Origin of the sequence: Micromonospora sp. NPDC049051, assembly GCF_043197575.1 — a bacterium.
Classification (GTDB): domain Bacteria; phylum Actinomycetota; class Actinomycetes; order Mycobacteriales; family Micromonosporaceae; genus Micromonospora.
Genome location: NZ_JBICTL010000005.1, coordinates 368,254 through 424,603, shown reverse-complemented (window position 1 = coordinate 424,603; position 56,350 = coordinate 368,254). Strand labels below are relative to the sequence as shown.

At 74.5% G+C, this 56,350-nt stretch carries 51 protein-coding genes and 1 pseudogene (1 of these 52 cut by a window edge); 28 read left to right on the top strand and 24 right to left on the bottom strand.

Features of this window, described 5'->3' with window-relative positions:
• The 3 genes in view from ACGFIR_RS23125 to ACGFIR_RS23115 are tightly spaced (each overlapping or abutting the next) and all read left to right on the top strand, a layout consistent with a single transcriptional unit that may run on beyond the window.
• Positions 1–561, top strand: partial view of a MurT ligase domain-containing protein gene (locus tag ACGFIR_RS23125; protein ID WP_393002909.1) — the 3' end only. 687 nt of this gene lie to the left of the window's left edge; only the last 561 of its 1,248 coding nucleotides appear in the window; its start codon lies off the left edge, out of view; it ends in the stop codon at positions 559–561.
• Entirely contained in the window at positions 551–1,270 is a 720-nt protein-coding gene (locus ACGFIR_RS23120) for a type 1 glutamine amidotransferase (RefSeq protein ID WP_393002207.1), read from the top strand. Before ACGFIR_RS23125 ends, ACGFIR_RS23120 begins: the two co-directional genes overlap by 11 nt.
• Entirely contained in the window at positions 1,267–1,950 is a 684-nt protein-coding gene (locus ACGFIR_RS23115) for a TVP38/TMEM64 family protein (protein ID WP_393147052.1), read from the top strand. Before ACGFIR_RS23120 ends, ACGFIR_RS23115 begins: the two co-directional genes overlap by 4 nt.
• 46 nt (positions 1,951–1,996) lie before the next feature.
• Here the strand turns inward: ACGFIR_RS23115 and ACGFIR_RS23110 are convergent, their stop codons facing one another.
• A complete protein-coding gene (locus tag ACGFIR_RS23110) occupies positions 1,997–2,653 on the bottom strand; it encodes a response regulator (RefSeq protein ID WP_393002203.1) in 657 nt (218 codons plus the stop codon).
• Positions 2,650–3,915: a sensor histidine kinase gene (locus ACGFIR_RS23105; protein ID WP_393147050.1), complete on the bottom strand. Its 1,266-nt coding sequence runs from the start codon at positions 3,913–3,915 to the stop codon at positions 2,650–2,652. Before ACGFIR_RS23105 ends, ACGFIR_RS23110 begins: the two co-directional genes overlap by 4 nt.
• Positions 3,916–4,048: 133 nt before the next feature.
• On the opposite strand from ACGFIR_RS23105, the gene ACGFIR_RS23100 reads away from it, so the two are divergent.
• On the top strand, positions 4,049–4,996 hold the full coding sequence (locus tag ACGFIR_RS23100; RefSeq protein ID WP_393147048.1) for an ABC transporter ATP-binding protein: 948 nt from the start codon (positions 4,049–4,051) through the stop codon (positions 4,994–4,996).
• Complete coding sequence (locus ACGFIR_RS23095; RefSeq protein ID WP_393147044.1) at positions 4,993–5,853, top strand: hypothetical protein; 861 nt, start codon at positions 4,993–4,995, stop codon at positions 5,851–5,853. The genes ACGFIR_RS23100 and ACGFIR_RS23095 overlap by 4 nt, the downstream gene beginning before the upstream one ends.
• A gap of 129 nt (positions 5,854–5,982) precedes the next feature.
• Here ACGFIR_RS23095 and leuS read toward each other — a convergent pair whose 3' ends face one another.
• Entirely contained in the window at positions 5,983–8,817 is a 2,835-nt protein-coding gene (gene leuS, locus ACGFIR_RS23090) for a leucine--tRNA ligase (RefSeq protein WP_393002195.1), read from the bottom strand.
• 581 nt (positions 8,818–9,398) lie between these two features.
• Here leuS and ACGFIR_RS23085 point away from each other — a divergent pair.
• Genes ACGFIR_RS23085 through ACGFIR_RS23075 form a run of 3 tightly spaced genes read left to right on the top strand, consistent with a single transcriptional unit; the run spans position 9,399 to position 14,233 of the window.
• Entirely contained in the window at positions 9,399–10,454 is a 1,056-nt protein-coding gene (locus ACGFIR_RS23085; protein ID WP_393002193.1) for an AAA family ATPase, read from the top strand.
• A gap of 1 nt (position 10,455) precedes the next feature.
• Positions 10,456–11,754 carry a DUF58 domain-containing protein gene (locus ACGFIR_RS23080; RefSeq protein WP_393147042.1) on the top strand — a complete coding sequence of 433 codons (1,299 nt, stop codon included), beginning with the start codon at positions 10,456–10,458 and terminating at the stop codon, positions 11,752–11,754.
• Positions 11,755–11,770: 16 nt separating this feature from the next.
• A complete protein-coding gene (locus ACGFIR_RS23075; RefSeq protein WP_393147040.1) occupies positions 11,771–14,233 on the top strand; it encodes a DUF3488 and DUF4129 domain-containing transglutaminase family protein in 2,463 nt (820 codons plus the stop codon).
• A 319-nt stretch (positions 14,234–14,552) separates the two neighbouring features.
• Here ACGFIR_RS23075 and ACGFIR_RS23070 read toward each other — a convergent pair whose 3' ends face one another.
• The 9 genes from ACGFIR_RS23070 to ACGFIR_RS23030 all read right to left on the bottom strand — a co-directional run bounded on the left by ACGFIR_RS23070 (position 14,553) and on the right by ACGFIR_RS23030 (position 25,288).
• A complete protein-coding gene (locus ACGFIR_RS23070; protein WP_393002187.1) occupies positions 14,553–14,948 on the bottom strand; it encodes a DUF3040 domain-containing protein in 396 nt (131 codons plus the stop codon).
• Positions 14,949–15,063: 115 nt separating this feature from the next.
• Positions 15,064–16,323, bottom strand: coding sequence for a DNA polymerase IV (locus ACGFIR_RS23065; RefSeq protein ID WP_393147038.1), 1,260 nt, complete (start codon positions 16,321–16,323; stop codon positions 15,064–15,066).
• Positions 16,324–16,375: 52 nt separating this feature from the next.
• Positions 16,376–17,572: an alkaline phosphatase family protein gene (locus tag ACGFIR_RS23060; RefSeq protein WP_393002907.1), complete on the bottom strand. Its 1,197-nt coding sequence runs from the start codon at positions 17,570–17,572 to the stop codon at positions 16,376–16,378.
• On the bottom strand, positions 17,524–18,288 hold the full coding sequence (locus tag ACGFIR_RS23055; RefSeq protein ID WP_393147036.1) for a methyltransferase domain-containing protein: 765 nt from the start codon (positions 18,286–18,288) through the stop codon (positions 17,524–17,526). Before ACGFIR_RS23055 ends, ACGFIR_RS23060 begins: the two co-directional genes overlap by 49 nt.
• A gap of 61 nt (positions 18,289–18,349) precedes the next feature.
• Positions 18,350–18,523 (bottom strand): hypothetical protein, encoded by a 174-nt coding sequence (locus ACGFIR_RS23050; protein ID WP_393147034.1) that lies wholly within the window; start codon positions 18,521–18,523, stop codon positions 18,350–18,352.
• 99 nt (positions 18,524–18,622) lie between these two features.
• Positions 18,623–22,099 carry an error-prone DNA polymerase gene (locus ACGFIR_RS23045; RefSeq protein ID WP_393147032.1) on the bottom strand — a complete coding sequence of 1,159 codons (3,477 nt, stop codon included), beginning with the start codon at positions 22,097–22,099 and terminating at the stop codon, positions 18,623–18,625.
• Between the two features lie 192 nt (positions 22,100–22,291).
• A complete protein-coding gene (locus ACGFIR_RS23040; RefSeq protein ID WP_393147030.1) occupies positions 22,292–23,854 on the bottom strand; it encodes a DNA polymerase Y family protein in 1,563 nt (520 codons plus the stop codon).
• 79 nt (positions 23,855–23,933) lie between these two features.
• Positions 23,934–24,734, bottom strand: a complete 801-nt coding sequence (locus tag ACGFIR_RS23035) for a hypothetical protein (protein ID WP_393147028.1) — start codon at positions 24,732–24,734, stop codon at positions 23,934–23,936.
• 104 nt (positions 24,735–24,838) lie between these two features.
• Complete coding sequence (locus tag ACGFIR_RS23030; protein ID WP_393002177.1) at positions 24,839–25,288, bottom strand: SAV_6107 family HEPN domain-containing protein; 450 nt, start codon at positions 25,286–25,288, stop codon at positions 24,839–24,841.
• Between the two features lie 490 nt (positions 25,289–25,778).
• Between ACGFIR_RS23030 and ACGFIR_RS23025 the strand changes: the two genes are divergently transcribed.
• Genes ACGFIR_RS23025 through ACGFIR_RS22995 form a run of 7 tightly spaced genes read left to right on the top strand, consistent with a single transcriptional unit; the run spans position 25,779 to position 32,379 of the window.
• The gene (locus tag ACGFIR_RS23025; protein ID WP_393147026.1) at positions 25,779–26,921 is read left to right on the top strand and encodes a DMT family transporter; all 1,143 of its coding nucleotides are present in this window, start codon (positions 25,779–25,781) and stop codon (positions 26,919–26,921) included.
• Between the two features lie 33 nt (positions 26,922–26,954).
• Positions 26,955–27,443, top strand: coding sequence for a YbaK/EbsC family protein (locus ACGFIR_RS23020; protein WP_393147024.1), 489 nt, complete (start codon positions 26,955–26,957; stop codon positions 27,441–27,443).
• A complete protein-coding gene (locus ACGFIR_RS23015) occupies positions 27,440–28,198 on the top strand; it encodes a monooxygenase (protein ID WP_393147022.1) in 759 nt (252 codons plus the stop codon). Before ACGFIR_RS23020 ends, ACGFIR_RS23015 begins: the two co-directional genes overlap by 4 nt.
• Positions 28,195–28,770, top strand: a complete 576-nt coding sequence (locus tag ACGFIR_RS23010; RefSeq protein WP_393147020.1) for a GNAT family N-acetyltransferase — start codon at positions 28,195–28,197, stop codon at positions 28,768–28,770. The genes ACGFIR_RS23015 and ACGFIR_RS23010 overlap by 4 nt, the downstream gene beginning before the upstream one ends.
• Positions 28,767–29,756, top strand: a complete 990-nt coding sequence (locus ACGFIR_RS23005) for a carotenoid biosynthesis protein (protein ID WP_393147018.1) — start codon at positions 28,767–28,769, stop codon at positions 29,754–29,756. Before ACGFIR_RS23010 ends, ACGFIR_RS23005 begins: the two co-directional genes overlap by 4 nt.
• A complete protein-coding gene (locus ACGFIR_RS23000) occupies positions 29,753–30,880 on the top strand; it encodes a glycosyltransferase (protein ID WP_393002165.1) in 1,128 nt (375 codons plus the stop codon). The genes ACGFIR_RS23005 and ACGFIR_RS23000 overlap by 4 nt, the downstream gene beginning before the upstream one ends.
• An 11-nt stretch (positions 30,881–30,891) precedes the next feature.
• Positions 30,892–32,379 (top strand): phytoene desaturase family protein, encoded by a 1,488-nt coding sequence (locus ACGFIR_RS22995; RefSeq protein ID WP_393002163.1) that lies wholly within the window; start codon positions 30,892–30,894, stop codon positions 32,377–32,379.
• Between the two features lie 149 nt (positions 32,380–32,528).
• Here ACGFIR_RS22995 and ACGFIR_RS22990 read toward each other — a convergent pair whose 3' ends face one another.
• Positions 32,529–32,990, bottom strand: a complete 462-nt coding sequence (locus tag ACGFIR_RS22990; protein ID WP_393147016.1) for a MarR family winged helix-turn-helix transcriptional regulator — start codon at positions 32,988–32,990, stop codon at positions 32,529–32,531.
• Between the two features lie 181 nt (positions 32,991–33,171).
• Between ACGFIR_RS22990 and ACGFIR_RS22985 the strand changes: the two genes are divergently transcribed.
• A complete protein-coding gene (locus ACGFIR_RS22985; protein ID WP_393002159.1) occupies positions 33,172–34,542 on the top strand; it encodes an MFS transporter in 1,371 nt (456 codons plus the stop codon).
• Positions 34,543–34,745: 203 nt separating this feature from the next.
• On the opposite strand, the gene ACGFIR_RS22980 is transcribed toward ACGFIR_RS22985, so the two are convergent.
• Together ACGFIR_RS22980 and metF are read right to left on the bottom strand one after the other, a co-directional pair.
• The gene (locus ACGFIR_RS22980; protein WP_393002157.1) at positions 34,746–35,435 is read right to left on the bottom strand and encodes a CDP-alcohol phosphatidyltransferase family protein; all 690 of its coding nucleotides are present in this window, start codon (positions 35,433–35,435) and stop codon (positions 34,746–34,748) included.
• A 43-nt stretch (positions 35,436–35,478) separates the two neighbouring features.
• Positions 35,479–36,396 (bottom strand): methylenetetrahydrofolate reductase [NAD(P)H], encoded by a 918-nt coding sequence (gene metF, locus ACGFIR_RS22975; protein WP_393002155.1) that lies wholly within the window; start codon positions 36,394–36,396, stop codon positions 35,479–35,481.
• 372 nt (positions 36,397–36,768) lie between these two features.
• Between metF and ACGFIR_RS22970 the strand changes: the two genes are divergently transcribed.
• Together ACGFIR_RS22970 and ACGFIR_RS22965 are read left to right on the top strand one after the other, a co-directional pair.
• A complete protein-coding gene (locus tag ACGFIR_RS22970; protein ID WP_393147014.1) occupies positions 36,769–38,262 on the top strand; it encodes a transcriptional regulator in 1,494 nt (497 codons plus the stop codon).
• A 9-nt stretch (positions 38,263–38,271) separates the two neighbouring features.
• Entirely contained in the window at positions 38,272–39,354 is a 1,083-nt protein-coding gene (locus ACGFIR_RS22965) for a polyprenyl synthetase family protein (protein WP_393002151.1), read from the top strand.
• 241 nt (positions 39,355–39,595) lie between these two features.
• Here ACGFIR_RS22965 and ACGFIR_RS22960 read toward each other — a convergent pair whose 3' ends face one another.
• A complete protein-coding gene (locus ACGFIR_RS22960) occupies positions 39,596–39,988 on the bottom strand; it encodes an Rv2175c family DNA-binding protein (RefSeq protein WP_393002149.1) in 393 nt (130 codons plus the stop codon).
• Between the two features lie 164 nt (positions 39,989–40,152).
• Between ACGFIR_RS22960 and pknB the strand changes: the two genes are divergently transcribed.
• Together pknB and ACGFIR_RS22950 are read left to right on the top strand one after the other, a co-directional pair.
• A complete protein-coding gene (gene pknB / locus ACGFIR_RS22955; RefSeq protein WP_393147012.1) occupies positions 40,153–42,141 on the top strand; it encodes a Stk1 family PASTA domain-containing Ser/Thr kinase in 1,989 nt (662 codons plus the stop codon).
• Positions 42,142–42,143: 2 nt separating this feature from the next.
• Complete coding sequence (locus ACGFIR_RS22950) at positions 42,144–43,007, top strand: deoxyribonuclease IV (protein ID WP_393147010.1); 864 nt, start codon at positions 42,144–42,146, stop codon at positions 43,005–43,007.
• Between the two features lie 25 nt (positions 43,008–43,032).
• On the opposite strand, the gene ACGFIR_RS22945 is transcribed toward ACGFIR_RS22950, so the two are convergent.
• The 4 genes from ACGFIR_RS22945 to ACGFIR_RS22930 all read right to left on the bottom strand — a co-directional run bounded on the left by ACGFIR_RS22945 (position 43,033) and on the right by ACGFIR_RS22930 (position 47,958).
• Positions 43,033–44,064 (bottom strand): threonine aldolase family protein, encoded by a 1,032-nt coding sequence (locus ACGFIR_RS22945; protein ID WP_393147008.1) that lies wholly within the window; start codon positions 44,062–44,064, stop codon positions 43,033–43,035.
• A gap of 108 nt (positions 44,065–44,172) precedes the next feature.
• Positions 44,173–45,579 (bottom strand): class II 3-deoxy-7-phosphoheptulonate synthase, encoded by a 1,407-nt coding sequence (locus tag ACGFIR_RS22940; RefSeq protein ID WP_393002141.1) that lies wholly within the window; start codon positions 45,577–45,579, stop codon positions 44,173–44,175.
• Positions 45,580–45,666: 87 nt separating this feature from the next.
• Complete coding sequence (locus ACGFIR_RS22935) at positions 45,667–46,149, bottom strand: hypothetical protein (RefSeq protein WP_393002139.1); 483 nt, start codon at positions 46,147–46,149, stop codon at positions 45,667–45,669.
• 180 nt (positions 46,150–46,329) lie between these two features.
• Positions 46,330–47,958 carry a glycosyl hydrolase family 18 protein gene (locus ACGFIR_RS22930; RefSeq protein WP_393147006.1) on the bottom strand — a complete coding sequence of 543 codons (1,629 nt, stop codon included), beginning with the start codon at positions 47,956–47,958 and terminating at the stop codon, positions 46,330–46,332.
• Between the two features lie 209 nt (positions 47,959–48,167).
• On the opposite strand from ACGFIR_RS22930, the gene ACGFIR_RS22925 reads away from it, so the two are divergent.
• The 5 genes from ACGFIR_RS22925 to ACGFIR_RS22905 all read left to right on the top strand — a co-directional run bounded on the left by ACGFIR_RS22925 (position 48,168) and on the right by ACGFIR_RS22905 (position 52,500).
• Positions 48,168–48,662: a glutathione peroxidase gene (locus ACGFIR_RS22925; protein ID WP_393147004.1), complete on the top strand. Its 495-nt coding sequence runs from the start codon at positions 48,168–48,170 to the stop codon at positions 48,660–48,662.
• Positions 48,663–48,764: 102 nt separating this feature from the next.
• Positions 48,765–49,196, top strand: a complete 432-nt coding sequence (locus tag ACGFIR_RS22920) for a hypothetical protein (RefSeq protein WP_393147002.1) — start codon at positions 48,765–48,767, stop codon at positions 49,194–49,196.
• On the top strand, positions 49,166–49,972 hold the full coding sequence (locus ACGFIR_RS22915; RefSeq protein WP_393146999.1) for an NADPH-dependent F420 reductase: 807 nt from the start codon (positions 49,166–49,168) through the stop codon (positions 49,970–49,972). The genes ACGFIR_RS22920 and ACGFIR_RS22915 overlap by 31 nt, the downstream gene beginning before the upstream one ends.
• Before the next feature lie 108 nt (positions 49,973–50,080).
• Positions 50,081–51,028 (top strand): threonine/serine dehydratase, encoded by a 948-nt coding sequence (locus ACGFIR_RS22910; protein ID WP_393146997.1) that lies wholly within the window; start codon positions 50,081–50,083, stop codon positions 51,026–51,028.
• Between the two features lie 179 nt (positions 51,029–51,207).
• Positions 51,208–52,500 carry an exo-beta-N-acetylmuramidase NamZ domain-containing protein gene (locus tag ACGFIR_RS22905; protein WP_393002127.1) on the top strand — a complete coding sequence of 431 codons (1,293 nt, stop codon included), beginning with the start codon at positions 51,208–51,210 and terminating at the stop codon, positions 52,498–52,500.
• A gap of 67 nt (positions 52,501–52,567) precedes the next feature.
• On the opposite strand, the gene ACGFIR_RS22900 is transcribed toward ACGFIR_RS22905, so the two are convergent.
• Positions 52,568–53,248, bottom strand: a complete 681-nt coding sequence (locus ACGFIR_RS22900) for a TetR/AcrR family transcriptional regulator (protein ID WP_393146995.1) — start codon at positions 53,246–53,248, stop codon at positions 52,568–52,570.
• 144 nt (positions 53,249–53,392) lie between these two features.
• Between ACGFIR_RS22900 and ACGFIR_RS22895 the strand changes: the two genes are divergently transcribed.
• The 3 genes from ACGFIR_RS22895 (at position 53,393) to ACGFIR_RS22885 (ending at position 54,422) form a co-directional block, all read left to right on the top strand.
• Positions 53,393–54,073: a DUF998 domain-containing protein gene (locus ACGFIR_RS22895; protein ID WP_393146993.1), complete on the top strand. Its 681-nt coding sequence runs from the start codon at positions 53,393–53,395 to the stop codon at positions 54,071–54,073.
• A gap of 80 nt (positions 54,074–54,153) precedes the next feature.
• The gene (locus tag ACGFIR_RS22890) at positions 54,154–54,243 is read left to right on the top strand and encodes a DUF4287 domain-containing protein (RefSeq protein WP_393146991.1); all 90 of its coding nucleotides are present in this window, start codon (positions 54,154–54,156) and stop codon (positions 54,241–54,243) included.
• Positions 54,240–54,422, top strand: coding sequence for a DUF4287 domain-containing protein (locus ACGFIR_RS22885; protein WP_393147289.1), 183 nt, complete (start codon positions 54,240–54,242; stop codon positions 54,420–54,422). The genes ACGFIR_RS22890 and ACGFIR_RS22885 overlap by 4 nt, the downstream gene beginning before the upstream one ends.
• 66 nt (positions 54,423–54,488) lie before the next feature.
• On the opposite strand, the gene ACGFIR_RS22880 is transcribed toward ACGFIR_RS22885, so the two are convergent.
• The 3 genes and pseudogenes from ACGFIR_RS22880 to proC all read right to left on the bottom strand — a co-directional run bounded on the left by ACGFIR_RS22880 (position 54,489) and on the right by proC (position 56,205).
• Entirely contained in the window at positions 54,489–54,911 is a 423-nt protein-coding gene (locus ACGFIR_RS22880) for a nitroreductase family deazaflavin-dependent oxidoreductase (RefSeq protein ID WP_393146989.1), read from the bottom strand.
• 120 nt (positions 54,912–55,031) lie between these two features.
• Positions 55,032–55,316 (bottom strand): annotated as a pseudogene (locus tag ACGFIR_RS22875) (hypothetical protein); the annotation flags it as partial.
• 70 nt (positions 55,317–55,386) lie between these two features.
• On the bottom strand, positions 55,387–56,205 hold the full coding sequence (gene proC / locus ACGFIR_RS22870; RefSeq protein ID WP_393002117.1) for a pyrroline-5-carboxylate reductase: 819 nt from the start codon (positions 56,203–56,205) through the stop codon (positions 55,387–55,389).
• Positions 56,206–56,350 lie beyond the last annotated feature (145 nt).

Here is a 56,350-nt window from a genome sequence, read left to right as displayed (position 1 = left end):
CCGCAGTGGACGGTGGAGGACGACGGCGTGGTCGACCCGACCGGCGCCTGGCACAAGGTCAAGCTCCAGCTCCCTGGCAAGGTAAACATCGGTAACGCCGCGACCGCGCTGGCCGTCGCCGCCGAGTTCGGCGTACGCCCCGTGGACGCGGTGCTCCAGCTCGGCACCGTCGCCTCCGTGGCGGGCCGCTACGCGCAGGTCGACCGGGACGGGCGCAACATCCGGCTGCTGCTGGCCAAGAACCCGGCCAGTTGGCTGGAGGCGTTCGACATGGCCGACCTCGCCCCGACACTGCTCTCCATCAACGCCCGGGACCCCGACGGGCTGGACACCTCGTGGCTCTTCGACGTCGACTTCGCCCCGCTACGGGGCCGGCAGGTGCTGATCACCGGCGACCGCGCGTACGACCTCGCGGTCCGGCTGGAGATCAACGACGTGCCCTTCCAGCATGTGCGCACGTTCGGCGACGCCGTCCGGTCGGTGCCCCCGGGGCGCCTGGAGGTCATCGCGAACTACACCGCCTTCCAGGACATCCGAGCGGAGTTGGACCGTGTCAACTGAGAGCCTGCGCATCGTCTGGATCTACCCCGACCTGCTCTCCACCTACGGCGACCGCGGCAACGCGCTGATCCTCGCCCGCCGGGCGCGCCAGCGCGGTTTCCCGGTCGAGGTGCTGGAGGTCCGCTCCGACCAGCGCCTGCCCGCCACCGCCGACATCTACCTCATCGGTGGCGGCGAGGACGGTCCGCAGGCGCTCGGCGCGCAGCGGCTGCTCGCCGACGGCGGCCTGCACCGGGCGGTCGCCCAGGGTTCGGTCGTGTTCGGTGTCTGCGCCGGCTACCAGCTCCTCGGCACCTCCTTCTTCGCCAAGGGCACCCTCTGCACCGGGCTTGAGCTGCTCGACATCTCCTCCGACCGGGGGCCGACCCGCGCCGTCGGCGAGTTGGCCGGCGACGTCGACCCGCGGCTGGGCGTACCGCCGCTGACCGGGTTCGAGAACCACGGCGGGCGCACCCACCTCGGCCCCGGGGTGTCCCCGCTGGCCCGGGTCACCGCCGGGGTCGGCAACGACGGCGCCACCGAGGGCGCGTGGCGGGGCAAGCTGCTCGGCACGTATTCACACGGCCCGGCCCTGGCCCGCAACCCCGCCCTGGCCGACCTGCTGCTGCGCTGGGCCACGGGCGTGCACCAGCTCCCGCCGCTGGACGACACCTGGTCGGACCGGCTGCGCGCGGAGCGTCGCGCCGCCGTGGCTGCTGCCCGGGCATGATCCCGGCCGTCCGCCGGTTGCTGCGGCAGCCGTCGGCCGTCCGGTTCGCGCTGCTGCTGCTCCTGCTCGCCTCCCTCGGGGTGGCGCTGCTCGTCGTACCGCTGCCCGAGGTGCGGGAACTGCCCCGGCTGGCCGACCGGCTGGGTGGTCTCGCCCCCGTGGCGGCGGTCCTCGGCGGGGCGCTGCTGCTCGTCGCGCTGGTCCCCCGGACCTTCATCACCCTCGCCTCGGGGGCGATCTTCGGTGCGCTGGAGGGCGCCGCGTACGCGCTGGGTGCCGCGCTGCTCGCGGCGGCGCTGGGCTTCACGGTCGGCCGCCTGCTCGGGCGGGAGTTCGTCGCCGCCCGGGTGCGCGGCCGGCTGGCCCGCCTCGACGGCTGGTTCGCCCGGCAGAGCGTGCTCGGCGTGGTCACCGTACGGCTGCTGCCGATCGCCGGCTTCGGCCTGGTCAGCTACGGCTACGGCACCACCGGCGCCCGGGTGCTGCCGTTCCTCGCCGGCAGCGTGATCGCCTCCGCGCCCACCGCGTTCGGCTACGCGGCGGTGGGTGCGGCGGTCACCTCGCCGGGGGACGTCAACTGGTTCGCCGCCGCCCCCGCCGCCCTCGGCCTCATCGCCAGCGTCGTGCTGATCCGCCGCTGGTGGCGCGCCGAACGGAAACGCCGCCTCGACCCGGGCTGAGTCCCGACGTGCACCCGCCCCGCGACGGAGTGCCGGGTGAGTTGCCTCAGGCGGCCGGGGAGACCAGCCCCGCGTCGTACGCGGCGATGACGAGGTGCACACGATCGCGGGCGCCGAGCTTCGTGAACAGCCGGGCCACGTGAGCCTTGGCGGTGGCCACGCTGATCACCAGCTCGGCGGCGATCTCGCCGTTGGACAGGCCCCGCCCGACGAGGGTGAGCACCTCGCGCTCCCGCTCGGTGACGCCGTCGAGGGCCCGCGTCGGGGCGGCGGGGGCGGGCCGGCGGGCGAACTCGGCGATGAGCCGGCGGGTGACCCCGGGGGCGATCAGCGCGTCCCCGGCGGCGACCACCCGGACCGCGCCGAGGATGTCGTCCAGCGCCATGTCCTTGACCAGGAAACCGCTCGCGCCGGCGCGCAGTGCGGCGTGCACGTGTTCGTCGTCGTCGAAGGTGGTGAGCACGAGTACGCGGGTGGCTCCGCCGTGGGCGGCGATCGCGCGGGTGGCCTGGATGCCGTCCATGCCGGGCATCCGCAGGTCCATCAGCACCACGTCCGGGGCGACCTCGCGGGCCAGCCGTACCGCCTCGGCCCCCGTGGCCGCCTCGCCGACGACGTCGATGTCGTCGGCGTCGGCGATGAGCACCCGCAGGCCGGCGCGGACCAGTGGCTGGTCGTCGACGAGCAGCACCCGGACGGTCACCGCTCCCCCGTCCCGGCCTGCGGCGGCGTGCGTTCGAGCTGGAGGTGGTGACCCGGCTGGTCCTGTGGTCCCGGCGGTGCCTCGGCCGCCGGTGGCGCCGGCAGCCACGCCGCCACCCGGAAGCCGCCCTCGGGGCGCGGCCCGGCGTGGAACCGCCCGTCGGCCAGGGCGACCCGCTCGCGCATCCCGACGAGCCCGTGGCCGTCGCCGCCGACCGCGCCGCCCCGGCCGTCGTCGACGATCTCCACGGCGACCTCGTCGGGTTCGTGCGTGACGGTGACCCGGCACCGGTCGGTGCCCGCGTGTCGTACCACGTTGGTCAGTGCCTCCTGGACTATCCGGAACGCGGCGAGGTCCACGTCGGCCGGGACCGGCCGACGTTCGCCGCGCTGCCGCAACTCGATCCGCACCCCGGCGTCGGCGGCGGCGGTGACCAGGCGGTCGAGGTCGTCCAGCCCGGGCGTCGGATCCAGCGACGCCGACTCCGACTGTGGGCGGCGCAGCGCGCCGAGCGTACGCCGCAGGCCGGCCAGGGTGTCGCGGCTGGTCGTCTCGATGGTGGCCAGCGCGGCGCGGGCCTGCGCCGGTTGGGTGTCGATGACCCGCGCCCCCACGCCGGCCTGGATGGCGATCACCCCGATGCTGTGGGCGACCATGTCGTGCAGCTCGCGGGCGATGCGCAGCCGCTCGGCGGTGACCGCCTCGGTGGCGGCGTGCGCCCGCAGCGCCTCGGCGTAGCCGCGCCGGGCCCGCACGGAGTTGCCGACCGTCCACGCGGTGACGACCACCAGCACGGAGCTGATGGCCCGGCTCAGGGGGTCGCTGCTGGGGTTCGCGAAGCCTGCGGCGACCTGCACGACGAGCACCGCGACGGCCACCGGCACCGAGACGCGGCGGTGCCTCCTCGCCGCGATCAACCCCACCACCAGGTCGATCGCCAGGAACTGCACGTACCAGATGTCGGTCCGGTAGCCGTCCTCCGGGATGTTGACGGCCACGGTGACCACGCAGGCCGCGACCAGCATCAGCGCCAGGGCCAGCACCGGCCGGCGCCGCAGCAGGCCGGCGGGCGGCGCGACGGCCAGCAGCGGCACCAGGTAGCGCTCGGCGAGCCACCAGTCGCCGAACCCCACGCCGGACCCGCTCGACGCCACCGTCGGGGCCATGAGCACGGCGCCGGGCAGCAGCGCGACGCCGACCCAGGGCAGCGCCGCCCGCGCCAGCGACCCGACGCGGCGCGGCGGTGGCGCGGTCGCATCCATGCCGCACACGGTAGCCAGCTCACCGCCGCCCGGGCATCGGCCCGCGGGCGTACGCCCCGGGGCGGGTCACCTGCCGGCGGATGTGGCCGCCGGGGCGACGCCGTGCCGGGCGCCGCCCGGCACCGTGGACCACGTGATCGAACTGAACGCCCTGACGAGACGGTACGGCCCCAGGACGGCCGTCGACGACCTCACCCTGACCGTGCGCCCCGGCCACGTCACCGGGTTCCTGGGCCCCAACGGGGCCGGCAAGTCCACCACGCTGCGGATGATCCTCGGCCTCACCACACCCACCAGCGGGACGGCCACCGTGTGCGGGGTCCGGTTCGCCGACCGGCCGCGCGGGTTGCGCCACGCCGGCGCGCTGCTCGACGCCGGTGACGTGCACGGTGGACGTACCGCCCTCGCGCACCTGTCGGCGCTGGCCCGCAGCAACGGCATCGCGCGTGGCAGGGTCGACGAGGTGCTGCGCGAGGTCGGGCTGGCCAGTGCCGCGAAGCGGCGGATCGGCGGCTTCTCGCTCGGCATGCGCCAGCGGCTCGGCATCGCCGCCGCGCTGCTCGGCGACCCACCCGTGCTGCTCTTCGACGAGCCGTTCAACGGACTCGACCCGGAGGGGGTGCGCTGGGTACGGGACCTGTTCCGGCGGCTGGCCGCCGAGGGGCGCACGGTCTTCGTCTCCAGCCACCTGATGAGCGAGGTGGAGAACTGCGTCGACCGGCTCGTGGTGATCGGCCGGGGTCGGCTGATCGCCGAGCAGAGCCTGGCCGAGTTCGCCGCCCGTGGCACCCGGGCCACCGTCAGCGTCCGTACGCCCGACCCGGCGGGCCTGGCGGCCGCGCTGGAGGCCGACGGCGCGACGGTGGGGCGGGAGGACGACGGCACGCTCCTGGTCACCGGCCTGACAGCGGCCCGGGTCGGCGACCTCGCGCTCGCCCACCGGATCGCCCTGCACGGGCTCACCCACCGCACCGCCTCGCTGGAGGAGGCCTTCATGGAACTCACCGCCGACAGCGCCGAGTACTGCGGCGAGCCGGGCCCGCGCGCCGTGGCCGGCCTCGCTGGCGAGGAGACCCGATGAGCACCTTGACCAGGCCGATCCGCCGACCGGCCGACACCGAAGCCGACGCCCCGGCCCGCTTCCGCGACCTGCTGGCCGCCGAGTGGATCAAGCTGTGGTCGCTGCGCTCGACCCGCTGGACGCTCCCGCTGGTCTACCTCTTCGTCATCGCGGTCAGCGTGAACGCCAGCCTCGCCGACCACCGGAACTGGCCCACGTACCCCGAGGGGCGCCGGGAGATGTTCCACCTGTACGGGCCGGTGCGCGACGCCTTCCCCGAGGCCGGCTACCTGCTGCTGATCCTCGCCTCGGCCACGGTCGGTGCCCTGACGATCGTCGGCGAGCACCAGAGCGGGCTGATCCGGGCCACCTTCGCCGCCGTGCCCGCCCGCCGGGCGGTGGTCGCGGCGAAGGCAGCCGTGCTGGCCGGCGTCATGCTCGCCTTCGGCACGATGACCGCGGCCACCTCGTTCTGGGTGTCCCAGGCGATCCTCGCCGACCGGGGTGCCGGTTGGTCGATCGGTGAGCCCGGCGTGCTGCGCGCGGTCGTGGCGAGCGCCGTGCTGGTACCCGTGTGTGCGCTGGTTGGGATGGGCATGGGCGCGCTCACCAGGCACGCCGCCGCGGCCGTCTTCGCGGCCACGACGGTGCTCCTGCTCCTGCCGATGGTCGTCGATCGCGACGAGCACCGGTGGATCGCGGAGCTGTACGACACCCTGCCTCTCGTCGCCTGGCTGCGACTGATCGAGGTGTACTCCGACATCCTCAACCCGGTCCCGTACCCGCCCACGGTCACCGGCGCCTGGCTGACCTTCGCCGCCTGGTCCCTGGTCGCGGCGCTCACGGCGGTCACCCTGACCCACCGCCGCGACCCCTGACCCCCGGGCTGAGCCCCGTCGATCATGCAGTCGTGGTGCCCGGCTGATCCGGGTACGGGGGCTTCGTCCCCCACCACGACTGCATGATCGACGCGCAGGGCGCGGGAGGCGCGCAAGGCACGGCAGGGGTCAGGCCACCACCGAGACCATGCGGCCCTTGATGACGATGACCTTGCGGGGCTCCTTGCCGGCCAGGGAACCCGCGACCGCCTCCAGGGCCGCCGCGCGGACGGTCTCCTCGGACGCGTCGGCGGCCACCTCGACCCGGCCGCGTACCTTGCCGTTGATCTGCACCGGGTACGTGACCGTCTCCGCCACCAGCAGCGCCGGGTCGGCGGTCGGGAAGTCCGCGTACGTCAGGGAGGTGTCGTGTCCCAGCCGGCGCCACAGCTCCTCGGCGACGTGCGGGGCGAACGGCGCCAGCATCAGCACCAGCGGCTCGGCCACCTCGCGGGGGGTCTCCGCCAGCCGGGTCAGCCCGTTGGTCAGCTCGATCAGCTTGGCGATCGCGGTGTTGAACCGGATCGTCTCCATGTCGCCGCGGACCCCGTCGATCACCTTGTGCAGCAGCCGCCGCGTCGCCTCGTCGGCGGGGGCGTCGGTGACCCGCAGCGCGCCGGTCTGCTCGTCGACGACCGCCCGCCAGACCCGCTGCAGGAACCGGTACGACCCGACGACCGCCCGGGTCTCCCACGGGCGGGACACCTCCAGCGGGCCCATCGACATCTCGTAGACGCGGAACGTGTCCGCCCCGTACGCGGCGCACATCTCGTCGGGCGTGACCACGTTCTTCAGGGACTTGCCCATCTTGCCGTACTCGCGCTTGACCGCCGTGTCGCCCAGGTAGTAGCCGCCGTCGCGCTCGGTCACCTCCTCGGCCGGCACGTAGGCGCCCCGGGCGTCGGTGTAGGCGTACGCCTGGATGTAGCCCTGGTTGAACAGCTTGCGGAACGGCTCGAACGACGAGACGTGGCCCAGGTCGTACAGCACCTTGTGCCAGAACCGCGCGTACAGCAGGTGCAGCACGGCGTGCTCGGCGCCGCCGACGTACATGTCGGTGCCCCCGCAGTCGCCCTCGCCGCGCGGCCCCATCCAGTACGCCTCGTTCTCGGCGTCGACGAAGCGCTGCGAGTTCGTCGGGTCCAGGTAGCGCAGCTCGTACCAGCAGGAGCCGGCCCACTGCGGCATCACGTTCGTCTCGCGGGTGTAGCGCTTCGGTCCGTCGCCCAGGTCCAGCTCCACCTCGACCCAGTCGCGCCGGCGCGACAGCGGCGTCTCCGGGTCGCTGTCGGCGTCCTCGGGGTCGAACGTGCGCGGCGAGAAGTCGTCGACCTCGGGCAGCTCGACCGGCAGCATCTCCTCCGGCAGCGCGATCGCCGCGCCGGTCTCGTCGTACACGATGGGGAACGGCTCGCCCCAGTAGCGCTGCCGGGAGAACAGCCAGTCGCGCAGCCGGTAGGTGACCGCGCCGGTGCCGTGCCCGCCGGCCTCCAGCCACTCGATGATCCGGGCCTTGGCGTCGGCCACCCCCAGGCCGTTCAGGTCCAGGCCGCGCTCGGGCGCGGCGCTGTTGACCGCCGGACCGTCCCCGGTGTACGCCTTGCCGTCGAAGCCCTCCGCCGGCTGCACGGTACGCACGATCGGCAGCTCGAAGACCTCGGCGAAGGCCCAGTCCCGCTCGTCCTGGCCGGGCACCGCCATGATCGCGCCGGTGCCGTAGCCGGCCAGCACGTAGTCGGCGATGAAGACCGGGACCTGCCCGCCGGTGACCGGGTTGGTGGCGTACGCCCCGACGAAGACGCCCGTCTTCTCCTTCGTGTCGGCCTGCCGCTCGACGTCGGTCTTGGCCGCCGCCGCCTTGCGGTACGCCTCGACGGCCGCGCGCGGGTTGGCGTGCCCGCCGGTCCACGCGTCCCTCGTCCCGTCCGGCCAGGCGGCCGGCGTCAGCGCGTCGACCAGCTCGTGCTCGGGGGCCAGCACCATGTAGGTGGCGCCGAAGATCGTGTCGGGCCGCGTCGTGAACACCCGGATCGGCGCGACGCTGGTCGGGAAGTCGATGTGCGCGCCGGTGGAGCGACCGATCCAGTTGCGCTGCATCAGCTTGATCGGCTCGGGCCAGTCCAGCTTGTCCAGGTCGTCCAGCAGCCGGTCGCCGTACGCGGTGATCCGCATCATCCACTGCTTCAGGTTGCGCTTGAAGACCGGGAAGTTGCCCCGCTCGGAGCGGCCGTCGGCGGTGACCTCCTCGTTGGCCAGCACGGTGCCCAGCCCCGGGCACCAGTTGACCGGCGCCTGCGAGACGTACGCCAGCCGGTGGTCGTCGACGACGGCCCGGCGTTCGGCGACGGACAGCTCCGCCCACGGGCGGCCGTCGGGCGTCGGCCGGTTGCCGCCCTCGAACTCGGCGATCAGCTCGGCGATCGGGCGGGCCCGCTCCGCCTCGGTGTCGTACCAGGAGTTGAAGACCTGCAGGAAAATCCACTGCGTCCAGCGGTAGAAGTCGGTGTCGATGGTGGCCACCGAGCGGCGCTCGTCGTGGGCCAGGCCCAGCCGGCGCAGCTGCGCCTTGTAGCGCTCGATGTTGGCCACGGTCGTGGTGCGCGGGTGGGTGCCGGTCTGCACCGCGTACTGCTCGGCGGGCAGGCCGAACGCGTCGAAGCCCATCGCGTGCAGCACGTTGCGCCCCGCCATCCGCTGGTAGCGGGCGAAGCAGTCGGTGCCGATGTAGCCCAGGGGATGCCCGACGTGCAGGCCCGCGCCCGACGGGTACGGGAACATGTCCAGGACGTACAGCTTCTCCGCCCCCGCGCGCGGGTGGGCGGGGTCGGCCAGGGGACCGGTCGGGTTCGGGGCGTGGAACGTCCCCTCCCGCGCCCAGACGTCCTGCCAGCGCAGCTCGATCTCCTCGGCCAGGGCCGCGGTGTACCGGAACGGGGGAATGTCGGCCGGTGCTGCCTCACTCATGGCGTCTCCTCGCTTCGCTCGTCGCCGCCGGCCACGCCACGGCCGGGCTGGGTGCTGACCTCGCTCGGCGCGGTCATGTCGGTACGGCTCGGGTCTCTCCGCCGCCGGCGCCGCGCCGCCCGAGGGCCGGCGCCGGTGCCGGGGCCGACCGCCGGGGCGTCCGGCGAAGGGCACAAAAAAGCCCCTCGCGCAGGAGGGGCCGCCGTGCTGTCGCGCGTCAGCGCATCAGCACGGCCCGGTAAGAAGCAGGAAGAATCCGGCCATGACCGGGAGTGTACCCGCCGTCCGGTCGCACCCGCTGCCCGCCACCACTGGTCGGGACGGACGGACCCCGCACCGTACGCGTGCGGCAGCCCTTTGTGATCATGACCGGCACCCAGAGCGACCGCCGAATCCCCCGACCCGGCGAATATTCGGTGCGTAACCGACCGTCTACCTGCGGGGTTCGGCGACAGCGACAAACATGGTTAGCCTGAGAGACCAGTGAGATTTCTGCGGCAGAAGAGGCTCGGCGTCGCGAACCTTACGGCGGGTCCAGCTGCTCCATAGAGAGCTACCGTGCGGCGACGAGGAGGAGGCCCGTGACACAACAGACCTGGGACGAGGTGGGCGGCCTGTTGCCGCACGACGAGTTCCGCGCCGCCAGCGAAGCCATCGTGTCGAACATCGAGCAGGTCATCGAGGGTAAGTCCGCCACCGTGCGGCTCGCCCTGGCCGTCCTGCTCGCCGAGGGTCACCTGCTCATCGAGGACGTGCCGGGGGTCGGCAAAACCAAGCTGGCCAAGGCCATGGCCCGGTCGATCGACTGCTCCGTACGCCGCATCCAGTTCACCCCCGACCTGCTGCCCAGCGACGTCACGGGAGTCAGCGTCTACAACCAGGAGACGCACGACTTCGAGTTCCGCCCCGGCGCGGTCTTCGCCAACCTGGTCGTCGGCGACGAGATCAACCGCGCCTCCCCGAAGACGCAGTCCGCGCTGCTGGAGTGCATGGAGGAGCGCCAGGTCACCGTCGACGGCGTCACCTACCACCTGCAGACGCCGTTCATGGTCATCGCGACGCAGAACCCGATCGAGATGGAGGGCACCTATCCCCTCCCCGAGGCGCAGCGCGACCGGTTCACCGCCCGCATCGCCATGGGCTACCCGGACCCGAACGCCGAGCTTGCGATGCTCGACGGGCACGGCGCCACGGACCCGCTGGACGAGCTGCGCCCGGTCTCCGACGCCAACACGGTGCGGCAGCTGATCGGCCACGTCCGACAGGTGCACGTCGCCGACGCCGTCAAGCAGTACGCGATCGACCTGGTCACCGCCACCCGCGAGGCCCCCGACCTGCGCCTCGGCGCCTCTCCCCGGGCCACCCTCCAGCTGCTGCGCACCGCCCGCGCGGTGGCCGCGCTGGAGGGGCGCGACTACGTCCTCCCCGACGACCTGCAGGTGCTGGCCGTGCCGGTGCTCGCGCACCGGATCATCCCCACCGCCGACGCCCAGCTCGCCCGGCGCACGACCGACGCGATCGTCTCCGAGCTGGTGCACCGGCTGCCGCTGCCGCACGACCGCGGTCGCTCCCCGTACGACACCCGCCCCACGGGCGAGGGCAACGGCCGGACGCCGTACGAGCCGCGGAGGCGGTGACGTGCGCGACGGGCTGCGAGGGCTGACGACCCGCGGCCGTTCGTTCCTCGCGGCCGCGGTCGCGGCGGCGATCTCGGCCGGCATCCTCGGCGAGAAGGACCTGCTCCGGGTGGCCGTGCTGCTGGCCATCCTGCCGCTGCTCGCCGCGGTCTACGTCGGGCGCAGCCGCTACAAGCTGGCCTGCAGCCGCTCGCTGGACCCGCACCGGGTGCCCGTCGGGGCGAGCTCCCGGGTGGTGCTGCGGTTGCAGAACATGTCCCGGTTGCCCACCGGCACCCTGCTGCTGGAGGACCGGCTGCCGTACGCGCTGGGCAGCCGGCCCCGGGTGGTGCTGGAGCGGTTGGGCGCCCACCAGGCCAGCTCGGTGGCCTACACGGTGCGGGCCGACGTGCGGGGCCGCTACGAGGTGGGCCCGATGGTGGTCCGGATGACCGACCCGTTCGGGTTGTGCGAGCTGAGCCGCGCCTTCCCGAGCACCGATCATCTGACCGTCATCCCGCAGGTCACGCCCCTGCCCTCGGTGCGCCTGCCCGGCGAGTACGCCGGCAGCGGCGACAGCCGGGCCCGCTCGGTCGCGGTGCACGGCGAGGACGACGCCGCCACCCGGGAGTACCGGATGGGCGACGACCTGCGCCGGGTGCACTGGAAGTCCACCGCGCGCACCGGCGAGCTGATGGTGCGCCGGGAGGAACAGCCCTGGGAGAGCCGCGCCACCGTCGTGCTGGACACCCGCGCGTACGGCCACCGCGGCGACGGGCCGACGGCCTCGTTCGAGTGGGCGGTCTCCGCCGCGGCGAGCATCGCCGTGCACCTGCGGCAGGCCGGCTACAAGCTGCGGCTGGTGACCGGTTCCGGCGCCGACGTGGACGCCTCCGAGGCGACCGGCGACGGGGTGCTCCTCGACCACCTCGCGGAGGTCCGGCTCGACAAGGTCGGCGAGCTGAGCACGCTCGTGCAGCGGGTCCGGCAACGGTCGGACGGCGGCCTGATCATCGGCCTGTTCGGCTCGGTGAGCACGGCCGAGGCCGAACTGCTGGCCGGGCTGCGCGGCAACGGCGCCACCTGCGTCGGCTTCCTGCTCGACAGCTCCACCTGGCTCAACCTGCCGACCAGGGCCCGGGCCGAGGCCGACCACGCGCACGGCGCCGCCGCGCTGGCCATGTTGCAGAGCGGCTGGCGGGTCATCGGGGTCGACCACGGCACGCTGCTGCCCGCCCTGTGGCCGCAGGCGGCCCGCGGGTCGCAGGGCTTCGCGCTGCGGGCGGCGATGGCCGAGACGGTGGCCGGCGGCATGCGATGAACGGAAGGGGCTCCTCATGACCGCCCACCGGAACCTGGGCTTCGTGGCCGCCGCGGCCACGCTGCTCGCCGCCGCGCCGCTGTCGGCCATCTTCGAACGCTGGACGTGGCTGATCCAGTCGGCGATCGCGGTGGCCGTGGTCGCCGCCGTCGCCGCGCTGGCCCGGCTGGCGCGGGTGCCGCTGTGGGGCCAGGTGCTGGGCATGCTGGCCGGCCTGACGCTGGCCCTGGCCTGGCTCTTCCCCGGTGGCACCGAGCTGCTGGGTGTCGTGCCCACCCCGTCGACCTTCACGCACTTCGGCGAGCTGCTCGGCGGCTCGCTGGAGGACATGCGCTCCTACGGCGTCAAGGTGCCCGACACCGACCCGCTGCTGTTCGTCACGGTGCTCGGTGTCGGCGGGGTGGCCGTGGTGGTCGACGTGCTCTCCGTCGGGCTGCGCCGACCGGCGCTCGCCGGCCTGCCGATGCTGGCGATCTACTCGGTGCCCGTCGCGGTCTACGTCGACAGCGTCCCGGCGGTGCCGTTCGTCGTCGGCGCGGCCGGTTTCCTCTGGCTGCTGGTGACCGACAACGTCGACCGGGTCCGCCGGTTCGGCCGGCGGTTCACCGGCGACGGACGGGACGTCGACGTCTGGGAGGCGTCGCCGTTGGCCGCCGCCGGCCGGCGGTTGGCAGCGGTGGGCGTGGCGGTGGCCGTGGCGCTGCCGCTGGCCGTGCCGGGGATGACGGGCGGGCTGCTGGACACGCTGGGCGCCGGTTCGGGCAGCGGCAACGGCAACGGCCGCCCCGGGCAGGGCGGGACCGGCAGGATCGACCTGTTCGCGGCGTTGAGCGGGCAGCTCAACCAGTCCGAGGTCGCCGACCTGGTCAAGGTCACCACGAACGAGCCCAGCCCCTTCTACCTGCGCTTCGGGGTGGCCGACAAGCTCACCCCGAACGGCTTCCGGGAGGGCACCCCCACCGGCCGGTCCGTCGACGACCTGCCGGCGCCGTCGGCGCGGGGCGTCGAGCAGCGGACCTACCAGGCTACGGTCGAGGTGACGAAGAACCTCACCATGCCGCTGCTGCCCGTCTACACCGAGCCGGTGCGCACCGAGGGCCTGGGCGACAACTGGGCGTACGACCCGAGCATGCAGGTGGTCTTCTCCAACCGGGAGAACTCCCGCGACAAGCGCTACTCGTTCGACTACGTGCGCTCGTCGTACACGCCGGCGGCCCTGCGGCGCTCCGAGCCGCTGCCGGCCGACCACGCCGTACGGCGCCTGCACCCCACGCCGCCGCCGGTGCCCGAGGTGGAGGAGCTCGTGTCCACACTGGTGCGCGGCAAGGACACCGACTACGACAAGGTCCGCGCCATCTACGACCACTTCTCCGCCGACAACGGCTTCACCTACTCCCTGAGCACCAAGGGCGGCACCAGCGGGCAGGAGATCGTCGACTTCCTCGACAACAAGGTCGGCTTCTGCCAGCAGTACGCCGCCGCGATGACGTGGCTGGTCCGGGCCGCCGGCATCCCGGCGCGGGTGGCGTTCGGCTTCGCCAACGGCAGCAACTCCGCCAACGGCACGTACACGCTGACCAACCGGAACCTGCACGCGTGGACGGAGGTCTACTTCAACCAGGTCGGCTGGGTGCCCTTCGATCCCACCCCGGCGTACGGCGTGCAGGGCTACACCCGGTCGGCGTGGGCGCCGGACATCGACGCCCCGGAGGACGATTCGCCGGCCCCCGGCCCGTCGAGTGCTCCCGGCGACGCCGGCCCGTCGGGCGGCCCGGCAGGGCCCGACGGTCCCGAGGAGGACGTCGACTCCGGCCTGGCTCTCGACGGCGCGACTCCGACCGAGCAGCGCCCGGTCTGGCCCTGGTACGCCGCCGGCGCGGTGCTGGCCCTGCTCGCCCTGCTCGCCCTGCCGGCGCTGCGGCGCGCGGCCCTGCGCCGGCGGCGCCGTGGTGCGGCGACGCCCGCCGCGACGGCGGTGGGTGCCGAACCCGGTGACGCGCCTGCCGGCGGGCGGCGCATGGTGGTGCTGGCGGACGCGGAGCGGGCGCGGGCGGACGCGCACGCCGCCTGGGACGAACTGCTCGACACGCTGGTGGACTACCGGGTCCGGGTGGACCGCACGGAGACGCCCAGGGCGACCGCCGACCGGTTGTCCCGGGAGTCGCTCACCACCGACGGGGAGGCGACGACGGCGGTACGCCTGCTCGGCCGCGCCGAGGAGCGCGCCCGTTACGCCCGCGATCCGCTGACCGGCGAGCAACTCCTGCCGGCCCTACGCACCGTACGCGCCGCGCTGGCCGCGCAGTCCGACCGGCGTACCCGCCTGCTGGCGGCGGTGCTGCCGCCGTCGGTCCTGCTGCGCTGGCGCACGGGCACGGCCGAGGCGTCGTCGCGGCTGGTGGCGGCCGGCGGCCGGGCCCGGCACCGGTTGCTGCGCTGGAACCCGCGTCGCCTGCTGGCGGGCCGCCTGGCCCGCTGACCGACGGACGACCGGGCCGGTGGGGCGGCTGCCCCACCGGCCCGTCGCGTTCGTGGGGCCGGCGGGGTCGTTGAGCCGGCGGGGCCCAGCGCCGCGAGCGGCTCAGCCCAGGAGGCTCAGCCCAGGAGGCTCAGCGCGGAAGGCTCAGCGCGGGAGGCTCAGCGCAGCGAGCGGCTCAGGGCAGGATGCTCAGCGCGGCTCAGCCCAGGCCGGGGCATGCGGGCACGCACGCCCGGGGGCGTGCGGAATCGTCACGGGCCGCCGGGGCTACCCCGGCGGCCGTCTCGTCGTCGCGGCGCGCGTCAACGGTGGATGGGGCTCAGCGGTGCCCCTCCGGACGCTGCCGCCACCGGTCCTCCATCCGGTCCAGCAGCGAGGGCCGGCGACCCGACCGGCCGCGGGGGCGACGACGGCTCGTCGTCCCGCCCACGACGTGCAGGTCCGGTGACTGCGCCCGACGGTGCGACTGCACCGCGAACGCGGCCGAGGCCAGCATGACGACGAAACCCGCCACTGCCAGCGGCGGAGTCTTGATCACCGCGCCGTAGACCAGCAGGGCCAGCCCAGCGATCATCACGCCGGCAGCGACGAGCAGGCGACGCCGCGCGTGGAAGCGCGGATCGCTGGCGCGCACGGCCGAGGCGAATTTGGGGTCCTCGGCAAGCGACCGCTCGATCTGCTCGAACAGCCGCTGCTCGTGCTCCGAGAGCGGCACGGCACTCCTCCCCGGTCACGTTGGTCGGCCCGGTCGGGCCGACAGACCGTGGCAGCCAACCGGCTGCTTACCCGCAAGTCTACGAGGGCCCCCGCGCGTCGGAAAGCGGGACGACCTACGGCCGGGGAGGATTTTCATTTCGTCGGTCCTCGCGGGCCGCCAGCAGACTGGCCGGACCTATGACGGAGCGCCCGAAACGGGCAGCCGCGGCGTCGGCGGCGGCCTCCGCCTCCCGCCAGCCCCGCTCGGGCGCACCGAGGGTGAGCTGGCGCGGGGTCTCCCGCGCGGTCGCGAGCCCCTCGACCCGTACGCCGACCAGCCGGACGGGCTCACCCGGGTCGAGAGCGGTGTAGAGCGCCCAGACGGTGTCGAATATCTCCCTGGCGACGTCGGTCGGCACGCCCGCCGTGCGGGAGCGGCTGACGGTGCGGAAGTCGGCCAGCCGCACCTTGAGCGACACTGTCCGCCCGACCTGACCTGCCCGGCGCAGCCGGACGCCGACCTTCTCGGCGAGCGCGAGCAGCGCCCGGCGGATCTCCAGCGGGTCGCTGACGTCGACGTCGAAGGTCACCTCGGCGCCGATCGACTTCTCCGCGTGCTCGGGGCTGACCCGGCGCGGGTCGCGGCCCCAGGCGAGCTCGTGCAGGTGCGCGGCGGACGCCTCGCCGAGCGCCTTGCGCAGCATGCCGATCGGCGCCTCGGCGAGATCCCCGATGGTGGCCAGGCCCAGCCGCCGCAGCGTCTCGGTGGAGCGCTCCCCCACCCCCCACAGCGCCGACACCGGCAGTGGGTGCAGGAAGTCGAGCACCCGGGCGGCCGGTACGACGAGCAGGCCGTCGGGCTTGGCCCGGGTCGAGCCGAGCTTGGCCACGAACTTGCTCGGGGCGACGCCGACCGAACAGGTCAGCCCCTGCTCGTCGGCGACCCGCTCGCGGATGCGGCGGGCGATGGCGGCCGGCGGGCCGAAGAGCCGCCGCGCTCCGGCCACGTCGAGGAACGCCTCGTCCAGGGAGAGCGGCTCGACCAGCGGGGTGACGTCGCGGAAGATCTGCATGACCGCGGCGGAGGCCGCCGAGTACTGCGTGAAGTCCGGCGGCAGGTAGACCGCGTGCGGGCAGAGGGCCCGGGCCCGGGCGGTGGGCATGGCGCTGCGTACGCCGTAGCGCCGGGCCTCGTAGCTGGCGGAGCTGACCACCCCGCGCGGGCCGACCCCGCCGACCACGACGGGACGACCGCGCAGCTCCGGCCGGCGTCGAACCTCGACCGAGGCGAAGAAGGCGTCCATGTCGACGTGCAGGATCGGGCAGCCGGAGTCGTCGGCGTCCGACCCGAACCGGGGATCGCCGCCCCGGGGCAACGACTGGCTGCGACCCATCCCCGCAGGCTAGCCCGGGCCTGTGACATCCCCGCCCGACGGGCCGGCGCGGTCAGCCGCGTACGACCAGCAGCGGGATGGTCATCTCGGCCGCCGTGTCCGCCCCGTGGTACGCCACCAGCCGGGAGACCGCCGGTGGCTCGGAGCGGGAGGCCGTCACCGCGTACGTGCCGTTGCAGATGACCACCACGTCGCCGATGCGCTGCAGGTGTTCCTCCGCCACCGGGCCGAACCAGCCGGCGGCCACCACCTCGTCGCGGGTACGCACCCGGGCCGCGTCGCCGAGCACCGCCGACCAGGCGGCCACGACGTCGTCCACGGCGCCGGGGACGACGTGCAGGTAGCGGACCCGGGGTTCCCCGGCGACCACCGCCAGCCCGGCGCGCAACCGGGGGTCGGTGTCCAGGTCGACGCGGTGTCCGGCCGGCACGTCGAGCTGGCCGTGGTCGGCGGTGAGCAGCAGCGCGGCGTCGGGGGGCAGCCCGTCGACGAGCCGGGTCAGCAGCCGGTCCACCTCGGCCGCGGCGATCCGCCAGGGTGCCGAGTCGACGCCCGTGAGGTGGCCGTGCCGGTCCAGGTCGGGGTGGTAGCCGGAGACCAGCGTGGGCCCCGACCCGGCGCGCAGGGCGGCGAGCATCCGGGCGGCGAGCACGTCGACGCCGGCCGCGCCCCGGTAGTCGCCGCCCCGGTTGGCGGCCAGCGTGAGCCCGCTGCCGCCGAACTCCGGCCGGCTCACCGCCGTCACCGCGACCCCGGCGGCGCGGGCCCGTTCCAGCTGGGTACGCACCGGCTGCCAGCGCAGCGGTGGCGGGTCGGCCGCCCAGTCGACGTGGTTGAGCACCCGGTCGGTCCCCGGCACCCGCACGGTGAAGCCGAGTACGCCGTGCGCGCCGGGGGCGGCGCCGGTGCCCAGCGTCACCAGGCTGGTCGGCGTGGTCGACGGGAAGCCGCAGGTCAGCGTCCGCCCCACGGTCGCGGCGAGTCCCGCCAGGGTCGGCGCGTACGGGGCGGCGGTCGGGATCTGGTGCCAGCCGAGCCCGTCGACGAGCAGCACCGCGACGCGGCGTACCCCGGGCAGCGCGGCGCGCAGCCCGAGCGGGTCGGCGGCGCCGGGCACGCCGAGCACGGCGAGCGCGCCCGGCAGGACGTCGGCGAGACTGGCGTCGCCGTAGCGCGGCCCGACGATCCCCAGCGGGTCGGTCACGGGCGGCGGGCGAACAGGTGCAGCTGGGCGGCGAGGTCCCGCCAGGGCGCCCGCGCGGCGAGCGCCCGCTCCAACTCGACCAGCGCGGCCGGCTGGCCGTCGGCGACGGCGGCGGGCAAAAGGTCGGCGAGCACCCGTACGCCGTGGATCTCCTCGACCACGAGCCCGGCGGCGCCGAGCAGCGCGGCGGCGCCGTCGGCGTCGTAGCGCCGGCGCAGGGTGTCCCGGCTGCCGGCGGTGCCGGCCGGATCGGCGGCCAGCGCGGCGGCGACGTCGATGTGCCCGTTCATCGCCCGGCCGAGCACAGCGGCGGCCCGGCCGGCGACCAGCACGCTCGCGGCGCCGCCCGGGCGCAGCACGGCGGCCAACGCCGCCACCACCGCCGCCGGATCGTCGACGACCTCCAGCACGGCGTGACAGAGCACCAGGTCGGCGCTGCCCGGCTCGACCAGGCCGGCGAGCGCGTCGCCGTCGCCCTGCACGGCACGGACCCGCTCGGCCACGCCGGCCTCGGCGGCCCGGCGGGTCAACGCGGCGAGCGCGTCGGGGCTGGCGTCGACGACGGTGACCTGGTGCCCGGCCTGGGCAAGCGGCACGGCGAAGCCGCCCGTGCCACCACCGACGTCGAGCACGGTCAGCGAGGCGCCGGCGCGACGCTCCAACTCGGCGCGCAGCACCGACCAGATCACGGCGGTACGGGGGGTCAGGGGCGGCCCGGCGAGCCGGCCTGGAGTCTGCTCCACCCGGTCGAGCCTAGTCACCCGGTCCAGCCGCACCGAGTCGCACCGTCGGCGACCCGGCCGGCCTGCCGACGACGGAGGGTCAGGACTCGCCGGTGGCGGCGTCGTCCTCGGCCCGCGAGCGCAGGGCGTTGGCCACCGGACCCTCGACGATGTCGTACTCGCGCGGCTCGGTGTGGTGGCTCGGGGTCCAGCCGGCGCCGAGCCGGGTCCGCCGGGAGTTCGCCACACCACCGCTACGCTCGATGTTTCCCATGATCGTTCTTCCCCCTAGTGCTCACGCGGGCCACTTTGCCCGCGCGAGCTGGAGTGTCCCTCCATCCGGCGCGGAAAACCGTAATGTGGATCACTGCCGTCACCGGAAGTCACGCGAGGCCGGACTGACCGGGGGCTCGATCGCGTCCAGCCGGTCCGCGGTGAGGTTGATCACTCCCTCGTGCCGCTGCAACCGCCCCCGCACCACCAGCGCGGCGCTCGTGCGGGCCACCCGCCGGTAGCGCTGCCACAGGCCCGGGGAGCAGGTGACGTTGAGCATCCCCGTCTCGTCCTCCAGGTTGAGGAAGGTCACCCCGCCGGCGGTCGCCGGCCGCTGCCGGTGGGTGACGATCCCGCCGACCCGGATGCGCCGCCCCGGCTCCACCCGGCCGAGCCGGGCGATCGGCACCGCGCCGAGGGCGTCGAGCCGGGGACGGATGAAGCTCGCCGGGTGGCTCTCCGGCGACAGCCCCGTCGCCCAGACGTCGGCGACCAGCCGCTCCACCGCCTCCATCCCGGGCAGGGTCGGTGCGGTCGCGCCGGTCACCGTGCCCGGCAGCCGGCCCGGCCGGTCCTGGGCCGCCGCGCCGGCGGCCCAGAGGGCCTCCCGCCGGGACAGCCCGAAACAGGCGAAGGCGTCCGCGGTGGCCAGCGCCTCCAGCTGCGCGGCCGTGAGACCCACGCGCCGGGCCAGGTCCGGCATGTCGCGGTACGGCCCACCCGCCGCCCGTTCCGCCTCGATCCGCTCGGCCACCCCGTCGCCGAGCGTACGCACGCCGGAGAGCCCGAGCCGGACGACCGGCCCGCCCAGCCCCCAGGCGTGCGGCGGCTCCCCCGGCACGCTGCCCCACCGGGTCTGCGGGGTGGACTCCAGCACCGCTTTCGCGCCGCTGGCGTTGATGTCCGGCCGGCGTACCTCGACGCCGTGGCGGCGGGCGTCGTCGACCAGCGTCTGCGGCGAGTAGAAACCCATCGGCTGGGCGTTGAGCAGGGCGGCCAGGAACGGGCCCGGGTGGTAGCGCTTGAGCCAGGAGCTGGCGTAGACCAGGTAGGCGAAGCTCATCGCGTGGCTCTCCGGGAAGCCGTAGCTGGCGAACGCGGAGAGCTTGCGGTAGACGTCGTCGGCCAGCTCGCCGGTGATGCCCCGCTCGGCCATGCCCGCGTAGAGCCGGTCGGCGATACGGGCCATCCGCTCGGCGGAACGCTTGGCGCCCATCGCCCGGCGCAGCTGGTCGGCACCCGCCGCGTCGAAGCCGGCCAGGTCGATGGCGAGCTGCATGAGCTGCTCCTGGAACAGCGGCACGCCGAGGGTCTTCTCCAGCGCGTTGCGCATCAGCGGGTGCGGGTAGGTCACCGGCTCCTGGCCGTTGCGGCGTCGGATGTACGGGTGCACCGAGCCGCCCTGGATCGGGCCGGGCCGGATCAGCGCCACCTCGACCACCAGGTCGTAGAACTCGCGGGGCTTCAACCGGGGCAGGGTGGCCATCTGGGCGCGGCTCTCCACCTGGAACACCCCGACCGAGTCGGCCCGGCAGAGCATGTCGTAGACCTCGGGGTCGTCCAGCGTCATGTCGCCGAGGTCCAGGCTCATGCCGATCATCTCGTAGCCGTAGTGCAGCGCGGAGAGCATGCCGAGCCCGAGCAGGTCGAACTTGACCAGGCCGACGGCGGCGCAGTCGTCCTTGTCCCACTGGAGCACGCTGCGACCCGGCATCCGCCCCCACTCCACCGGGCACACCTCGATCACCGGCCGGTCGCAGATCACCATGCCACCGGAGTGGATGCCCAGGTGCCGGGGGAACGTCTGCAACTCGTTGGCGTACGCGACCACCTGCTCCGGGATGTCCGCCACGTCGACCGTGGCGACCGACCCCCAGCGGTCGATCTGCCTGCTCCAGGCGTCCTGCTGGCCGGGCGAGAACCCGAACGCCTTGGCCACGTCCCGCACCGCCGAGCGGGGCCGGTAGGAGATGACGTTGGCGACCTGGGCGGTGTGCTCCCGGCCGTACCGGGCGTAGACGTGCTGGATCACCTCCTCCCGGCGGTCGGACTCGATGTCGACGTCGATGTCGGGCGGGCCGTCGCGCTCCGGGGCGAGGAAGCGCTCGAAGAGCAGCCGGTGCCGGACGGCGTCCACGTTGGTGATCCGCAGCGCGTAGCAGACCGCCGAGTTGGCCGCCGAGCCCCGCCCCTGGCAGTAGATGTCCTGCTCGCGGCAGAACGTGACGATGTCGTAGACCACCAGGAAGTAGCCGGGGAAGCCCAGCTCCTCGATCATGTTCAGCTCGTGGTCGAGCTGCGCGTACGCCCTCGGGTGCGCCTCGGGCGGGCCGTAGCGCTCGCGGGCGCCGGCGTGGGTGAGGTGGCGCAGCCAGCTCATCTCGGTGTGCCCGGGCGGCACCGGGTACGCCGGCAACCTCGGCGCGACGAGCTGGAGGTCGAAGGCCAGCTCGGCGCCGAACTCGGCGGCCCGCGCCACCGCCCCCGGGTACGCGGCGAACCGGGCCGCCATCTCCGCGCCGCTCCTCAGGTGGGCGGTGCCGGCCGCGGGCAGCCAGCCGTCGATCTCGTCCAGGCTGCGCCGGGCCCGTACGGCGGCGACCGTGGTGGCCAGCCGCCGCCGACCCGGGGTGGCGTAGTGCACGTTGTTGGTGGCCACCGTGGGCAGCCCCGCCGACGCCGCCAGCGCGGCGAGCGCGTCGTTGCGGTCGGCGTCGACCGGGTGCCCGTGGTCGGTCAGCTCCACCGCCACCGTCTCCGCGCCGAACAGGGCGGTCAGCCGGTCCAGCTCGCGGGCCGCCGCGTCCACCCCCTCGGTGAGCAGCGCCGCCGGCACGTGGCCCTTACGGCAGCCGGTGAGCACCAGCACGTGGTCGCGCAACTGGTCGGCGACCTCCTCCAGGTCGCCGTAGACCGGGCGGCCCTTCTCTCCGCCGCGCAGTTGGGCGCGGGAGATGGTCGAGGCCAGCCGCGCGTACCCCTCGTGGCCGTGGGCGAGCAGCAGCAGGTGCCGCCCGAGCGGGTCGGGCTCGCCGTTCTGCGGGCCGGGCAGGTCCAGGGAGAGCTCGGCGCCGAAGACGGTCGGCAGGTGCAGCGCGCGGGCGGCCTCGGCGAAGCGCACCACCCCGTAGAAGCCGTCGTGGTCGGTGACCGCTAGCGCGGTGAGGCCCAGCCGGACCGCCTCCTCGACCAGTTCCTCCGGGTGGCTGGCGCCGTCGAGGAAGCTGAAGTTGGTGTGCGCGTGCAGTTCGGCGTACGGCACCGCGCCCTCGGGGCGGGCCACCTCGGACGGCTGGTAGTGCTCCCGTCTGCGGCTCCAGGCGGGAGAGTCGCCCCCGTCGGCGTCCACGGCCAGCGGGTCCACCACGTGCAGGTGCCGCTCGTCGCGCCCCGGGCCGCCCTTCCCCGCCCGCTCCTCCCCCGGTCCGCCCGCACCCCCTCGTTCCGACCCCGGCCGATCCTCACTTGTCGCCCCCGTGCCCGGCCCACCCGCGCCCGATCGGCCGGTGCCGGGTTCCCGGCCGGAGAGCACACGCTCCAACTCCGACCAGGGCAGCTTCGGGTTGTGGAAGTTCATCAGAGCCCCTCCGGGCGGGCAGCCGGCAGGGGTACAACCCGCCCGGACCGAGCCGCCGGCAGGGCTCCGCCCCGCGCAGACCGGGCCGCAGGCAAGGCTCCGCCCCGGCCAAGCCGACCCGTTGGCAGGACGTCGGGCCGGGCGGGGCGGCGGAGGCGGGGCGAGGGCCGGTCGAGGACCTCGGGCGGGCGCTCAGTCATAGATCGCCTCCACCAGCCACCGCCCCGCCTCGACGGCGAGCAGCAGCGCCGTACCGTCGGTCAGGCAGACCTGGAACCGGGCCCGGCGACGGGCCTCGGCCGGCGCCCACCAGCGCTCGTCGACCGGCCACGGACCGGCCCAGCCGACGATCTCGACCGGCCGGGCGGCGCCCACGGTCAGCCGGGCCGGCTCGGCGCTGACCTGGAGCCGCGCGCTGACCTCGACCGGCTCGCCGGCGGCGTCGTGCACGACCGCGGCGAGCGGGTCGGGCAGCACCACGGCCGGCGCGGGCGGCGGCAGCCGGCCCGGCCACGGCTGCTCACCGGGGCGGGCCGGGAGGCGTTCGTCGCCCCACGGCACCAGGCGTACCTGGTCGGCCGGGGAACGCCCACCGCCGAGCACCGCGGTGACCACCGCCTCGGGACCGAGGATGCCCTGCACCCGGCTCAACGCCCGGTGCGCCCGCTCCCGTTCCTCGCCGGCCTCCCCCCACAGGCCGGATTGCAGGCCGGCCTGTGCGACCACCCCGTCCGGGACCAGTCGCAGCCGGATGATGCCCGCCGTCGGGCGGGTCGAGCGGGCGCCGGCCCGACCGGTGCCGCCGGACAGCCAGCCGTCGAGCTGCCAGCGCACCCGGTCGGCGATGGCCTCGGCGGTGAGCAGCCCGTCGTGCCGCCAGACCCGGTGCAGTTCCTGGCCGTGCGCGGTGACCGCCTCGATGCCGAGCCGGGTGCAGGCCAGCCCGTGTGCGGCGAGCCGGTCGTGCAACCGTTCGGCCAGCGCCCGGGCGGCGAAGGCCGCCGCGTCGACCCGGTCGAGCGGCTCGTCGTGGTCGGCGGTGACCGCGAGATCGGCCCGGGGTTGCCGGACCGCGAGCGGACGGTGGTCACGCCCGGCCGCCAGCCGTTGGGCCAACGCGCCGTCGAAGCCGAACCGGGCCAGCACGTCACCGGCGGGCAGCGCGGCGAAGTCACCCAGGGTGCGTACGCCGAGCCGGCGCAGCAGGTCGGCCAGGGCCGGGCGGCCGAGCGCCTCGACCGGCAGGTCGGCGAGGAACCGCGGTGTCCCACCGGGCGGAACGATCCGCCCGTCGCGGGCGGCCAGCCCGGCGGCGAACACCCCGTCGGCGATGCCGACCTGGCTCTCCACCGCGCAGGTCTGGGCGACGTGCTCGACGATCCGTTCGGCGGCGGCCTCCTCGCCGCCGAGGTGGCGGCTCGGCCCCCGGGCCACCACCGCGCACGCGCCGGGGCGTACCACCTCGACGCCGGCGACCAGTTCCTCGACGGCGGCGACCACCGGTTCGAACGCCCGGGTGTCCCGCCCGGGGTCGTACTCGACGACGGTGAGCTGCGGGCAGCGGCCCTGTGCCTCCCGTTTGCGCAGCCCCCGGCGCACCCCCTCGGCGCGTGCCCGCTCGGAGCAGGCGACCACCCGGTTGGCGTGCAGCACGGCGACCGGACCGGTGGCCGGCACCCCGTCGACGATCTCCGCGGCGAGCACCGGCCAGTCCGGGCACCAGAGCAACAGGACCCGCGCGGGCGCGGCGCTCACGTGACACCGACCAGGGCGGACGCGGTGCTCACGACAAGGCGACCAGGATGAGCGCGCGCCATCAGGAGGGGCGCGGCGATCACGACGGCGCGACCAGGGTGAGCGCGGCACGACGGGACGGGCCGGTGGGCGCGGGGGCGACGGCCGGGCCGACCGGGCGGAGCCGACCGGCAGCCGACCGGCCGGTGGCGGAGACCGCAGCGACGGGGGCGGAGCGCGGAACGACCCGGGTGAGCCCGTCGCCGGGCAGCCAGACCTTGACCTCCTTGGGCCGGGCGGCGGCCCCGCGGCCCCGCGCGGAGACGGTGACCTCGCGGCGGCGCAGCCGGCCCCGCCCCTGCCCGAGCCCCTCCCAGGCGCCCCGGACCACCTGGAGGGTCACGTCCGCGCCGTCCCACCGCCCGTACGGGACGAGGACGCTGCCGCGCTGCCGGGCCCGGGCGGCCAGCCGGTTGGCCACCGACGCGGAGACCGTCGTCGGCACGGCGGTGACCACGACGTCCACGCCGTCGATCAGCGCGGCGATGACCGTGGCCCACTCCGGGCCCGGGTGCGGCACCAGGGCCAGCCGGTCCAGGGCGATACCCAACTCGGCGGCGGCACCCGCCCCGAACGTCGGGACCCCGACCACGGCACACCACGAGCCGGCCCGGGACGCCTCGGCGAGCAGCGCCAGGACCAGCGAGGTGCCGCCGCTGCGTCGGGGTTGGCCGGTGGCGACCGCGATCGTGCTGCCCCGCCGCAGTCCCCGGTTGGGCAGCAGCCCGGTCAGTTCCGGGGCCACCGGCAACACCCGGTGGCCACCCTCCGGGTCCGGCGCGCTCGCCGGGCGCACGAGAGCGGCCAGTGCGGCGGAACCGACCACCATCCGGCCCGCCATCGGACCTACCCCCCGTCGTGCTGTCGGATCAGACGTGCGCGTTACACCTCGGGCACCCGGTCACCGCCGGACGACCCGGCACCAGTCGCGGCCGAACGGCCAGGTCAGGCGGCGAGGCCGTCGAGCGCCGGTTGGTGGGCCACACCGAGCGTGGTCTCCACGACCGTGACGAACTGCTCGGCGGAGCGCAGCAGGTCGTCGGCCTCCCGGGCGGTCACGACCCGTGGGATGCCGGCCTCGGCGGCGGCCCGCTTGCCGGCGCCGAGGGCGAAGAACCTGGCCCACTCGTCCATCTCGGGGGCGACGCCGGAGAGCAGCACCCAGACGCTGGTGACCCGGTGGCGTCGGGTGGGGGCGGGACGTGCCCGGGCGGCGAGCACGGCTGCGGCGGCCCGGAGCGCGGCCAGGTGGGCGGCCGCGTAACGGAGGCCGTCGGGACGGGTCTGGGTGGCCTCGGCCAGCCCACGCCGGGCCACCGCGAGAAGCTGGGCGGGGGTGCGGTGCGGCAGCACGTGCGCCGGCACCGTCGGTGCCTGAGCCGGGTTGGTCGGCATGGGACTGTCTCCTCCACGTGGCCGAGGCGCCGCCCCTGGGACGGCCCTTGGGCCGCCGGCGGGACGCCGGGTCGAGTGGTGCGGAGGAAGACGCACCGGTGGGCGGCCGGCCGGGTGTGGATGCTTCCCCACACCACACCCGGCCGGCGTTGCCAGCGGGTTCGTCGCCCGCCGCCCGGGGGTCGTGGGCGGCGGGCGACGCTCCTGCCTGACGGGCCCGGACTCGCGACTGCCCGGGACCCAGGTGCGGCCCGCGGAGCCGCACCGCCCGGAGCCGCGCCGCGAAACACCGCCCCGGGATGTTGGAACGGGCGTTCGAGGCAATCGAACACTCGTTCTAACTGCTGCTGACAGTACACCCTCCCTCCGACGAAAATGCAACGTGTGGCGCGCGGACCTCGGACGACGCCACAGGTGCCGGTTCCGGCGTACGCCGCCGCGCACCGTGGCGGCCAACGCCGGAGAGGGCCGGCGGCGGTAGCCTCCGCCCGTGACAACCCCCCGCCCCGCCCTCGGGGTCGCCATGGTGCTCGCCTCGGCCGGGCTCTTCGCCGTCAACGGCACCGTCTCCAAGCTGGTGCTCCGCGCCGGCCTGGACGTCCCGCAGCTCACCCTGCTGCGGGCCGTCGGCGCCGTGACCGGGCTGCTGCTGTTGAGCGTGCTGCTGCGCCCGGGGATCCGCCGGCTCCGGGTCACCCCCGGGCAGCTGCCGCTGTTGATCGGGTACGGGCTGGCCGGGTTCTTCGCCGTACCGATGCTCTACTTCGTCGCCATCTCCCGGCTGCCGGTCGGGATCGGGCTGCTGTTCGAGTACACCGCCCCGCTGCTGGTCGCTCTCTGGGCCCGGTTCGCCCAGCGCCACCGGGTGCGTCCGCGGCTCTGGGCCGGCCTGGCGCTGAGCCTGGTCGGCCTCGGCTGCGTGGCCGAGGTGTGGGGCGAGCTGAAGCTGGACGGTCTCGGCGTGCTCGCCGGGTTCGGCGCCGCGCTCTTCCTCGCCGTCTACTACGTGCTCGGCGCCCACGGCGCGGCACGCCGGGACACGTTGTCGCTGTGCACCTGGGCGTTCGGCGCCTCCGCCGTGGCGGGCCTGCTCACCCGCGCGCTCACCGTGGGCGCCGGCGGCTGGGAACCGCTGGGCGCCGACACCGACGGGGGCGTGCCCGTGGCGCTGCTCTGCGGGTACGCGGTGGTGCTCGGCTCGATCGCGCCGTACCTGCTGGTGGCCGGGGCGATGCGGCACCTGCCCGCGACCAGCGTCGGGATCCTCGGCATGGCCGAGCCGGTGCTCGCGGCGGCGGTCGCCTGGGCCGTGATCGGCCCCGGCGAGGCACTCAACACCGCCCAGCTCACCGGCGGGCTCCTGGTGCTGGCCGGCGTCGCGCTGGCCGAGACGGCCCGGATCGCCCCGCCCCGGACCATCGCGCCGCCCGTGCCCGCACCGCCTGAGCAGCCCGCACCGCCTGAGCAGCCCGTGCCGGCCGAGCCCGTGTCGCCCGAGCCATCCGCGCCGCCTGAGCAGCCCGAGCCATCCGCGCCGGCCGGGCCGCCTGCACCGGGCGGCGCCGCGCCCCCGCCACGGGCCGACCGGGCGTCGACGCGCCGCGCCCGGTCCGGGCGCGGCACGGCCGGCTGAGCCGCCGACCGGGGCACCGGGAAGAATGGCCGCATGCAGCCACACCCGAACGTACAGGCGGTGCAGGACGTGCTCGACGCCGCCGGCACCCGGGACGCCTCCGGCGCGCCGAGCGTCGTCCGCCTGCTGCCCGACGCGGTCCACACCGCCGCAGCCGCCGCCGAGGCGCTCGGCGTCGGTGTCGGCCAGATCGCCAACTCGCTCGTCTTCGACGCGGACGGCGAACCGCTGCTGGTGCTCACCTCCGGCGCGCACCGGGTGGACACCGCCGGTCTGGCCGCGTCCGTCGGGGTCGGCCGGCTGCGCCGGGCCACCCCCGAGTTCGTCCGCGCGCACACCGGTCAGGTGATCGGCGGGGTCGCCCCGGTCGGCCACCCGCGCCCGCTGCGCACCCTGGTCGACACGGCCCTGAAGTCGTACGACGAGATCTGGGCGGCTGGCGGCGTACCGCGGGCGGTCTTCCCCACCACGTACCCGGAGCTGCTGCGGGTCACCGGCGGCGCGCCCACCTCCGTGGCGTGAGCGCGCCGAGCGACGGCGGGACCGACGTCCCGGAGCTGGTCACACTGCACGTGTGGCGCACCCCTCGCGCCGCGCTGCCCAGGGCGCTGACCCGGATGGCGCTCGATCCCCGGCGGCTGCGCGCGCTGCCCGGCATCCGGTTCGGCAAGCTGCTCGGCACCGGGACCGGCACCGGCTTCGGGCCGGGCGACGCCGACCTCACCCGGTGGGCGGCGCTGACCGTGTGGGACTCCCCCGCCGCCGCGGCCGGCTTCGACGCCTCGCCGGTGGGGCGCGCCTGGGCACGGATCGCCCGCGCGTCCGTCCGGGTCGACCTGCGCCCGTTGAGCAGCCGGGGCGAGTGGTCGGGCCGCCGGCCGTTCGGGGAGCCGCCCGGCGGCCGGGTCGCCGGTCCGGTGCTGGCGCTGACCCGGGCCCGGCTGCGGCCCTGGCGGGCGGCCACCTTCTGGCGGGCGATCCCCCCGGTGGCCGCCGCGCTGCACGCCGCGCCCGGCCTGCTGGCCCGCTTCGGCGTCGGCGAGGCCCCGCTGGGTTGGCAGGGCACGGTGAGCGTGTGGCGCGACCCGGCAGACCTCGTGGCGTTCGCGTACCGTCACCCGGAGCATCGGGCGGCGATCATGCGGACCCCCACCGAGGGGTGGTACGCGGAGGAGCTCTTCGCGCGGTTCGAGGTGCGCGACGTGGTGGGTGACCGGTCGGTGCTGGGGTGGGTCGCGGACGGCGACCCGGGAGCGGCGGAGGGTGCACGGGCATGAGGTTGGTGCGGTGGACGCCGGACGATCTCGTCCGACGGCTGGACGACGTGGTGGCCGTCTACGGCGAGGCGATGGGCTACCGACCGGAGCTGTTGGAGGCCCGGCGCGGCTACATCGCCACCCACGTACGCCGACCCGGCTTCCGCGCCGTCGCCAGCCTGACCAGCGAGGGCCACCTGGCCGGCTTCGGCTACGGCTACCTGGGCGGTTCGGGGCAGTGGTGGCACGACCAGGTGTGGCGGGCGCTGGACGCCCCGACCCGGCAGCGCTGGTTGACCCACTGCTTCGAGGTGGTCGAGCTGCACGTGCGACCGCCCGCGCAGGGGCACGGTCTGGGCGCGCGGCAGCTGCGGGCCCTGCTCAGCCTGGCGGAGGGGACGACCACGCTGCTCTCCACGCCGGAGGCCGACGAGGCGCGCTCCCGGGCCTGGCGGCTGTACCGGCGGTTCGGCTTCGTCGACGTCCTGCGCGACTTCCACTTCCCCGGCGACGAGCGCCCCTTCGGCGTACTCGGCCGGGACCTGCCGCTGGAGCCCCCGACAGCCGCCGCGCCCAGCCGGGGCACCCCGTGACCCGACGGCTGTCCTGGGCGCTGCTGGCCGTGCTGGTGCTGGCGCAGATCTGCTACCCGCTGGCCGCCGGGCAGACCCGGGCGCGGCTGACCGTCGCCACCGTCGTGCTCGGCTACCTGCTCTCGGTGAGCCACGCGCTGCTCACCCGGGGCCCGCGCACGGCGGCGGCGCTGGTGGCGGTGGCCATGGTCGGTGGGTTCGCCATCGAGGCGCTCGGCGTGGCCACCGGCTTCCCGTTCGGCAGCTACGACTACTCCGGCGAGCTGGGGCCGAAGCTGGCCGGTGTGCCGCTGATCATCCCGCTGGCCTGGACCTGGATGGCCTGGCCGGCCTGGCTGGCCGCCACCCGGCTGACCGGCGGCGGGCCGCAGGCCGGCGGCACCCCCGGCAGCGGATCGGGCATCGGCAGCGGAGCCGGGATCGGCAGTGGCAGCGGGCCCGGTCCCAGCAGCGGCAGCGGATGGGGCATCGGCAGCGGAGCCGGGATCGGCAGTGGGCCCGGGGTCGGCAGTGGCACCGGTGGTCGGCCGGGAAGCCGGTTCCCCGTCCGGCGGATCGCGCTGGCCGCCGTCGGGCTGGCCGCCTGGGACCTCTTCCTCGACCCGCAGATGGTGGCCGAGGGCTACTGGGTCTGGCGGGACGCCACCCCCGCGCTGCCCGGGCTGCCCGGCATCCCGGTGAGCAACTACCTGGGCTGGCTGCTCTTCGCCGTGCTGATGATGAGCGCGCTGCGCCCGCTGGCCGGGCCCGCCGTGGCCACCACCGACGGGCGGGACGCCCCGATGTTCGCGCTCTGGCTGTGGACGTACTTCTCCAGCGTGCTGGCCCACGCGGTCTTCCTCGACCTGCCCGCCTCGGCGCTCTGGGGCGCGGCCGGCATGTCGGTGGCCGCCGTGCCGCTGGCGGTCACGCTGCTCCGGGCCCGCCGCGACGACCGGCACCGGTCCGGGCAGCCGCAGCGCCCCGGCGTCGACGCGTCGGTATGACCGCCGTCCTCGCGCTGCTGCTCGGCGTGGCCGCGCTGACCGCGCACACCCTGGTCAACGCCGGCCGCTGGCTGCGCCGCCCGGCCGAGCGTCCGGCGCCGGTCACCGAAGCCGTGGCGGTGCTGCTGCCGCTGCGCGACGAGGCCGCGCGGGTCACCCCGTGCCTGCGCGCGCTGCTCGCCCAGCGGGGCGTGCCAGGGCTGCGCGTCGTCGTGCTCGACGACGGGTCGACCGACGGCACCGCGGACGTGGTCCGCGCGGTGGCCGGCGACGACCCCCGGGTCACTCTGCTCGACGGGACCGCCCCGCCGCCGGGGTGGCTGGGCAAGCCGCACGCCTGCTGGCAGCTGGCCACCCGGGCCGACCCGGCGGCGAGCGCCCTGGTCTTCGTCGACGCCGACGTGGTGCTCGCCCCGGACGCGGTCGCGGCGGCCGTCACCGAGCTGCGCGCCGCGCGGGTGACGCTGCTGTCGCCGTACCCCCGGATCCTGGTGGCGACGGCGGCCGACCGGCTGGTCCAGCCGCTGTTGCAGTGGCTGTGGCTGACCTTCCTGCCGCTGCGGGCGATGGAACGCTCGCCGCGGCCGTCGCTGGCCGCCGCCGGCGGGCAGTTCCTGGTCGTGGACCGGGCCGGCTACGACGCGGCCGGCGGCCACGCCGCGGTCGCGGACCGGATCCTGGAGGACATCGAGCTGGCCCGCGCGGTCAAGCGGGCCGGCGGCCGGATCGCCCTCGCCGACGGCTCGCGGCTGGCCGCCTGCCGGATGTACGAGGACTGGCCGCAGCTGCGCGACGGCTACTCGAAGTCGCTCTGGGCGACCTTCGGCAACCCGGGGGCGGCAGCCGCCGTGGTGGCCCTGCTGCTCCTGCTCTACACCGCTCCCCCGCTGCTGGCGGTCGTCGCCCTGGCAGTCGGCGCGCCGGCGGTGGCCGCCGTGGCTCTCGCCGCCTACCTGCTCGGGGTGGCCGGGCGGGCGGTCAGCGCCCGGGCGACCGGCGGCCGGTGGTGGCCCGACGCGCTGGCACACCCCGTGTCGGTCGTGGTCCTCGGTTGGCTGACCCTGCGGTCGTACCATCTGCGGAAGCGGCGTCGCCTGTCCTGGCGCGGCCGCCCCGTCACCTAGGGAGGCGCGCCATGGCGCGGATCGTGGTCGTCGGCGCCGGGGTGGGCGGGCTGGCCACCGCCGCCCGGCTGGCCGCCAACGGACACCAGGTCACCGTGCTCGAACGTGCGGACACCGTCGGCGGCAAGCTCGGCCGGTACGTCCACGACACCCCGGCGGGCCCGTTCCACTTCGACACCGGGCCGAGCCTGCTCACCCTGCCCGACGTCTTCCACGACCTGTTCGAGGCGACCGGCGCGAAGCTCGACGAGTACCTGGACCTGGCGCCGGTGGACCCGATCGTGCGGCACGTCTTCCCCGGCGGCGGCCCGCCCCTCGACTCGTGCGCCGACCCGGCCGAGTTCGCCGCCCGCATCGGCGCGGCCTTCGGCGACCGGGCCGCCGCGGACTGGCAGCGGCTGTGGCGCCGGGCCGCCCGGGTGTGGCAGGCCTCGCACCGCGACATCCTGCGCCGCCCGATCGACTCCCCGCTGGACCTGGCCGCGCTGGCCTGGCGGCTGGGCGACCTCGCCGCCATCGGCCCGGGCCGGACGCTGCGCGGGCTGGGCCGGCGGCACCTGTCCGACCCCCGGCTGCGGATGCTGCTGGACCGCTACGCCACCTACACCGGCGCCGACCCGCGCCGGGCGCCGGCCGCGCTGGTCGCCGTGCCCTACGCCGAGCTGGCCTTCGGCGGCTGGTACCTGCGCGGCGGGCTCGGCACGCTCGCCGACGCGCTGCTGACCCGCTGCCTGGACCTCGGCGTGGTCGTGCGGACCGGCGCCACGGTCACCCGGATCGACGCGGCGGGCGGCCGGGTGCACGGCGTACGCCTGCGCGGCGTCGCCGCGCCGGTCCCCGCCGACGTGGTGGTGGCCAACGTCGACGCGCTCACCCTCTACCGGGACCTGCTGCCCAGCCCGCGCCGGCTGGCCGGGCTGACCGACCGCAGCCTGGCCGGGTTCGTGCTGCTGCTCGGCGTCGCCGGGGACTCGGGGCTGGCCCACCACAACGTGTTCTTCCCCCGCGACTACGACGCCGAGTTCGACGCGGTCTTCGGTGCACCGGGGCGCGGGGTGCGGGCCCGGCCGGCGGCCGACCCCACCGTCTTCGTCACCGTGGCCGACGACCCGATGGTCCGGCCGTCCGGCCACGAGGCGTGGTTCGTGCTGGTCAACGCGCCCCGGCACGGCACCGCCGGCGGGGCCGTCGACTGGCGCCGGCCCGGCCTCGCCGAGGCGTACGCCGACCGGGTCCTCGACGTGCTGGCCGAGCGCGGCGTCGACGTGCGGGACCGGCTGGTGTTCCGGGAGGTCCGCACCCCGGCCGACCTGGACGACGCGACCGGCGCGCCCGGCGGGTCGATCTACGGCACGGCGGGCGGCCTGCTGCGGCCGGCCAACCGGGGCCCGGCGCACGGGCTGTGGCTGGTCGGCGGTTCCAGCCATCCGGGCGGCGGCCTGCCGATGGTGACGCTCTCCGCCCAGATCGTCGCCGACGAGATCGGCCCCGCCTGGTAGCACCGGCCGCTGGGTAGGTGCCACCGCAGTACGGGTCCCTCTTTGAACGTTGATCGGGTAATCCGTCGTTCTGAGATCCCATCAGGCCGGCTGTCTCCCAGGTGGGCGTGGACAGGCGCGCCGTTTCGCTCACGATCCTTCACGTGGCGTCATGACGGTGTCGCCACGGTGGCCTCGGTGTCGGCGAGGCGGGTCAGGAAGCCGGCGATCGTGACGAGTTGGGCGTCGTCGTAGCCAGACAGGAGTGCGCTCAGGCGCTGGGCGCGCGCGGCGTCCTGGTCACGGAATCGTTCGTCGTTGAGCGAGACGATCACCTTGCGGCGGTCCTTGGTGCAGCGCTCCCGGGTTACGTACCCGGCCGCCTCCAGCCGGTCGACCACCCCGGTCGTGGTGCCCGAAGACGTGAGCTTGGTGAGTTCTGCGAGATGGCCGGGGGTGAGCGGGCCGCGCAGGCGCAGGAGGTTGATGAAGTTGGCCTCACAGGTGCTCAGCGTCAGGCCCACGTCGTCGGCGGCAATCTGGTCGATTCGCGCTGATGCCGCCGCGTACCGCTGCGCAGCGGCGCCGATCTGCTCGATGGTCTCGGATTGTGCGGCAGGCACGGTTGCCATGGCGCGGCCCTCTCCCATAATCTGTCGTCTAGGCGAGATACTTGGATGTACGACAGAAACGTCCTGACGAGCATCTCGTCCTGACGATGCTACTCGGCGCGACAGGAGAACCACGATGACGGCCTCGGCTCCTTCTCTGAGCGATCCTGTCGACGCCCGACATCCGCGGCGGTGGACGGCGATGGTCGTGCTCGTGCTGGGGTTCATGCTCGACCTGCTCAACGTCACGATCGTCAACGTCGCCCTGCCCGCGATCCAGGACGACCTCGGCGGCACGCCCTCACAGATCGGCTGGATCGCGACCGCCTATCTGCTCGCGTTCGCGATCGTCCTGATCACCGCCGCACGGCTGGGCGACCTGTGGGGACGCAAGCGCCTGTTCCTCATCGGCCTGGGCGCCTTCGCGCTGTCCGGCGCATGGTCCGCGCTCGCACACGGCCCGGGCGAACTCATCGCCGCCCGCGCCGCCCAGGGCCTGGCCGCGGGCCTTCTGGCGCCACAGGTGATGAGCAGCCTCTACACACTGTTCCGGGGCCGCGAACGGGCCACCGTGCTCGGCCTCTTCGGGGTCATCGCCGGAATCGCTCAGGCCGGCGGTCTCCTGCTCGGCGGAGTGCTCATCGCCGCCGACGTCGCCAGCCTGGGATGGCGGACCGTGTTCTGGATCAGCGTTCCCATCGCCCTGATTCTGATCGGCCTGGGAACGTGGCTGATCCCGGAGAACCGCGCACCCGACGCCAGACGGCCGCGATGGCTACCCGTCATCGGGCTGACCCTGGGACTCGTCGCCATCGTGTTCGCTCTCCTGGAAGGACGCACCTACGACTGGGCACCCTGGACCTGGTTCCTCCTGGCCGCCGGGGTCGCAGCGGTCGCAGCCGTGGCCCTCGGTGAGCACCACAACCCCGCACGCCGCGACGGAGCCCTCCTGCCCGTGGCCATCCTGCGCGAGCGCACCGGCGCCGTCGCCCTCCTCGTGCAGATGATCGCCTTCGCCGCATTCAGCGGCTTCCTGCTCGTGTTCATCCTCTGGCTTCAGGACGCCCAGGACTACACCGCTCTGGCCGCAGGCACCGTGACCATCGCCTTCTGCGCCGGGGGCCTGGCCACCGCGGGGCTGGTCGGCCACCTCACCGTCCGCTTCGGTCGCTACACCGTCGTGGCCGGCACGCTCCTGGGCGCCCTCGGCACCGCTGCCGTCCTCGGTGCCGCCACGACCGCCACCAACGACGTCAACCCCTGGCTGCTGGCACCGGGACTGTTCGTCCTCGGCATGGGCATCAACCTCGTCATGCCACCCCTGACCACCCTGTTCCTATCCACCGTGCCCCCTCGCTACGCCGGATCGGCCTCCGGCATATGGACCACGAGCCAACAGTTCGGCGCCGCGATCGGCGTCGCCTCCCTCAGCTCCATGTTCCTCGGCATCGCCGCAACCAGCGGCTACGCCCCAGCCCTGACCATCAGCGCCGTAAGCATCAGCACGGCATTCGTCATCAGCGCCGCCCTCTGCCTCGCCCTCCCGGCCCGCTCGAAGGTCGCCAGCGCGTGAGCCGGCATAGCCCGTCACCCGATCCGCACCGGTCCTGCCAAGATCGCTCCCTGACTGACGACGACTCCGCCCGCCGCTCGCCGACCCAGCGGGGCGTCGGCTGACACCGGTGAAAGGTGACCAGTGTCGTTCCCGGGCCCCTGTCCGGCAGGGCCGCGAAGCTCACGGAGACCCGCTCATACTTCGTTCGGCCGGGCACGCGGTCAGCCGGCGTCGACCAGGGCGCGGCGGACGGCGGAGAGCAGTTGGCCGAGGCCGAACCCGGCCAGCAGCACCCAGACGGCCGTCGCCATGGTGATCGTGCCGGCCGCCAGGTCCGGCTCGATCAGCCCGGTCAGCCCCGCCAGCAGCAGCCCCACCAGGGCCACCGACACCCGGGTGGGGCGCTCCCCCACGGTCACCGCGCCGAGCTCCCGCATCCCGGCGGAGACCGCCCTGGAGCGGACGTACTCGTGCAGCCAGGAGAGCGCGCCAGCGGTCACGACGAGCGCCCCCGGCGCACCGACCAGCCAGAACGCGACCAGCCAGGCCACCTCGCCGAGCCGGTCGGCCAGCGAGTCGTAGACGTAGCCGAGCCGGGTGGTCCGGTTCGTGGCCACCGCCACCGCGCCGTCGACGCTGTCCGCCACGGCGGCCAGCAGCACGAACAGTGCCGCGAGGAAGGGGCCGTTCTGCGGGCGTACGGCGAACAGCGGCACGCAGGCGCAGAGCAGCACACCGACCACGGTGACCGGGGTCGGGCCGACCCGCAGCCGGCCCAGTACGAACCCGACGTGGTAGGCGAAGCGCAGCCAGGCGCGGACGACCGGGGCCGCCGCCCGGGGGTCGAAGCCCCCGTGCAGCCGTGCCCAGGCCGTGGCGTACTCGTCCCAGTTCAGCTGTTTGCCCACCACCGAACAACCGTCGCACCGCCGCTCAGGTGTCGCGGCAGCGGGGTCACACCCGCGCGCCGACCTGGAGGTTCTGCCAGACCTCGCGGGTGGCGGTGGAGCGGTTGAGGGTGATGAAGTGGATTCCCGGCACACCCTCGTCGAGCAGCCGCCGGCACATCTCGCTGGCCTGCTCGACGCCGAGCCGGCGCACCGCCTCCGGATCGTCGGCGACCCTCTCGAACCGCTCGGCCAGCGCCGGCGGGAAGGGCGCCCCCGAAAGCTGCACCGAGCGCTCGATGGTGCCGATCTGGGTCACCGGCATCACGCCGGCCAGGATCGGGGTGCCGCAGCCGGCGGCGGCGACCCGGTCGCGCAGCCGCAGGTAGTCGTCGGCGTCGAAGAACATCTGGGTGATCGCGAAGTCGGCGCCGGCCCGGCACTTGCGGACGAAGTGCTCCGTGTCGCTGGTCACGTCGGATGAACGCGGGTGCTTGTAGGGAAACGCCGCCACCCCGACGCTGAAGTCGCCGGCGTCGCGCACCAGGCGGACCAGGTCCTCGGCGTACAGCACGCCCTCCGGGTGGCGCACCCAGTCGCCGCCCGGGTCGCCCGGCGGGTCGCCCCGCACGGCGAGCACGTTGCGCACCCCCACCCCGGCGAGCCGGCCGATGACGTGGCGCAGCTCGGCCACGGAGTGGTTGACCGCGGTCAGGTGGGCCATCGGCAGCAGGGTGGTCTCGGTGGCGATGCGCTCGGTGACCGCGACGGTGGTGTCGCGGGTCGACCCGCCCGCGCCGTAGGTGATCGAGACGAACGACGGGCGCAGCGACTCCAACTCGCGGATCGCCTGCCACAGCAGCCGCTCGCCCTGCTCGGTCTTGGGCGGGAAGAACTCGAAGGAGAAGGTCGGCTGGCGGTCACGGATCAGCTCCCCGATCGCCGGCTGCGGATTGGGGAGGACCGATGGGAGACCGAGCGCCACGCCACGACTCTAGCGGGCCGGGCCCCGCGTACCGAGCCCTTCCCACACTGGTGGACGCCGCAGCTCCCCGGCGGCGGCGACCGGGGCCGGCCGGAGGGACGTCCGGTGGCACGGGACCGGGTCGCCGGAGGGCGGCGTCGGTCGCGAGGCCGGGCGCCGGGGGCCGAGTCGCGGGTCGCCGGGGAGCCGGGGCCGGGTCGTCGGGAAGCCGGAAAGCGTCGTACCCACCGGGTAGTCATGTGACTGCGCGGGGTGGGGGCGGCCGGAGGCCGACCCGCCGGGGGACCGCGCGGGGGTCAGCATCCACCGGTGGCGCACCGGTCCCGTCGCGGGGCAGCGCCGCCGCCGCGCCGACACCCGCCCGGAGGACCGATGACCCCGCCCCCGCCGCCCGGCCCGCAGCCGTCCGACCCGCAGTTGCTCGGGCCGCTGCTGCTCGGGCCGCTGCTCGCCCAGTTGCGGCTGGCCCGGGGCTGGAGCCAGCTGCGGGTCGCCGCCGAGCTCTGCGCCGCCTCCGGGGTGCCGACCCTCAGCCGCCACGAGATCTCCCGGTGGGAGCGGCAGGCACGCGTTCCCGGCGAGTTCTGGCTCGGCTGGCTCGCCGTCGTCCTGGCGGTCCCGGTCGACCTGCTGACCACCGCCGCGGCCCGCACCCGCAGCCTCGGTCCCCCGCCGGCCGTCGGCGGCTCCCGGCCCCGGGCGGCGCTGCTCGCCCTGGCCCAACGCTGGCTGGCCGACCCGCGCGCCGCGCTGCTGACCGGCGCGTCCGCCCGGCCCGCCGGCCCGGACCGCGATGGAGGGCCTCCGGCCGGGTCCGGGCCGTCCGGCTGCGGGCCGGCGTCGACATCGGCCCCGGGCGGACCGGCGGAACCGGTACGGCTGGCGGAGCCCGTGCGGCTGGCGGAGCCGGTACGGCTGGCGGAGCTGCGCCGGCTCGACGACCTCGCCGGCGGGGCCGACCTGGCCGGATTCGGGGCGTACCGGCTGGGGCGAGCGGTGCGGGCGCTGTCCGGGTGCGCCCGCTCCGCTCGCCCCCGGCTGCTGCTCGAGCTGGCCGAGTCCGCCCAGCTCGCCGGCTGGCTCGCCGCGGACGCCGGAGACGTGGCCGCGGCGCTGCACGCCTACCGGCTCGCGCTGCGCGCCGCCGCCACGGCCGGCGACCCGTCGCTCGCCGGGCACGTGCTCGGCTCGGCCAGTCACCTGCTCACCGGCGTCGGCGACCCGGAGGGCGGGCTGGTGCTGGCCCGCACCGCGTACGCCGGGGCACGGCCGGCGGCCAGCCCCGGCCTGCGGGTCCTGCTGCTGCACCGGGTGGCCCTGGCCGCGGCGCTGGGCGGCCGGGCGGGGGCGGCCCGACAGGCGCTCGACGCGGCCCGCCGGGTGACCGACGCGCCGGATCCGGGGCGCGAGCCGTCGTGGCTCTACTGGCTCGACGGGCCGGAGCTGGCCGCGATGACCGGGCGCACGCTGGTCGCACTGGGCCGACCGCTCCCGGCCGAGGCACCGCTGCACGCCGTCCGACGGCGCGGGCCCCGCACCTCCGCGATCTACGGCGGCTGGTTGGCCCGGGGCTACCTGCAACTCGGCGAGGTGGAGCGGGCCTGCGCGGTGGCCGGCGAGGCACTGCTCGACGCGGTCCGCGCCGGGTCGCCCCGCGCGCTGGGTCAGCTGGCCGAGGTGCGCCGCCGGCTGGCCGGGCACGGCGACGAGCCGGCCGTACGGCGGTACCGGGCGCTCGCCGCGGCGGCGGCGCCGTACCTGCCCCGGTCGGGGCCGCCACCTGGGCCGGCCGGCCGGCGGGCCCGCATGTGGCGTGCGGCGCGTCGGGCCCCCGGTGACGCGACGGGGTCCAGCTCGACCGGCTAGCGTCGGGGCGTGACCCACGCTGCTCCTGTTTCCCCCGTCGACCGCGCCGGGCTGCGTCAACGGATCGACAAGGCCCTGACCGAGTTCCTCGCCGGCCAGCGCGCCTGGATGGCCGGGGTCGACGACGCCCTGGCACCGCTCGGCGAGGCGATCGAGGCGTTCGTCCTGCGTGGCGGCAAGCGGCTACGGCCGGCGTTCGCCTACTGGGGGTTCCGGGGAGCCGGCGGGGTGGACACCGACCAGGTGGTCACCGCCCTGGCCGCGCTGGAGTTCGTGCAGGCCAGCGCGCTGATCCACGACGACCTCATGGACCGCTCCGACACCCGGCGTGGTGAGCCGGCCGTGCACCGGCGGTTCGCGGCCCGGCACCGGGCGGCCGGCTGGGGCGGCGACGCGGACGGCTTCGGCGACTCGGCGGCGATCCTGCTGGGCGACCTGTCCCTGGTCTGGTCCGACGAGCTGCTGCACTCCGCCGGGCTGGACCCGCGCACGGTGGCCCGGGCCCGGCCGGTCTTCGACGCCATGCGCACCGAGGTCACCGTCGGCCAGTACCTCGACGTGCTGACCCAGGTCACCGGGGACACCTCGGTGGAGCGGGCCGGCAAGGTCGCCCGCTACAAGTCGGCCAAGTACACCGTCGAACGGCCGCTGCTGCTCGGTGCCGCGCTGGCCGACGCGCCGGCGGAGGTCAGCGCGGCGTACTCCGCGTACGGGCTGCCGCTGGGCGAGGCGTTCCAGCTGCGCGACGACGTGCTGGGGGTCTTCGGCGATCCCGTCCAGACCGGCAAGCCGGCCGGCGACGACCTCCGCGAGGGCAAGCGGACCTACCTGGTGGCGGCGGCCCTGGAGACCACCGACGGGGCGGGCCGGGAACTGCTGCTCGGCGGGCTCGGCGATCCCGGGCTGGACGAGGCCGGGGTCGCCCGGCTGCGGGCGGTGATCGACGGCAGCGGGGCGCTGGCGCGCACGGAGCAGCGCATCGGCGCACTGACCGACACCGCGCTTGCCGCGCTGGCCGCCGTCGACCTGGACACCGAGGCCCGCCAGGCGCTGGTCGACCTGGCCATCGCCGCCACCCGCCGCGCCGACTGACCCGCCCGCACCCGGCCCACGCCCCCGGTCCGGCCCCGCACACACCACAACCCTGCGCCCCGCCCGGGGACGCGATCCTGTGCGCGGGCGGGGCTCGCGCGGACGGGCCGGGGACGGGGGCGGGTGAGGCGCGGACGGGCCGGGGCGCGGAGGGGGACGGGGCGCGGAGGGGGGACGGGGCCGGGTGGAGCGCGGACGGGCCGGGGGCGGGGCGCGGACGGGGTCGGGCTGGGAAGTCGGGTCAGAAGCCCAGGGCCTGGGCCCGGCGCTTCACCTCGCGGGCCTGGTCTCCGGCGAGCGCCTTCGCGGGGGTGGCGCCGGGCAGGGTGTCGTCCGGCTCGTAGAGCCAGCGCAGCGCGGCCTCGTCGTCGTAGCCGGCGTCGGCCAGCAGGTTCAGCACGCCGGGCAGGTGCTTGAGCACGGTCTTGTTGGCCACCAGGTCAACCGGTATCCGGCGCACGCCCTCGCGGCGTACGGCGATCAGCTCCCGGTCCCGGATCATCTGGTGGACCTTGCTGATCGACACGTCGAGGCGCTCGGCCACGTCCGGCAGGGTCAGCCAGTCGGCGGCAGCCGCGGGGCCGGCGGATTCGGGACCGGGCACGGCCCGGTCGGCGGGTACTGAATCGGTCACCGGACCACCCTGTCACGTCCCCTCGCATGGGAGCCAACGGCACCCCGACGAGCCTACTGACCAGGGCGTACGGAGGAAGTGAGCGCCGCGGGACAGTCACAGTCTTACCCCATCTGTAGCATCCTGTTCAACCTTCACCCTCTGGACACATAGACTCCCTGCCGATGGACACACAGGTCGCCGACACGTTGCTGGGCTCGCTGATCGACGGGCGCTACCGCATTCGCGGTCGCGTGGCCCGTGGCGGAATGGCGACCGTGTACACCGCCACCGACGAGCGCCTCGAGCGCACCGTGGCGCTCAAGATCATTCACCCGTCCCAAGCTCCGGATGCGCGGACCAGGGCAGCGGGCTTCGTGGAGCGGTTCACCGACGAGGCCAAGACCATCGCCCGGTTGACCCACCCCAACGTCGTCGCCGTCTACGACCAGGGCACCCACTCCGGCCTGCCCTACCTCGTCATGGAGTACGTCCGGGGTCGCACCCTGCGCGACGTGCTCGCCGAGCGGCGCCGGCTCAACCCCGACGAGGCGCTGGCCATCGCCGAGCAGATGCTCGCCGCGATCGCCGCCGCGCACCGGGCGGGGCTGGTGCACCGCGACGTGAAGCCGGAGAACGTGCTGGTCGCCGAGGCCCCCACCGGCGGCGCGGCCAACCTGGTCGACAGCGTGGTCAAGGTCGCGGACTTCGGGCTGGCCCGGGCCGTCGAGGCGAGCGCCGACGACGAGAACGGCAACCAGTTGATGGCCACCGTCGCGTACGTGGCCCCGGAACTGGTCACCGACGGTCACGCCGACCCCCGCACCGACGTCTACTCCGCCGGCATCGTGCTGTTCGAGATGCTCACCGGTCGGGTGCCCTACGACGGGGACCGCCCGGTCGAGGTCGCCTGGCAGCACGTCGACAAGGACGTTCCGGCGCCGTCGACGCTGGTGCCCGGCCTGCCCAGGTCGCTCGACGAACTGGTCGCCCGGGCCACCCGGCGCGATCCGGGCGCCCGGCCCACCGACGCCGGCGCGCTGCTGGCCGAGGTGCAGGCGGTCCGCGACGACCTGGGCGAGGCGAACACGCGTACCGCCGTGTTGCGCCGGGTGTCCGACGAGCCGATGGCCGGGCCGACCATGATGGTCGCGGCGGTCCGGCCGGCCGAGCGGCCCGCCTGGGCCCGGCTGCCCGAGGGCGGCAGCCCCCGGGCTGGCCGCCGCCGGGCCGAGCCGGACGAGGGCGAGAGCCTGTGGGCGCGGCTGTCCGCGCTGCGTACCCGGGTCATGGGCGACCCGCGCGGCCGCATGGCGGTCATCGCCGCCGCGGTGGTGCTGGTCCTGGTGGCCGCCGTCGGCGGCTGGTGGTTCGCGGCCGGTCGCTACACGGAGGCGCCGCAACTGGTGGCGATGAGCAAGGCCGAGGCGGAGGCGCAGGCCGCCCGCGCCGGGATCGTCCTCGACTACGCCGCTCCGCGCTTCGACGAGAAGGTCCCGAAGGACGCCGTCCTGGCGCAGGACCCGGTCTCGGCCACCCGGATCGTCAAGGGCGGCACCGTCACGCTGACCCTCTCGCTGGGTCCGGAGCGGTTCCCGGTGCCCGACGTGGTGGGCAAGGAGTTCGAGCTCGCCGAGGCGGACCTGCTCGGCGCGAAGCTGATAGTGGCGAAGGGCGCCGCCCGCTACGACGACAACCTGCCGGCGGGCGTGGTGATCGACACCAACCCGAAGGTCGGCACCGAGGTCAAGCCGGGCGACAAGGTCACGGTCGTGCTGAGCAAGGGCAAGGCGCCGATCTCGGTGCCCAACCTGGTCGGCAAGAGCCTGGGTGAGGCCCGCACGATCCTCGCCCAACTGGGCCTGGTGCTGGTGGAGCCGCCCACCTACAAGGAATCCGACAAGCCCCGCGACGAGATCCTCGGGCAGAGCCCGGCGAACGGCTCCGGGGTGGAGCGGGGAGCGAAGGTCACGCTGGAACTCAGCAAGGGCCCGCCGCTGGTCGCCGTGCCCCGGGTCATCGACCTGCCCTGTCAGCAGGCCAAGCAACTGCTGGAGGGCCAGGGCTTCCCGGTGGCGATCCAGTTCAACCCGAACGGCATCACCCGGTTCCAGAACCCGCCGGAGAACACGCAGGTGGCGCCGGGCACCCCGGTCACCCTCGGATGCATGTAGCGATGCCGGCACACCACCGGCTGGTCGGCTCGCACACGCCCACCTCGGGGGGCCTGGCGAAGGCCGCCCTGCCGTACGTCGACGCGACCGGCTCGCAGGTCGTGCAGGTCTACGTGTCCAACTCGCGGGGCTGGGCGCTGCCGGCCGGCGACCCGGCCCAGGACGTGGCGTTCCGCGACGGCTGCGGCGAGCGGGGCGTGCCGGTCTTCATCCACGCGTCGCTGCTGGTCAACCTCGGCTCCCCCACCGCGAACACGGTCGAGCGGTCGGCCGAGACGCTCGCCCACGCGCTGCGGCGGGGCCGGGCGATCGGCGCCGGGGGCGTGGTCTTCCACGCCGGCAGCGCGGTCGACGAGGGGTACGCCGAGACGGCGATGCGCCAGGTACGCGAGACGCTGCTGCCGCTGCTCGACGAGGCGGCGGCAGCGGACGGCCCGCGGCTGCTGGTCGAGCCGAGCGCGGGCGGCGGTCGCTCGCTCGCCTCCCGCGTGGAACAGCTCGGGCCCTACCTCGACGCGGTCGAGCGCCACCCCTGGCTCGGCGTCTGCTTCGACACGTGCCACGCCTGGGCGGCGGGGCACGACCTGGCCGTCGAGGGCGGCATGACCGCGACGCTGGACACGCTCGTGGCGACGGTCGGGGCCGACCGCCTACGGCTGGTGCACGCGAACGACTCGAAGGACCTCTGCGGCTCGACCCGGGACCGGCACGAGAACATCGGCAAGGGCACCATCGGCGAGCCGGCGTTCGCCGAGCTGATGGCGCATCCGGCCACCGCCGGCGTACCGGTCGTGGTGGAGACCCCCACGGAGAAGCACGTCGGCCACGCCGCCGACATCGCCACCCTGCGGCGGCTGCACCCCTGACGTCCGGGTACGCCGGCCGCCCCGGTCAGCCCCGCAGGATGCGGGTGAGGACCTCGATGGTCCGGTCGATGCCGGCGTCGTCGACGTCCAGGTGGGTGACCATGCGGGCCGCGCGGGGGCCGAGCACCGAGACCAGGATGCCCTCGGCACGGGCGGCAGCCGCCAGGGCGTGCGCGTCCAGCGCCGCCTTGGTCAGGTCCAGCGGCACCAGGTTGGTCCGGACGGTCGTGGCGAGCACCCCGAACGGGGCGATCGCCTCGGCCAGCCGGGCGGCCTTCGCGTGGTCGTCGGCGAGCCGGTCGACGTGGTGCGCGAGGGCGTACCGGCCGGCGGCGGCCAGGATGCCGGCCTGCCGCATCCCACCGCCCATCCGCTTGCGGAGGAACCGGGCGCGCTCGATCTTGTCGGCGCTGCCGACGACCAGCGAGCCGACCGGTGCACCGAGCCCCTTGGAGAGGCAGACCGACAGGGTGTCGAAGAGGGCGCCGTAGTCGGCCAGCGGCACCCCGTCGGCGACGTGCGCGTGCCAGATCCGCGCGCCGTCGCAGTGCAGCGCGACCTGCGCGTCGTCGGCGCTGCGGCGCAGCTCGCGCAGCGTCGCCAGCGGGATCACCCCGCCGCCGCCCCGGTTGTGGGTCTGCTCGACGGCGATCGCCCGGGTGGGCACCGCCCAGTAGCCGTCGGGACGGATCATGGCGGCGACCACGTCGGGGTCGATGTCCGCGCCGACCGCCGGCCAGGTCCGCGAGGAGATGCCGCCGTACGCCGCGGCGGCCCCGATCTCGTACGTCACGACGTGCGCGTCGGCGTCGCAGAGCAGCTCGTTGCCCGGCGGCACCACCAGTTGCAGGGCGATCTGGTTGGCCATCGAGCCGCTCGGGGCAAACAGCGCCGCCTCGTGCCCGAACAGCGCGGCGACCTCGGCCTCCAGCGCGTTGACGGCGGGATCCTCGCCGTATACGTCGTCGCCGACCTCGGCGGTGGCCATCGCCTCCCGCATCGGAGAGGTCGGCCGGGTCACGGTGTCCGAACGCAGATCGACGAACCCGTCAGCCACGGTCGTCCCTCCGGCCACCGACTGCGGGGCTCGCAAGCTCACTCCTCGCGTCAGCCACAGTCATCCCTCCGGCCACCGACTGCGGGGCTCGCAAGCTCACTCCTCGCGTCAGCCACGGAGCATCTCCGCCACGAGGAACGCCAGCTCCAGCGACTGCTGGGTGTTCAGGCGCGGGTCGCAGGCGGTCTCGTACCGGTCGGGCAGGTCGAGGTCCTCGATGCCCTGGGCTCCGCCGAGGCACTCGGTGACGTCCTCACCGGTCAGCTCGACGTGCAACCCACCGGGGTGGGTCTCCAGGCCCCGGTGCACCTCGAAGTAGCCGAGCACCTCGTCGACGATGCGGTCGAAGTGCCGGGTCTTGTAGCCGTTGGACGACTCGTGCGTGTTGCCGTGCATCGGGTCGCACTGCCAGACCACCTTGGCGCCGGCGGCGGTCACCTTCGCCACGATCGGCGGCAGGGCGTCGCGGACCCGGTGGTTGCCCATCCGGCTGATCAGGGTGAGCCGGCCCGGGATGTTCTCCGGGTTGAGCTTCTCGCAGAGTTCGATCGCCTCGTCGGGGGTCGTCGTCGGGCCCAGCTTGACGCCGATGGGGTTCGCGATGCGGGAGATGAAGTCGATGTGCGCCCCGTCGATCTGCCGGGTGCGCTCGCCGATCCACAGGAAGTGCCCGGACAGCCCGTACGCCCGGCGGTCGGAGACCCGGGTCAGCGCCCGGTCGTACTCCAGGGCCAGGGCCTCGTGCGAGCAGTAGAGGGTGACCGTACGCAGCGCCTCGTCGTCGGTCATCCCGCAGGCCCGGATGAAGGCCAGCGCCCGGTCGATCTCCCGGGCGATCGCCTCGTAGCGCTCGCCGGCCGGGGAGTTCTTGACGAAGCCCTTGTTCCAGTCGTGCACGGCGTGCAGGTCGGCCAGCCCACCGGCGAGGTACGCGCGGAGCATGTTCATCGCGGCGGCCGAGTTCGCGTACGCCCGGATCATGCGCTGCGGGTCCGCGGCCCGCGCCTCCGGCGTCGCCTCCAGCGAGTTGATCATGTCGCCGCGGTAGGCGGGCAGGCCGCGCGCGTCGGTCGGCAGCGACCGGGGCTTGGTGTACTGCCCGGCGACCCGGGCGACCTTGACCACCGGCAGCGAGGCGCCGTAGGTGAGCACGATCGCCATCTGCAGCAGGGTGCGGGCGTTGGCCAGCAGGTGGCTCTCGGTGTTGTCGGCGAAGGTCTCCGCGCAGTCGCCGCCCTGGAGCAGGAACGCCTTGCCCTCGCAGACCAGCGCCAGCCGCTGGCGCAACTGGTCGACCTCGTAGGGCGCCACCACCGAGGGCACCGTGTCGAGCACCTTGCAGACCTCGGCGACCTCCGCCGGATCCGGCCACGGCGGAATCTGTGTGCGCGGCAGCTCCCGCCAGCGGTCGAGGCCGAGGGCCGCGTCCTCGGCGGAGTCGACGGTCGGACGGCTGGTCTGCAGCCCAGGGCTGCCCACCGCGGGATGGCTCAGCTGATGCCACTCATGGCGCATGACAGAAAGCGTACGGCGACCGGCCCCGCGGCCTGCCGGCGAGGGGGATGGTTCCGGCAGGTGAGAGCAGACTCACCCGGGCGCAGGTCAGGGGGTTGCGGCGGGGGCCGGGGTGTTGCCGCCCGGCGCCTCGGCGGCGATGCACCAGTCGGCGCCGTCCCGGGTGACCGTGAACAGCAGCGGCCGGGTGATCGTGCGGGAGCCGGCGGCGACCGAGATCGACGTGCTCACCTCCTGGCCCCGGGGACCGGAGCGGATGTCGGTGATCTCGGCCTGCGGCACGGTGAAGTGGTCGGCGAAGTCGCCGTTGGGGCCGGTCGCGGCGGCGTCGAAGCTCTCCTGGAGGGCGGCGCAGAGCTGGCTGCGTCCGGCGGCGACGTCCTTGGCGGTCATCGCGTCGAGGTACGCCTGCACCCGCTCCCGCGACTTCGCGGCGGCCTCCTCGGCCGGGGCCCGCCCGGGCTTGGTCGCCTGGTCCTCCTCCTCGCCGATGCCGCAGCCGAGCAGGGCGAAGGGCAGGGTCCCGAGCAGTACGGCGCCCGCCGCCAGCCTCCCGCGCGTCGCGCGCATCGCCACCTCCGTCGCCGTGGACATCGAGCCCGTTGAGCGGCGAGTCTGTCACATCGACCGACGTGCCCCGACGCCGCCGCGCCCGAACCGGGCGATCCGGGCGTCGGCGGGACACAGCCGGCGGGGAGGGACCGGTGCGCGGTCCCTCCCCGCCGTGTGGGTGGTGCGTCGGCACTCGGCTCAGCCGAGACCGCCCTTGATGGCGCCGATCAGCTCGCCGTTACCGGTGTCACCGGAGAGCTCCCAGAAGAAGGCGCCACCGAGGCCCTGGTTCTTCGCGTACGTCATCTTGCCGTTGATCGTGGAGGGGGTGTCGTAGCTCCACCAGTTGCTGCCGCACTTGGCGTACGCCGTGCCGGCGATGGTGCCGGTGCTCGGGCAGCTGTTCTTGAGGACCTTGTAGTCCTCGATGCCCTGCTCGTAGGTGCCCGGGGCCGGACCGGTGGCGGTGCCACCCGGGGCGGCCTGGGTCACCCCGGTCCAGCCCCGGCCGTAGAAGCCGATGCCGAGCAGCAGCTTGTCCGACGGGATGCCCTTGCTCTTGAGCTTCTGGATCGCCGCGTCGGACCAGAAGCCCTGCTGCGGGATGCCCGTGTACGAGGTGAGCGGCGAGTGCGGGGCAGTGGGGCCCTGGGCGGCCCACGCGCCGAAGTAGTCGTACGTCATCGGCATGATCCAGTTGAGGTACGTCGCGGCGCCGGCGTAGTCGGTCGCGTCGATCTTGCCGCCGTTGCTGCCGTCCGCCGTGATCGCGGCGGTCACCAGCGCGGAGGAGCCGAACTTCGTGCGCAGCGCGCTGACCACGTTCTTGAAGGCGTTCGGGCCGCTGCTGTCACAGGTGAGCCCGCAGGCGTTCGGGTACTCCCAGTCGACGTCGATGCCGTCGAAGACGTCCGCCCAGCGCGGGTCCTCGACCAGGTTGTAGCAGCTCTCGGCGAAGGCGGTCGGGTTCTGCGCGGCCTGGGTGAAGCCGCCGGACCAGGTCCAACCGCCGAAGGACCAGATCACCTTCAGGTTCGGGTACATCTTCTTGAGCTTGCGCAGCTGGTTGAAGCTGCCGCGCAGCGGCTGGTCCCACGTGTCGGCGACGCCGTCGACGCTGTCCGCCGCGGTGTACGCCTTCTCGTAGTCGGCGAAGCTGTCACCGATGGTGCAGCGGCCGTTGGTGGTGTTGCCGAAGGCGTACATGATGTGGGTCAGCTTGGCGGCCGAGCCGCTGGTGTGGATGTTCTTCACGTGGTAGTTGCGGGCGTAGACGCCCCACTGCGCGAAGTAGCCGACGACCTTCTTGCCACCCGGCGGGGTGGTGGGCGGAGGCGTGGTCGGCGGCGGGGTGGTGGGCGGCGCCGTGGTCGGCGGGGTCGTGGTGGGTGGGGTCGTGGTGGGCGGTGCGGTGGTGGGCGGTGCGCCGCCGCCGCACGCGGCCCCGTTGATCGTGCAGTTCAGCGGCGCCTTGTACGCGCCGGTGCCGTTGTAGCCCCAGCTGAACGTGCCGCCCGCCGGGATCGAACCAGCCCAGCTCTTCTTCACCGCGACGTAGTGGTCGCCGGTGCGCGTGACGTCGGCGTCCCAGGAGCTGCTGATGCTGGTGCCCGACGGCAGGTCGAACTCGATGCGCCAGGTGCTCACCGCGGCGCTCGACCCGTTGGTGATGGTCACCCGCGTCTCGTGACCGGTCCCCCAGTCCTGCACCTTGGCGAATCCGGCAGTCACGCTGCCGGCGCCGAACGCACTGGCCATCGGGACCGTGGCGACGGTCACCGCCATCACGGCGCCGACCCAGAGGGCCCGGCGGAGCGATCTCTTCATGCGGCGTCTCCCCAAACAGTTAGGAAACTTTCCAAATTGGTTGGGGAGACGCTACTCACGTCGTCATCCCTTCGTCAAGATGTGCATGTATCGATTTTGTCTGGGAGCGCGACCAGCTCCGGCCGTCCGCCGGGCGAATGCCGGACGGCGACGGCGACGACCCCGATGGTGGCCGCCGCCGGCCCGGGGGCTGCGGGTAGCTTCGGCCCATGACCGTCTTCGACACCCCGATCGACGCCCTGACCGGTGGCCCGGCCGACCTCGCGCGGTACCGCGGACGCGCGCTGCTGGTCGTCAACGTCGCCTCGCGCTGCGGCCTCACCCCGCAGTACGCCGGCCTCCAGGCGCTGCACGACGAGTACGCCGGCCGCGGCCTGGTGGTGCTCGGCGTGCCCTGCAACCAGTTCGGCGGCCAGGAGCCGGGCAGCGCCGCCGAGATCAGCGACTTCTGCGAGGTCAACTACGGGGTGACCTTCCCGCTGACCGGGAAGGTGGAGGTGAACGGCCCCGGCCGCCACCCGCTCTACGCGGCCCTGGTCGGCACCGCCGACGCCGAGGGCCACAGCGGCGACGTGCGGTGGAACTTCGAGAAGTTCCTCGTCGCGCCGGACGGCACGGTGGCGGCCCGGTTCGCGCCGGCAGTCGAGCCCGGCGCGGCCGACCTGCGCGCCGCGATCGAGAAGGTGCTGCCCCCGGCGGCCTGACACCCGGGCGGCGCGGACGTCCGACGTGGACTCGCCGCGCCACTGCGTGTCAGCCGGACTACGATCGGCGACACCGGGGTGGTCCTGGCGGAAGGGGGCGGGATGTTCTTCGCGGTGCAGGAAGAGCGCGCACCGGGCCAGGTCCCGCCCGGCCACCACGTCAGCATCCAGGCTCCGCTCGACGCCGGTCGGGTGGTGCTGGACGCCGCCGTGCCCGACGACGTGCTGCGCGACCAGGGCCGGCTGCGGCACCTCCCGCCGGCCCCCGGGCACCTCGACGCCCCCGGGCGGCACCGCTTCGCGCTGGCGCACCTGCTCGCACGGGTCGAGGGGGCGGTGTCCTACATCCGGATGCCGCCGGAGGATTTGCCGCCGTTCGTCTGGGAACTCTTCGCGACGGCGGGACCGGTGGTGTTCGCCTGGCGCGACCCGACGACCGGCGACCGCGTCGAGCGGGTGGTGACGGCAATCCGGCGCGACGGCGACCCGGACGACCGGACCGGGTGCACCCCGACGCGGCCCCGCCGGCCGTGACCGCGCGGTTCTCCGCGCGACGACGGCGAGTCAGGCACCAGGCGGAATTGTCGACCGTAAAGATAGGGAATTCCGACACCGCGAGCGGAGTTGGGACGGACATGACAACTGTGGGACTGATCGGCAGTGGACACATCGGCGGCACGGTGGCACGGCTGGCGGTGGCCGCCGGCTACGACGTGGTGCTCAGCAACTCGCGCGGCCCGGAGACCCTCAAGGACCTCGTCGAGGAGTTGGGCCCGCGCGCCCGGGCGGCCACGGCCCGGGAGGCCGCGCAGGCCGGCGACCTGGTCGTCGTCACCATCCCGCTGAAGGCGTACCAGGACGTGCCGGTCGAGCCGCTCGCCGGCAAGCTCGTGCTCGACACCAACAACTACTACCCGGAGCGGGACGGCCGGTTCCCCGAGCTCGACTCAGGCGCCACCACCAGCAGCGAGTTGCTCCAGCGGCACCTGCCGCAGTCGCGGGTGGTCAAGGTGTTCAACAACATCTTCTTCAAGCACCTGCACGTACTGGCCCGGCCGAGCGGCGCCGACGACCGCAGCGCCCTGCCCGTCGCCGGCGACGACGCGGGCGCGAAGGCCGAGGCCACGGCCTTCCTCGACCGGATCGGCTACGACGCCGTGGACGCCGGGACCCTCGCCGAGAGCTGGCGCTACCAGCCCGACACCCCCGCGTACGGGACCATCTACTCCGCCGATCCGGCGGACTGGGAGCGCGAGGCGCCCGCCGACGCCGCGAAGGTACGCGCCGCCCTGACCGAAGCCACCCGCTGAACCGACCGCCTCGGCCAACCCGGTGCCGGCCCGCGTCGCGATGAGCCCTCGGCCCGGCGGGTCGCACCACGGACGGTGCGACCCGCCGGGCCCGGCTAGTCTTCGGCCGTGCAGCTCACCACCGTGGACGACATCATCGCGGCCGAGCGGCGCATCGCGGGGCGGGTCGTCCGCACCCCGCTGCTGCCCTGCCCCCGCCTCGGCGACGAGCTGCGGCTCGACCTCGCGGTCAAGGCGGAGAACCTCCAGCACACCGGCAGCTTCAAGGTGCGGGGCGCGCTCAACGCGCTGCTCGCCCGCGTCGAACGGGAGGGGGCACCCGCCGGGCTGACCGCCTTCTCCGCCGGCAATCACGCGGCGGCCGTGGCCTTCGCCGGGCACGCCTTCGGCCTGCCGACAGTCGTCTGCATGCCGCCGCAGGCGGTGCCGACCAAGGTCGAGACGGTCCGCCGCTACGGCGGTGAGGTCGTCCTCACCGACGATCTGTCGGGGACCTGCCAGGCGCTCGCGGCGGAGCGCGGCTACCACCTCCTGCACCCGTTCGACGACGTGGACGTCATCGCCGGTCAGGCCACCGTCGGCAGGGAGATCCTCGCCGACGGTCCACCGCCGGAGCTGGTCCTCGTGCCGGTGGGTGGTGGCGGGCTGATCAGCGGGGTGGCGTCGGCCGTCCGGGCGGCCGTTCCGAGCGCCCGTGTCGTCGGGGTCGAGCCGGTCACCGCCAACGCCCTCGGCCACGCGCTGCGCACCGGGGGCGACGCCCTCGCGGTGCGGCCCGTCTCGATCGCCGACGGGCTGGCGGCCCCGTTCGCCGGGCGGCACACACTGGCGCACGTCCGCGCCCTGGTGGACGGGGTGGTCGAGGTGTCCGAGGAGGACATCCGGGCCGCCTGGTGGGAGCTGCTGGACGCGACGAAACTGCTGGTCGAGCCCTCCGCCGCCGTCACCCTCGCCGCGTTGCGGGCGGGCCTGGTGGACGCCGTCCCGGGCACGCGTACCGTGCTGGTCCTCAGCGGCGGCAACGTCTCCCCGGCCACGCTCGCGTCCCTGGCCTGAGCACCAGCGGCCAGACGCGACCGGCTCCCCCGCCGCCGGTCCTGACGGCGGGTGCGCGCGCCCAGCCGCGTCCTTCCCGCTCGGCTCAGGCCGGGACGAGCCCACGGTTTGTAGCTAACCTTCCTTGACGAGGCATCAACCTGTAGCTAAGTTTCGACCAAACCGACGGGAGGGGCGACATGGAGCGTAGAAAGTTCCTGGCCGGAGCGGGTGCGGTGACCGCGGGCGCGGTCGCGGCGACGGCCCCCGGCGCGGCCGGTCACGCCGCGCCCGGTATCCGCCACGTGGAGACCGGGCTCGACGTGCTCGTCCGGTCCGACTTCGCGGACCTCGCCGGCCAGCGGGTGGGCGTGATCTCGAACCCCACCGGCGTGGACTCGGCCTACCGGCACCTGGTCGACCTGATGCACGCCTCCGGCACGGTGCGGCTGGCCGCCGCGTTCGGGCCCGAGCACGGCTTCCGCGGCTCGGCGCAGGCCGGGGGCAGCGAGGGCACCGGCATCGACGCCCGCACCGGGATCACGGTCTACGACGCGTACGGCGCCACGCTGGCCAAGTGGGAATCCATGTTCACCGAAGCCGGCGTCGACACCGTCGTCTTCGACATCCAGGACGTCGGCGCCCGCTTCTACACCTACATCTGGACCATGTACACCTCGATGCTGGCCGCCGCCCGCGTCGGCAAGCGGTACGTGGTGCTGGACCGGCCGAACCCGGTCGGCGGCCGGGCCTACGGGCCGATGATGACCGCCGGCTACACCTCGGGGGTGGGCCTGAAGGAGATCGTCCAGCAGCACGGGATGACCGTCGGCGAGCTGGCCCAATTCTTCAACGCCGAGTTCCTGCCCGCCGAGGCCGGCCGCCAGGTCGACCTGCACGTCGTGAAGTGCCGGCACTGGAAGCGCGACAAGCTGGCCGCCGACACCGACCTGCCCTGGGTGCTGCCCAGCCCGAACATGCCCACCACGGACACCGCGCTGGTCTACCCCGGCACCGGCCTGTTCGAGGGCGTCGCCTCGCTCACCGAGGGCCGGGGCACCTGCAAGCCGTTCGAGCTGATCGGCGGGCTGGCCGAGGACTTCGACTACCACTGGTCCGACCGGCTCAACGCCCGCGAGCTGCCCGGCGTCGAGTTCCGCGAGGCGTACTTCACGCCGACGTCCGCCGGGCAGAAGCCCGCGCTGCTCAACAAGCTCTGCGCCGGGGTCGAGGTCAAGGTCGTCGACCGGGCGAAGTACGACCCGATCCGTACGGCGGTCGCGATGCTGGTGGAGGCGCACAAGTACGACGCGTTCGCGTGGCGGCGCGACTCGTGGGACACCGTGCGCCCGTACTGGATCGACAAGCTCACCGGGTCGCCACGGCTGCGCACGATGATCGACGCGGGCGCCGACGTGGACGACGTGGTCGGCGCCTGGGCCGACGAGCTGGCGGACTTCGACCGCCGCCGCAGGCCCCACCTGCTCTACTGACCGCCCGATCAGGCGCGGGCGCGAGTCGACGATCCAGTTCGTTCGGCTCGCGCCCGCGCCTGACTCGTCACTTCCGGCTACGGGGCCCTGCCGCCTGGCCGGCTGGCCGGTGCGCGTCGAGGAAGACGCGTACGCCGGTGGTGGCGTAGTGCTCGAGTTCGGCGCCGGCGGGCATCTGGTCCGTGCCGCAGAACAGGACCCGGTTCCAGGGGATCGACAACACGAGCCAGCAGAACTGGTACGCGGCGAGCCTCGGTTCGTCGACCCGCAGCAGCCCGCGTTCGTGCAGGTGGGCGAAGCAGTCGGCGAGTGCGGCGGTCACCCGCTGCGGGCCCTGCTCATAGAAGGTACGACCCAGCTCGGGAAACCGGTCGGCCTCGGCGATCACCAGGCGACGCAGCCGCATCACGTCAGGCTGGATGACGAACGTGATGAACCGCCGGGCCAGCGCGGTGAGGTCGGCGTCCAGGTCCTCGGTGTCGTGCAGCGCGTCGACCGCCGAGCGGAACATCTCGTCGACCTGCCCGACCGAACTCTCGATCAGCTCGGTGAACAGCCGCTCCTTGCTGGCGAAGTGCTTGTAGACCGTCTGTTTCGACACGGCGGCGGTGGCGGCGACCTCGTCCATGCTGGCCCCCATGTAGCCGTTGCGCAGGAACACCTCGGCGGCAGCCGCCAGGATGGCGGCGCGCTTGCGGGCCGATCTGTTGCCCGCCGACTCCGGCGTACCCGTTGCTGGTGTGGTCATGGTTGGCGCTCCTCAGGTCCGGCCCTCTCAGCCCCAAGAGAGTACTGGACAGTCCAGTTCCCTTTCAGTACCGTACCGTCTAGTTCCGTTGCGCCCGTACGGCAACCGCGACGAATCCCCCCACGCCTTGTGAGAGAGCAGCCGATGACCGCGCACAGCGCCCTGCCGCCCGTCGCCACGCCCACCGTGAGCGACCTCAGCCCCACCCGCACCCTGATCGCCGCCGGCCTACTCCCCGGGCCACTGTTCATCCTGGTCGCGGCGGCCCAGATCCTCACCCGCGACGGATTCGACCTACGGCACCATCCGCTCAGCGCGCTCAGCCTCGGCGACGCCGGCTGGGTCCAGATCGCCAACTTCGTGATCGTCGGCGCGCTGTCGGCCGCCTTCGCGGTCGGCGTCCGGCGTGGCCTGCGTGGCGGCCCGGCCGGCACCTGGGGACCCGTCCTCCTCGGCGGCTACGGCATCGGGCTGATCGCCGCCGGATTGTTCGTCACGGACGGCGCCTACGGCTTCCCCGCGGGCGCCCCAGCCGGGCTGCCGGCCACCTTCAGCTGGCACGCCATGGTCCACGGCGCGGCCGCGACCCTGGCGTTCCTGTCACTGACCGCCGCCTGCGGCGTCTTCGCGCGCCGGTTCGTCACCCAGCGGCGGCCGGTGTGGGCCGCCGCGAGCCTCGCCACCGGCGTCGCGGTGCCGGTCCTCGCCGCCTGGCCGGGTACGGGCGCCGCCAGCATCCGCCTGGCCGTCGCCACGCTGCTGGCCTGGGCCTGGCTCACCGCACTCGCCGCGCAGCTACGGGCGGACCAGCGCACCGCAGGCTGACCCGCCGGAATCACCGACCGACCGCATCGGCCGCAGGGCCGACGAAGCGCACCCCTCGTGACCGACGATCGGAGACTCCCATGTCCTTCCAGGCGTACCTCGACAACGTCGAGGCCAAGACGGGCAAGACCCCGCAGCAGTTCATCGACATGGCGCGGCGAAGGAACTGACCCGGCACGGCGACATCCTCGACTGGCTCAAGACCGACTACCAGCTGGGCACCGGTCACGCCCGCGCCATCGCGCACGTCATCTTGCACGGACCCGAGTTCGAGGTACGGCACACCACCGGCCCGCACCGCGACGCGTCGGGAGTGCTCGAACTCGACGGCAAGCGCCGACCCGAATGACGGGCGACCCGCCCCATGGCCCGGTCCCGGTGACCATCAGCGCTGCGGGCGCGGTGGCGCTCACGGTCAGCTCGTGCGGGTCAGCTCCAGTACGGGGATGGTGCGAATCCCCGCGGTCTTGCGCGCGTAGTCGGCGAAGCCGGGGTACCGGCTGGCCTGCTCGTCGAAGATCCGGTCACGCTCCTCGCCGGTCAGTTCACGCACCGCCACGGCATAGGTCTCCGTGCCTCGCTCGATGGTTCCCTCACCGGCTGATGTCAGGTTGTAGTACCAGCCCGGGTTCTCCGGGGCGCCGCCCTTGGACGCGAAGACGTAGATGACGTTCCCGTCGGTCTCATTCGGCAGATACATCATCGGGCTGACCATCTCGCGGCCACTCTTGCGGCCCCGATGGTGCACCAGCACCATCGGGGCGCCGGCGAACGGGCCGCCGACGCGGCCCGAGTTCGCCCGGAACTCTTCGATGACCTTCGTGTTCCAGTCGCTCATCGTCACTCCTTGTCTGTGGCAAGCTCGCTCGGTCCATTGTTGTCGGACCGCCGCGCGCGGCCTGGGGTTCATGCGGCGTGGGAAGTCGCCCCGCACCACCGCCATCGAGCGATCCGACACTCAGTCGGCTCTGCTCAGCCCCAGCGACGGCAGGTACAGGGGTGTGTTGCCGGTTGCCGCGACCCAGCCCCGGTAGGACAGGTCGGCCGGGTCGGAGATCCGGAATCCGTCGCGGAGTCCCGTGACTGTCATGGCCGCGACGCGGCGGTGGTCGTCCAGGGTGACCGGCCAGTCGAACTCCACGTCGAGTCGGCGGACCGCTGCCCAAGCTCGTAGGCGAGTCGGTGCAGCAGGGCGTCGACGTCTCGGGCCGGTAGCCGCGCCGGCCGGGCCAGGCACGCGGCAGCGCCAGTTCGCGGATGCTGCCCGAGGTCAGCGACCCGGTCCGTGGGACGGCAGCCTCGTGTTCACCTATTCAGTCGGCCTGGGCGGCCAGTTCGCGGGCGCGGTCGCGGGCCGCCTCCAGCGCGGCGAGCAGCGCCGCCCGTACGCCGTGCTTCTCCAGCTCGCGTACGGCGGAGATGGTGGTGCCGGCCGGCGAGGTGACCGCCTCGCGCAGCTTCACCGGGTGCTCGCCGGAGTCGCGCAGCATCACGGCCGAGCCGATGGCGGTCTGCACGATCAGCTCGTGCGCGACCTGCCGGGGCAGGCCGAGCAGGATGCCGGCGTCGATCATCGCCTCGACGAGCAGGTAGAAGTACGCCGGCCCGGAGCCGGAGAGTGCGGTCACCGCGTCCTGCTGGGACTCGGGCACCCGGACGGTCGAACCCAGCGGCTTGAACATCTCCTCGGCCAACGCGAGGTGCGTGCCGGTCGCGTGCGCGCCGGCGGAGATCGCCGTCATCGCCTGGTCGACCAGGGCCGGGGTGTTGGTCATCACCCGCACCACGGGCGTGCCGTCGGGCAGCCGGCGGTTGAAGAAGCTGGTGGGCAGGCCGGCGCAGAGGGAGATCACGAGCTTGTCGGCGGGCACCTTCGGCCCGATCTCGTCGAGCAGCGTCGCCGCGTCCTGCGGCTTGACGGAGACGGCGAGCACCTCCGCCTCGGCCACCGCCGTGAGGTTGTCGACCACCCGGATCCCGTAGCGGGCGGTCAGCTCCTCAGCGCGGGCGGGCCGACGCGCGGTGGCGAGCAGCCGGTCCACCGGCCAGCCCGACCGCAGCAGCCCGGAGAGCATCAGCTCGCCGATCTTGCCGGCCCCGATGACCGCGACCGTGTGCACCGAACCCGCCATCGCGGTCGTACCCCCTCGCCGTGAGCCGGCGTGGGGGGGGGGGGGGGGGCGGCGCCCCGGGGCGCCGCGCGGAGCCAGCACAGCAGGGACAAGCACAACCGCGCCGCGCGCCCCCCCCCACCCCCCCCGGGCCGCAGACGCGGGC

Coding starts and splice junctions, on each gene's coding strand:
- ACGFIR_RS23020 (WP_393147024.1), top strand. CDS start 26,955: ATGCAGCCACACCCGAACGTACAGGCGGTGCAGGACGTGCTCGACGCC.
- ACGFIR_RS23010 (WP_393147020.1), top strand. CDS start 28,195: ATGAGGTTGGTGCGGTGGACGCCGGACGATCTCGTCCGACGGCTGGAC.
- ACGFIR_RS23035 (WP_393147028.1), bottom strand. CDS start 24,734: ATGGCGGGCCGGATGGTGGTCGGTTCCGCCGCACTGGCCGCTCTCGTG.
- ACGFIR_RS22985 (WP_393002159.1), top strand. CDS start 33,172: ATGGTCGTGCTCGTGCTGGGGTTCATGCTCGACCTGCTCAACGTCACG.
- ACGFIR_RS22970 (WP_393147014.1), top strand. CDS start 36,769: ATGACCCCGCCCCCGCCGCCCGGCCCGCAGCCGTCCGACCCGCAGTTG.
- ACGFIR_RS22895 (WP_393146993.1), top strand. CDS start 53,393: ATGACCGCGCACAGCGCCCTGCCGCCCGTCGCCACGCCCACCGTGAGC.
- proC (WP_393002117.1), bottom strand. CDS start 56,205: ATGGCGGGTTCGGTGCACACGGTCGCGGTCATCGGGGCCGGCAAGATC.
- ACGFIR_RS22940 (WP_393002141.1), bottom strand. CDS start 45,579: ATGCGCCATGAGTGGCATCAGCTGAGCCATCCCGCGGTGGGCAGCCCT.
- ACGFIR_RS22920 (WP_393147002.1), top strand. CDS start 48,765: ATGTTCTTCGCGGTGCAGGAAGAGCGCGCACCGGGCCAGGTCCCGCCC.
- ACGFIR_RS22905 (WP_393002127.1), top strand. CDS start 51,208: ATGGAGCGTAGAAAGTTCCTGGCCGGAGCGGGTGCGGTGACCGCGGGC.
- ACGFIR_RS23075 (WP_393147040.1), top strand. CDS start 11,771: ATGACCGCCCACCGGAACCTGGGCTTCGTGGCCGCCGCGGCCACGCTG.
- ACGFIR_RS22930 (WP_393147006.1), bottom strand. CDS start 47,958: ATGAAGAGATCGCTCCGCCGGGCCCTCTGGGTCGGCGCCGTGATGGCG.
- ACGFIR_RS22950 (WP_393147010.1), top strand. CDS start 42,144: ATGCCGGCACACCACCGGCTGGTCGGCTCGCACACGCCCACCTCGGGG.
- ACGFIR_RS23095 (WP_393147044.1), top strand. CDS start 4,993: ATGAGCACCTTGACCAGGCCGATCCGCCGACCGGCCGACACCGAAGCC.
- ACGFIR_RS23000 (WP_393002165.1), top strand. CDS start 29,753: ATGACCGCCGTCCTCGCGCTGCTGCTCGGCGTGGCCGCGCTGACCGCG.
- ACGFIR_RS23050 (WP_393147034.1), bottom strand. CDS start 18,523: ATGGGAAACATCGAGCGTAGCGGTGGTGTGGCGAACTCCCGGCGGACC.
- ACGFIR_RS23105 (WP_393147050.1), bottom strand. CDS start 3,915: ATGGATGCGACCGCGCCACCGCCGCGCCGCGTCGGGTCGCTGGCGCGG.
- ACGFIR_RS22935 (WP_393002139.1), bottom strand. CDS start 46,149: ATGCGCGCGACGCGCGGGAGGCTGGCGGCGGGCGCCGTACTGCTCGGG.
- ACGFIR_RS22890 (WP_393146991.1), top strand. CDS start 54,154: ATGTCCTTCCAGGCGTACCTCGACAACGTCGAGGCCAAGACGGGCAAG.
- ACGFIR_RS23030 (WP_393002177.1), bottom strand. CDS start 25,288: ATGCCGACCAACCCGGCTCAGGCACCGACGGTGCCGGCGCACGTGCTG.
- ACGFIR_RS23065 (WP_393147038.1), bottom strand. CDS start 16,323: ATGGGTCGCAGCCAGTCGTTGCCCCGGGGCGGCGATCCCCGGTTCGGG.
- ACGFIR_RS23115 (WP_393147052.1), top strand. CDS start 1,267: ATGATCCCGGCCGTCCGCCGGTTGCTGCGGCAGCCGTCGGCCGTCCGG.
- pknB (WP_393147012.1), top strand. CDS start 40,153: ATGGACACACAGGTCGCCGACACGTTGCTGGGCTCGCTGATCGACGGG.
- leuS (WP_393002195.1), bottom strand. CDS start 8,817: ATGAGTGAGGCAGCACCGGCCGACATTCCCCCGTTCCGGTACACCGCG.
- ACGFIR_RS22995 (WP_393002163.1), top strand. CDS start 30,892: ATGGCGCGGATCGTGGTCGTCGGCGCCGGGGTGGGCGGGCTGGCCACC.
- ACGFIR_RS22900 (WP_393146995.1), bottom strand. CDS start 53,248: ATGACCACACCAGCAACGGGTACGCCGGAGTCGGCGGGCAACAGATCG.
- ACGFIR_RS22925 (WP_393147004.1), top strand. CDS start 48,168: ATGACCGTCTTCGACACCCCGATCGACGCCCTGACCGGTGGCCCGGCC.
- ACGFIR_RS23045 (WP_393147032.1), bottom strand. CDS start 22,099: ATGAACTTCCACAACCCGAAGCTGCCCTGGTCGGAGTTGGAGCGTGTG.
- ACGFIR_RS22990 (WP_393147016.1), bottom strand. CDS start 32,990: ATGGCAACCGTGCCTGCCGCACAATCCGAGACCATCGAGCAGATCGGC.
- ACGFIR_RS22880 (WP_393146989.1), bottom strand. CDS start 54,911: ATGAGCGACTGGAACACGAAGGTCATCGAAGAGTTCCGGGCGAACTCG.